Source organism: Blautia sp. AF17-9LB (assembly GCF_003479185.1).
GTDB classification, from domain to species: domain Bacteria; phylum Bacillota; class Clostridia; order Lachnospirales; family Lachnospiraceae; genus Fusicatenibacter; species Fusicatenibacter saccharivorans.
This window is the reverse complement of sequence record NZ_QUGU01000014.1, coordinates 1-57,671: the sequence shown is the minus strand read 5'-3', so window position 1 is coordinate 57,671 and position 57,671 is coordinate 1. Positions and strand designations below refer to the sequence as shown.

Genomic DNA, 57,671 nt, shown 5'->3' with positions numbered 1-57,671 from the left:
TATGTGGATCATGGCAGTCGGCGCGGTACTCGGCGGTGTCGACCGGATCGCTGGCAATCGCTTCGGACTTGGAAAACGGTTTGAGGAGGGCTTTACGCTGCTTGGACCGACGGCACTTTCCATGTCGGGCATCATCTGCCTCACCCCGCTGCTCTCCCGCTTTCTCCGTTTCGCCCTCGTTCCCATCTGGAACTTTTTGGGGCTGGATGCGGGACTTCTCGCCGGCATTCTCGCCATTGACATGGGCGGCTACCAGCTCGCCGGAGAGCTTTCGGCATCGCAGGAGATGGTGCGCTACGCAGGACTTGTGATTGCGGCGACGCTTGGCTGTACCATCACCTTTACGATTCCGGTCGGCATGGGAATGCTGAAAAGCGGCGACCGCCTCTTTTTCTCCCGCGGCATGCTGATCGGCACGGGCACGCTTCCCGTCACGATGATCGTCGGCGGACTGCTCTCAGGGCTCTCTTTTCTGCAGATCGTACTTCAGTCGCTCCCGGTGCTCCTCTTCTGCTTTCTGCTGATGTTCGGCATCTGGCGTTTTCCGGAGCAGACCGTGCGCGCGTTCACGGTATTTGCAGATGTGATCCGGCTTCTGACGACGATCGGCCTCATCGCGGGTGCGTTCTGCTATATGACCGGCTTTTCGCTGCTCCCGGACCTTGCGCCGCTAGAGGACGCGATGGCGGTCGTCTCGTCCATCGGCATTGTACTGCTCGGCAGCCTTCCGACGGCGGAGCTTTTACAGCGGGTGCTCAAAAAGCCGCTCTCTTTTATTGGAAGAAGAACCGGCATGAACGACAGCAGTGCCGCCGGCCTTCTGATGGGCATTGTCAGCCCTGTTCCGGCGATCACAATGATGGAAAAAATGGACGAGCGCGGAAAGATTGTAAACGCAGCTTTCCTCGTCTCCGCCGCATCGACCATCGCCGCACATATGGGATTTACGTTCGGCACCGATCCTGATTTTGTCGTGCCGCTTCTCGTTGCAAAGCTCGCTGGAGGCATCGCCGCCGTCTGTGCCGCACTGTTTTTCACGAAGAAATCTGCTTAATTGTTTGAGAGCATACATAGCAACGCAATAAGACCTGCGCCGTTTGAAAGCGCAGGTCTTATTGCATTTCTTACTTATTTTCTATTTCTTATTTCACCATATCCTCTTTGATAATTCCATGCTCTTTTAAGAGATCTCCAACTACATTTCCATCTACCAGTTTCAGCAGAGGTTTTTTCAGCAGGTTGAGCGGTCCAGGAAGCTCGATTTCCAGCGGGGATTTTCCATCCATCAGTTTCACGGAGCTGTCCAGCAGGTCGCGGATATCGTAAACGCTGCCCCATACTTCCGGCACGCCGCGGTCTACGCCGAGGAGTCCGTAAACAGCTTCCATTGCGGTACGAACGGAATACTCTGTCGTGAAGATGGTATCTCTTGGTGTCTCAGCGAACTGTCCGAGGAATGCGAAGTTGACGCAGCCATCCGGGATGACATCCGGGCGGTCGCCCTTTCTTCTTGGCATAAAGAATGCGGTGATGTACGGCATCATGGTCGGTACGCAGACAGCGCTGTTCTCTGCCAGCTCCGGAATCTGGTCAACCGGCACGCCGAGGTGGTACAGCCACTCTTCGGTGATCTCTTTACCAGTGCACTCTTTCATCGGTTTCTTCACATAGTCGCCAGGTACATCGGTGAACAGGCTGTAAACCCATACGCATACCTTATCTTTATCCTGCTCTTTGAACTGTCCCTGACGGTTGATGGTCCAGCTTAAAAGCCACTTGGAATCCTGGCAGCTTACGATACCGCCGGTAACAACCTTTCCGGTTCTCGGATCACGTTTGCAGATATTGGTGATATACGGAATGATCTTATTGTCGAGAGTGGTAATTGTTGCGGATTCCCAGTTTGTCTTTGCAATATCGGAACAGAATTTCTCCGGATGTCCAAAGGACGGATCCTGTTTTGCAATGTTTTTCCACAGGCTCCAGCAGCCGCTCGTGCGGACCTCTGCATCACCGTTCGGTGCATGGTTCTGATCGCCGTAGATCGTGCCTTCGGTGCAGCTTCCGTTGGTAACGAAGACGAGGTCATTCTCGGTGAGAACGATGCCTTTCTCGACGCCGTTTACCTTGCACTCGATGGCTTTTGCTACTTTCTTTCCATCGTTGATTTCAAAGATAACGTTGGTTACTTCGGTATTGAACTGGAAGTCTACGCCGGCATCCTCGAGGTATTTCTTCATCGGAAGAATCAGGGATTCATACTGGTTGTACTTCGTGAATTTCAGTGCGGAGAAGTCCGGCAGTCCGCCGATGTGGTGAATGAACCGCTGGAAGTACAGCTTCATCTCCAGTGCACTATGCCAGTTTTCAAATGCGAACATCGTTCTCCAGTACAGCCAGAAGGTGGAATTGAAGACTTCATCATCGAAAACATCCTCGATCGTCTTGTCGTACAGATCCTCGTCTCTTGTCATGAAGAGTTTCATGATCTCCATGCAGCCTTTCTGGCTCAGGTTGAACTTTCCGTCGGTATGGGCATCCTCGCCGCGGTTCTTCGTTGCACGGCACAGGGAGTAGTTCGGGTCTTTTTTGTTCAGCCAGTAATACTCGTCGAGAACGGATACGCCAGGTGTCTCAATTGACGGGATGCTGTGGAACAGATCCCACAGGCACTCGAAGTGGTTTTCCATCTCACGGCCGCCTCTCATGATGTAGCCGCGGGTCGGATCGTAGATACCGTCGCAGGCACCGCCGGCGATGTCCATGGCTTCCAGAATGTGGATGTGATCGCCTTTCATCTGGCCGTCTCTTACAAGGAAGCACGCTGCTGCGAGGGCTGCGAGGCCGCTTCCTACGAGGTATGCGCTCTTCTCATCGACGCCTTCCGGTTTTTCCGGTCTTGCGAAGGCTTCGTAGTTTCCGTTGGTGTAATAAATGCCTTTGCTGTTTTTCTTATCTTTTCCGCGCTCGGTGTTGCGGTAATCATTCTTTGGTTCTGATGTTACAGTGGTTGTCTCCGCTGCTTTTTTTGCTTCACTCTTGTTTTTTGCCTGCAGCACTGCTGCTCCAACTCCGATGACTGCTGCTGATGCGATTCCGAATTTTAATCCTTTTTTTGACATAGACGTTCATCCTTTCTTTTCTAAATACGACTGCCGGAATGTTTTTTCGAATTTCCGGTTCGTATAGGTTATGCTGCTTTCTTTGTTTTACAAGTTTCTATTTGTGTTGCCATTGTCTGTTGACAATTTGAATCTTACTTCATTTTTCCCCGCTTTTCCATTTACAAAACAGGGCGGATGATTAAATTTTTATCATCCGCCCTGTTTTGTAAAGTGTAACTATATTTTATTTCTTTTTTCAAAATTTCGGATGGAATTGACGACATTTCCTTCCATCGTGCGGTGCATTTTTTCCGCAATCATATGGTAATCCACTTTCATTCCGTCTTTGATCCAGTCAAGCATGACACCGGTAAAGCTATACTTATAGAAATCTGCGATAAAACTCTGATCCGCCTCAGAGATGCCGGTTCCCTTTGCTTTTTCCTGCACGACACCGTACAGCAGATCGTGCGTCAGATGAAAGAGATATGTTTCGATCTGCTCCCGGCTTACAGAGTGATAGACATTCATAATAAATGGTTTATTCTCGAGCACTGCCTCAAAAATCTGCTGCAGGCCCTCCTGCCATGTCTCATACGTTTTCTTCCCCTGCAGCGCCTGCGTCGCATCCTCCAGGCACGACCATTCGACAAGATCGTAGATATCCTTAAAATGATAATAAAACGCCATCCGGCTGATGCCGCAGTCTGTCGTCAGATCGTTGATCGTAATTTTGTCCAGCGGCTTTTTCAAAAGCAGCTTTTTTAATGACGCTTCCAGCGCCGCCTTTGTCGCATTTGTCATGTATTTCCTCCATTTTTCTTTTATGTACCCTCGGAATCTTTCTGTTCGAAACGCTTCTATGCTTTTTCATTGTAGCATATCCATTCTCCAGAAACAACTGCGCAGCCCTTCTGATCAGACTTTACAAAAAGTTTAGAAAGTACCGTAATACCAGTAAATTCAATACTTTCCGTTGTTCTGTTAGCACTCTTTTTTCTCGAGTGCTAATTTTTCCTTGACTTTTCCCTGTGCCAGTATTACTATAACTATCAGAGCAGTAAAAAAGCTGCAGACATCTAAAAAAGCATGATATCCCCGCTTTGCTGGATCAAAATATTTTTATAAGAAAAGGAGTGTGTTTCTCATGAGTGCGAAACATGGAAATCTTTCAATCAACAGCGACAATATTTTCCCGATTATCAAAAAATGGATGTACTCCGACCACGATATCTTCGTCCGCGAGCTCGTTTCCAACGGCTGCGATGCCATCACCAAACTGAAAAAACTCGACGGCATGGGCGAATATACTCTGCCGGATGACTACAAAGCAGCCATTCAGGTGATTGTAAACCCGGATGAGAAAACCTTAAAATTCATCGATAACGGTATCGGTATGACCGCAGACGAAGTCGAAGAATATATTACCCAGATCGCCTTCTCCGGCGCTACCGAATTCCTGGAGAAATACAAAGACAAAACGAATTCAGATCAGATGATCGGCCACTTCGGTCTTGGTTTCTACTCTGCTTTCATGGTAGCAGATGAAGTTCACATCGATTCTCTTTCCTATAAAGAAGGATCCACCCCGGTACACTGGACCTGTGACGGAAGCACCGAGTACGATATGTCCGAGGGCAGCAAGACAACTGTTGGTACCGAAATCACTCTGTTCCTGAACGAGGACTGCCTGGAATTCGCAAACGAATACCGTGTCCGCGAAGTTCTGGAAAAATACTGCTCCTTCATGCCGGTTGAAATTTTCCTGTCCAAAGCAAATGCGCCGCAGGAATACGAGACCATCGATGAAAGCGAATTAAAAGATGACGACGTTGTCGTAGAGCACATCCACGAGGACGCAAAATACGAAGAGAAAGAAAAAGAAGACGGAACGAAAGAGCAGGTTGAAGTTTCCCCGGCCAAAGAGAAAGTAAAAATCAACAAACGCCCGGTTTCCATCAGTGATATCCACCCGCTGTGGACCAAACATCCAAACGAGTGCAGCGATGAGGATTATAAAGAATTCTACCGCAAAGTCTTCAACGACTACCGCGAGCCGCTGTTCTGGATCCACCTGAACATGGACTATCCGTTCAACCTCAAAGGTATCCTCTACTTCCCGCGTATCAACACCGAGTACGATTCCATCGAGGGAACCATCAAGCTGTACAACAACCAGGTATTTATTGCCGACAACATCAAAGAAGTCATTCCGGAATACCTGATGCTCTTAAAAGGCGTCATCGACTGCCCGGATCTGCCGCTGAACGTATCCCGAAGCGCACTGCAGAACGACGGATTTGTCAAGAAGATCTCCGAGTACATCTCCAAGAAATTCGCTGACAAGCTCTCCGGCATGTGCAAAACCGACCGCGAGAATTACGAGAAATACTGGGATGATATCAACCCATTCATCAAATACGGATGCATCAAGGACGAGAAATTCTCCAAGAAGATGATGGACTATATTCTGTTCAAGAACATCGACGGAAAATATCTGACTCTTGAGGACTGCATCAACGAGAATAAGAAAGAAGAAGCTCCTGCAGAGAACACCGAAGAGAAGGCTGAAACTACGGAGAATACCGAAAATACGGAAAACGCTGACGAGAAGAAAGAGCCGGAAAAAACGACTGTTTACTACGTCACCGACGAAGTTCAGCAGAGCCAGTACATCAACATGTTCCGCAGTCAGGGCATGGATGCTGTCATCCTGAAACACAACATCGACTCCGCTTTCATCACCCATGCAGAGCGTTACAACGAGCATGTAACTTTCCAGCGCATCGATGCAGATCTGACCAACGATATGAAAGACGAGTCCGGTGAGGATCTGACCGACGCTACAAATACTCTGACCGATCTCTTCCGCAAAGTCCTCGACAAGAAAGATCTGACCGTCAAAGTTGAGAACCTGAAAGACGAAAATGTATCCTCCATGGTAACGCTTTCCGAGGAGAGCCGCCGGATGCAGGATATGATGAAGATGTACGGCATGACCGGCATGGATCCGTCCATGTTCGGCGGACAGGAAACCCTGATCCTGAATGCAAAACATCCGCTCGTTCAGTACATTCTGGAGAATGGCGAGAACGGCAACACATCCCTGTTCTGCGAGCAGCTGTATGATCTGGCAATGATCAGCCACAAACCGCTCTCTCCGGACGAGATGACAAAATTCGTAAGCAGAAGTAATCAGATTATGATGCTCCTCGCAAAATAATAAAGCACAGGCACAGCAAAACGCACCTCTTATAAAAAACGCCGGATTTCTGGAATTTACCAGATGTCCGGCGTGTTTTTTCCTGCTTTTTTACTTTACGATTTCTGATCCAGATGATAGAATAATTCTATTCGCCCTATTAAAAAATAAGGAAAATCACACGAAAGGTCTGGTATTTATTTCTATGAAAAAAGGAAAGCCATCCGCCCTGCTCCCGATCGCCGTTTTTCTGGTGTTTTATCTGGGGTTCGGCATTTATTCCGAGTATATTTTAAAAATTCCGATGGGCTTCTACAACATCCCCATCGTCGTCTCGTTTCTGACAGCGATCCTCGTCGCCTGTCTGCAGAACCGCAGTGTCCCGTTTGAAGAAAAGCTCGCTCTCATGGGACAGGGCATCGGGGACAAAAACATCATCACAATGCTGCTGATCTTCCTCGCCGCAGGCACGTTTGTCGGCGTTGTCGGAAGGAGCAGTGCAGAGAGCGTTGCCTATTTCATGCTCTCCTGGATTCCGGCAAAGTATGCCGTCGCTGTGCTCTTTGTCGTTGCCTGCTTCGTCTCCACGGCCATGGGAACCTCCGTCGGAACGATCACGCTTCTCGTGCCGATCGCCGCTGCTGTTGCCGAGACCTCCGGCTTTTCGCTGGCGCTCTGCGTCGCCTCCGTCATGGGCGGATCCATGTTCGGCGACAACCTCTCCTTCATCTCCGACACGACAATCGCCGCCTGCAACGGACAGGGCTGCGAGATGAAAGACAAGTTCCGCGAAAACTTCTGGATCGCTCTCCCGGCTGCTCTTGCCGCGCTGGCGCTGATCCTTGTAATCTCCTTCCGACAGGCGCCGGGCACACCGATCGTCCACGAATACCATCTGCTGCAGATGGTTCCGTACCTGCTCGTGCTGATCGGCGGCATCGCGGGCATTCAGGTGTTTGTCGTACTCCTTATCGGTATTGCTTCCGGTGCCGTTATCATGCTCGGTACGGGACAGACGACGCTCTGGGATATGCTCTCCAGCATGGGAAGCGGCACTTCGGGTATGTTTGAGACATGTATGGTTGCGATTCTTGTCGCTGCGATGTGCGCGCTGATCCGGGAAAACGGCGGCTTTACTGTCCTGCTTCGTGCCATTCACAAAATCTTCCGCAGAAAAAAGGGCGGCCAGCTCGGTGTCGGCATTCTCGTCGCGCTGCTCGACATTGCGACCGCAAACAACACCGTCGCGATCGTCATGGCAAACCCGATCGCAAAGCAGATGTCCGAGGACTACGGCATCACCCCACGGAAAACGGCATCGCTCCTCGATACCTTCTCCTGCATCTCACAGGGCATCCTGCCATACGGCGCGCAGATGCTCGTGGCGATTTCCGCGGTGCATGAACTGGGATATGAGCTCTCCGCCTTTGAAATCATGGCAAACCTCTTCTATCCGGGCATGCTGCTTGTCAGTTCGCTGATCTTTATCTTCGTTCTGCCGGATCGGAAAAATGCCGAAAACAATGCTTAAAAAGTTCCGTATCGGATCAACTCAAAAAATTATGTTAAAATGCCCACCGATTTCACTTTTTCGTTTGATTGGCGAGCATTTTTTTGCTTTTTTTGGCAAAAATAGCCAAAATTGCAGTAACATTTACGGTTGAAATTCTTTTATGCGGGTAGTATAATCGGGGTCGTGACATTGAGAAGGAGTGATGTTATGTGGGTTATGGGGAGAAAGGACAACAGAAAAAGTGAAATTATTAAGACAGTTCCTTGTAATTATGGCGGTTTCGTTCGTCGGAGAAATCCTGCACGCCGTGCTGCCGCTTCCGATTCCGGCAAGTATCTACGGCCTTGTGCTGATGCTGGCGCTTCTGATGACGGGGGCATTAAAACTTGATGCCGTCGAGGACGCAGGCAAGTTTATGATTGAGATCATGCCGGTCATGTTCATTCCGGCGGGCGTCGGCCTGATGGAATCCTGGGGTGAATTAAAAGCCGTTCTCGTTCCGGTTCTCGTGATTACGCTCGTCAGCACCATCGTCGTTATGGTTGTGTCCGGACGCGTGACACAGGCGGTCATCCGGCTGGAAAAGAAACACAAAGGAGGGGACGCAAAATGACAAATATGCTCTGTGAATCTGCATTTTTCGGCGTTGTCATCAGCCTTCTGGCGTATGAGCTCGGCATGCTGTTAAAGAAAAAATTTGGGCTTCCGATTTTCAATCCGCTGCTGATTTCCATTGCAGTCGTCATTGTATTCCTTGCTGTTTTCGATATCGATTATCAGAATTATAATGACGGTGCAAAATACTTGAGCTATCTGCTGACTCCTGCAACGGTCTGCCTTGCGATTCCGCTGTATGAGCAGATGGAGGCATTGAAAAAGAATATCAAAGCCATCCTCGCCGGTATTCTCTCCGGCGTGCTGACGAGCCTTACCGTGGTTCTCGCGCTGACGCTGATCTTCAATCTGAATCATAAAATGTATGTAACACTGCTGCCGAAATCCATCACAACGGCCATCGGCATGGGTGTTTCGGAAGAGCTCGGCGGTGCGGTGACGATCACGGTTGCCGTTATCATCATCACGGGTGTGCTGGGAAATATGCTGGCGGAGACGCTCTGCAAGCTGTTTCACATTGAGGAGCCGATTGCAAAGGGCATCAGTATCGGATCGGCCTCCCATGCGATCGGTACGGCGAAGGCCATGGAGATGGGCGATGTCGAGGGCGCGATGAGCAGCCTTTCGATTGCAGTTGCAGGTATTCTGACTGTGGTCGGAGCGTCGATTTATGCGATGTTTATCTAAAAACGAACACTGATAAAAAACAGAAAAAATCCGAGAATGGAAAGCAATGTAAACCTTTCCGTTCCCGGATTTTCTATCCCTGAAATTCTATAACTAAAAATTAAAATTCCGACTGCAGAAACTCTTCAATAAAAAGAAGCGCAGTAGCACTCCGGCCCTTCCGGGTCGATGCAGATATGCTCGAGCGTTCCGCTGTGCATCGAAAGCCCCATCGTCAGATCCTGCACAATCTGCTGCTTCGCCGTCTGGCGGTGCTCATAGATGTACTGATACACACTTTTCTTATTAATCTTTTTTAACGTAATTGTGGTAATACTCTTTTCGTTCACGCAAAAACGTCCTCTCTTTTACCGCTCCATCACATTGATCGACTCGATACCGACGCTTCCGCCGCGCACGACTTCGATCTTGCCGAATTCCTCTTTCATCAGCTTCACAACTGCATCGTTTTTCGTCGCTGTCTGGACAAACTCGAGCAGCAGGCTGTCTTTTCCGTAGTCGATGACCTTCGCCTTGAACGTCTCAGCGATCTGGAACAGCTCGACTTTGTCAGCTGCGCTGCAGTTGAATACCTTGATATACAGAATCTCTTTCATGCGCACAAACACGTCGGTGAAGTCGATGACTTTGATGACCTCGACCATGCGGTTCAGCTGTTTTTTGATCTGCTCAAACGTCTCATCGTCACTGACCGTGGCGATCGTCATACGCGATACGGTCGGGTCCTCGGTCGTTCCGACGGTCAGGCTGTCCAAGTTATAGCTTTTTGCGGAAAAAAGCCCGGAAATCTTGGAAAGGACACCAACCTGGTTTTCTACGTACAGTGAAATCCATCTTTTTTTCATTCCCTTATTCATCGCGCTCTCCTCCTAACAGTCCATAATCATATCTTCGAGCGTCCCGCCCGGCTTGATCATCGGGTAAACCATCTCCTCCGGATCGATGATAAATTCGATGATTGTCGGAGTCTTGGTGTTTTTCTTCGCCTCTTCAAACGCAGCCGCGATATCCTCTTTCTTCATGACACGGATTCCTTTTGCGCCGTAACTCTCAGCCAATTTGATAAAATTCGGCGTGTATTCCGGGTACTCTTCTCCGTCTGTTCTGCGGGAAAGTGCACCGGCGCGCAGGTTTGTCATGCTGTACCGTTTGCCGTAAAACAGCTTCTGCCACTGGCGTACCATGCCGAGGTATTCATTATTGAAGATACACAGGATGACCGGCAGCTCCTCGAGAACGGCAGTCGCCAGCTCCTGAATATTCATCTGCATACCGCCGTCACCGGAAATCGCGATGACCGGTTTGTCCGGGTTGCCGATTTTTGCTCCGATCGCGCCCGGAAGGCCGTATCCCATCGTTCCAAGGCCGCCGGACATGATGATCTGGCGGTTTTCGGTAATGTCGACGTACTGACTTGTCAGCATCTGGTGCTGTCCGACGTCGGTGACGATAATCGCATCGTCAAACTGCTCGTTGATCGCGTTGAAAATATCGAGCGGTCCCATCACGCCGTTCTGGCGCATCGTCAGCGGATGCTCGTTCTTCCAGGCATCGATCTGGGCAAGCCATTTCGATGTGGAGCATGGCTCTACGTACTCTGCCATCTTCGTGATCGCCTCTTTTGCATCGGCTACGATCGGGATATCGACATGGATGTTTCGAGAGATCGAAGCGGTGTCTATGTCGATGTGGACGATCTGCGCGTGCGGGGCAAATTCATGCAGCTTTCCGGTGATACGGTCATTGAAACGTGTTCCGATCGAGAACAGCAGATCGCACTCGCTGACTGCCATATTCGCCGCATACGCGCCGTGCATGCCAAGGTTTCCGATGAACAGCGGATGTTTCGTGGAGATCGCGCCGCGTCCCATAACGGTTGTGACAACCGGCACCTGTGTTTTCTCGACCACTTCGCGGAACACTTCCTGCGCATGTGCGATGTTGACGCCGCCGCCGGCAAGGAACAGCGGGCGTTTTGCTTTCGAAAGCATCTTTAACGCACGTTTTAACTGGCCGATATGAACGCTGGTGTTCGGTTTGTAGCCGCGGATGTTGACGTTTTTCGGATACTCTGCGCTGCCGAACTCTGCCATGACATCTTTTGGAAGGTCAATGAGAACCGGGCCCGGTTTTCCGGTGCGTGCGATGTAGAATGCCTCTTTGATGATGCGTCCGAGATCTTCACGGTTTCTTACCGTCACGCCGTATTTCGTGATGCTGCGGGTGATGCCGACGATATCAACCTCCTGGAATGCATCGTTTCCGATGAGGTGGCGGGCTACCTGTCCGGTGAAGCAGACAAGCGGAACGCTGTCGTAGTTTGCCGTTGCAAGACCGGTGACCAGGTTGGTTGCACCAGGGCCACTGGTAACGAGGCATACGCCGACTTTTCCTGTCGTTCTCGCATAGGCATCCGCCTCATGCACCAGCGCCTGCTCGTGGCGCGGCAGAACGATTTTGATTTCATCCTGTTTGTAAAGCTCATCGCTGATGTCAATGGTGCAGGCTCCCGGATAACCGAAGAGATACTCGACACCCTCCTCCTTCAGAGCCTTTACCAGAAGTTTGTTTCCTGTAATCTGTTTCATATGAAAACCTCCTGTTCTAAATTTACTGCATAAAAAATCCCCGAACATAAAACACCTTTTCTGTGCCTTACGTTCAGGGAGAATGTTTCCATCCACGGTACCACCTGAATTCCAGAAGAATACACTTCTGCTCATTCCGTACAGGATTTAACTTTTTTCATCCGATACGGCATCCCGGTAACGTAGGAACTACGTTGGAGCCTACTTGGAAAACATTGCTGTCCGCTTTTTCTGTTCAGTCCACTGCTCGAGGGCTACTTCCGCAGGCACGCTCACGGAGATTCTCACCAGCCATCTCCTCTCTTTGCTTTGCGCCGCCAGGTACTCCTCCCTGTCACTGCATTTTAGGTTTTGTTTTTTCTTAAATTACTGTCTATTATAGTCGGAAATGCCGCTCGTTGTCAATCGTTTCGCGCCCTTTTCTTGACTTTTCGCCCTGCGTGTGCTTTACTTAATCAGGTTTTTCTAATTAAAATAAGGAGTTTATACCCATGATGATTACATACACACAGGAAGAACTCTCTTCCATTGTCCACGCATTTGCTTTCCCGGGAACGATTACAGACTGGACGCCGCACGGGAACGGCCATATCAACGATACGTTTCTGGTGCGATCTACCGAAAACGGCGTCCTCCGCAAATCGATTCTGCAGCGCATGAACCGCACCGTTTTCCACAATCCAACGGAGCTGATGCAGAATATTGCACAGGTAACATCATTTCTGCGGAAAAAAATCACAGCCGCAGGAGGAGATCCATTCCGCGAGACGCTGAACCTGATTCCGACGACAGACGATGCCTGGTTTTTCGTCGATGAGCGCGGAGAATTCTGGCGCGCATTTCTCTTTATTTCCGATGCGTCCTGCTATGATGCCGTGACAGATCCAAAGCTGTTTTACGAGACCGGTAATGCTTTCGGCCGCTTCCAGCAGATGCTCTCCGATTTTCCGTCCGCCTCTCTTTTCGAGACGATCCCGGATTTCCACAACACACCGCTCCGCTACCAGGCGCTTTTACAGGCGGTACAGGCGGATCCGAAAGGACGGCTGAAAAACGTTTCGGATGAGATGGCGTTTTTCCTCGACCACGCAGACGATTACGGCGTAGCCGAGCGCATGAAGGCCTCGGGCGAGCTGCCGCTCCGCGTAACGCACAACGATACGAAGCTGAACAACATTATGATTGATGACAAAACCGGCGAGGGCATCTGCGTCATCGACCTAGACACCATTATGCCGGGACTGTCGATCTTTGACTTCGGCGATTCGATCCGCTTCGGCGCGAATACGGCCGCTGAGGACGAACAGGATGTCTCGAAGGTGTCTCTTTCCCTTCCTCTCTTTGAGAGCTATACAAAGGGCTTTCTCGCAGGCTGCGCAGGCTCTTTGACCCGCGCGGAAGTCGAAATGCTGCCGATGGGTGCAAAATTAATGACCCTCGAATGCGGCATCCGTTTTCTCGCCGATTACCTGATGGGCGATACCTACTTCAAAACCGCTTACCCGGAGCACAACCTCGTACGGGCGCGGACACAGATCGCGCTTGTAGCGGATATGGAGGAGAAATGGGGCGAGATGGAGAACATCGTCGCACGGGCTTCGTTTTCCCACTAAGCACCCGCATAAATTCACAGCATCAAAAAGACACAGCTGGAAGTATCTTTCTGCCTCCTGCTGTGTCTTTTTTGTTATCTTTCTACTATACAATATGTTTTATATTATGCTCTCGGAACGCTGACAATCCGCAGATCGTATTTCTTCAGCATCTCGCCGCCCTGTACTTTCTCGCCGGTCAGGATATCTTCTTTTCCGTCGAAGACTGCCGGAAGCGGAATCTCCTCATCTTTGAAGTTGATGATAAAGTACAGATCCTCGCCGTCTGCCTGGCGTTTTGTGATCTCGAGTGCTGTTGCTTCTCCAATCACCGGCTGGATGGCTGCGCCGTCTGCTGCCATAGCAAGAACTTTTGCAAGGCCGCTCTCAGAAAGGTCGGTTCCGACATAATATACGGTTCCTTTTCCGAACTGATTTTTTGCAACAGCAGTCATGCCTGCATAGAAATCGCTCTCATACTGTGCGATTTCTTCAGCTCCTTCGAGGTGCATCAGGTCGCATACGAGACGGCACTCTTCCTCGGTTCCGTCTGCGAAACGGATCTTGTTTCTCTGCTCCGGTGCAAGAGCGTCGATCTCTTCTACCCATACGCCTGCCATTTTTCTGAGCGGTCCCGGGTATCCGCCGAGATGAACGTTGTCCGACTGTCCGACGATACCGCTCATGTAGGTGGTGATGAGAGTTCCGCCTGCCTGTACATAAGCCTCCAGGCTCTCTGCCACACCGTCTTTTACCATGTAGAGAACCGGTGCTGCAACGAGGTCATATTTGGAGAAGTCCGCGTCGATCGGGATCATATCGACAGCGATGTTCTTGTTATAGAAGTAATTGTACATCTGCTCGATCTGGTCTACGTAACGTAAATCGCGGTTCGGTCCGCTGGTGTACTCCAGTGCCCAGTAGTTTTCCCAGTCGAAGATGATGCCGACTTTTGCGTGGTTCTCGGAGCCCATCACACGGCTTCCGATTTTCTCCAGTTCTTTTCCGAGCTGGGTTACCTCACAAAAGACACGGGTATCTGCGGTTCCTGCGTGTGCGATAACAGCACCATGGAATTTCTCGCATCCGCCGACGCTTCTTCTCAGCTGGAAGAACTGAATCGTGTCTGCGCCGTGTGCAACGGTCTGATAGCTCTGTGCGCGCATCTGGCCCGGTTTCTTTAAGGAGTTGTACGGCTGCCAGTTCTGCTGGCTCGGAGTCTGCTCCATCAGCATGAACGGTGCGTCTTTGAGGCCGCGCATCAGGTCGTGGGTCATAGCTACGTGGCTCCATGGTGTATTGTAGCTCGGGTAGTTGTCCCAGGATACGATATCCATTTCTTTTGCCCACTTGAAGTAGTCGAGACCTTTGTACGTTCCCATCAGGTTTGTGGTGATCGGTGTTTCTTTGTCGTATTTGCGGATCGCGTCACGCTCCATTTTGTAGTTGTTCAGCATGCCGTCGGAGTTGAAACGCATGTAGTCGAGGGACATTCCTGCAAATGCAGTGCCGCTTCCCCATGGCATTCCGTCTCCCAGATCGTTCGGCGGTACAATCTCGTCCCAGTCGTAGATGGTGTGGCCCCAGAACTCCATGTTCCATGCCTTGTTGACTTCATCGAGTGTTTTGTATTTGTCTTTCAGCCATACGCGGAACGCTTTTGCACAGTTCTCGCAGTAGCACTCGCCGCCGTACTCATTGCTGATGTGCCAGCAGACGATATTTTTGTTGTCGCCGTAACGCTCTGCCAGTTTTTCTGCCAGGCGTTTTGCATATTTCTGGAAAACCGGGCTGTTCGGGCAGGCATTGTGGCGATGACCGAATTTGTGATGGCGTCCTTCGAAATCGGTTCTTGCCACTTCCGGATAACGGTGTACCATCCATGCCGGGAGTGCGCCGGTGGATGTTGCCATGACGATCTGGACGTCCTCTTTTGTCAGGGTGTCTACGATCTCATCGAGCTCTGTAAAGTCGTACTCATTCTCGGACGGCTGGATTTTTGCCCAGGAAAATACGTTGATCGTGGTGCTGTTGATGCCGGCCTGATGGAAAAGTTTCATATCCTCATCCCAGATCTCTTTTGGCCACTGGTTTGGGTTGTAGTCTCCTCCGTATAACATTTTTTTGAATTTTGGCTGCATTTTTTTGATTCCTCCTGTGTTTGGATATCTCGTTTTGATGGCTCTATTATATACTGGTCTTTGTGAGAAAAGTATGATATGCTTGTCTAAAAAGTATGAATTTTCGAAACTCATTCCGGAATCTTATTTTAGACTTTTCTTTCAGAAAGGAACTGACTGTTATGCCTATTTTCTTTAAACCATCCGCCTCTGATTTTTCCCTCTCCGCTGACAGCATCGGCAACCGCTGGCTGCAGGAGCCCGTTGTGCGCCCGAACGGATTCCCCTTATATCACTGGATCCAGACGGAACGCGGCGAAGGGCTGCTGACCCTCAAAGGTCAGGAACTTTTGCTGAAACCAGGTGACGGTGTTCTGATTGCTCCGCATGTGCCGCATGAATACCGCGAAAACGACGGCAGCGGGATGTGGTTTACATCCTTTCTGACCTTTGACGGAAAGCTCTCCGATGATCTCTATAAAATCTGTGCCGTCTCGCCGTATCTTTTCGTTCCGGCCTCAGAGGGCGCGTGGTTTCAGGAATGGATTGACCGCATAATCGACTCACACTTTCTGAAAAATGACATCGACGATGCTGCGCTCTCCGTCGGATGCTTTGAGTTCCTGACACGCCTTTCCCAGCTCCGCACCGGCCTTTCCCGGACGGAGCATCCGCTGTATCTCCAGTATGTCCGCCCGGCAATGCAGGAAATCGAAAGTCATCTTTCCGACCCGCTCAATGTGGATGATCTCGCGGAACAGCTCCATATCACGCCGCAGTATCTGACACGCCTGTTCCAGCGTTTTGTCGGCAGTTCTGTCCGCTCGTACATCAGCGTTCTGCGCATCAGCCGCGCCAAGGAGCTTCTCATCAGCCGTCCCTACACTACGCTCGACGGCATCGCCGCCCTCTGCGGCTACCGCGATGTCAGCTACTTTATCTCGGTTTTCCGCCAGCAGACCGGGACAACACCGAAGCAGTTCCGGAAGCTGTACGGCATATAATCTGAAACACCCCTCTTTCCGGCACCAAAAAAGATCCTCCGTCTCATTTCACAGACGAAGGATCTTTTTTCGTTCTCTCTTATTTCATGCTTTTCAGAATGCTTCTCGCAACCGACAGTCCGTTTGCGCTTGCCTGCTGGAGGCCGCGGGTTACGGATGCGCCGTCGCCGATGGCGCGGAGGCCTTTGACGCTGGTGCAGAAGTCTTTGTCTACGACAACTTTGTTGGAATAGAATTTGACTTCTACGCCGTACAGCAGTGTCTCATCGCTGGCGATACCCGGTGTTACTTTGTCGAGGGCTTCGATCATCTCGGCAATGTCGACCATGATACGGTGCGGGAATACCAGGGAAAGGTCGCCCGGAACGGCATCTTTTAAGGTCGGGATCAGGTTATTGCGGCAGAGACGCTCTTCTGTCGTTCTTCTTCCGCGTTTGAAATCGCCGTACGTCTGAACGAGGATCTTGCCGTCGCAGAGCATGTTGGAAAGCTGTGCGATCTGTTTGCCGTACTCGATCGGGGTTTTAAATGGTTTCGTAAAGTTCTTGGATACCAGGAGGGCAAAGTTCGTGTTGTTTGTCTTGAACTCCTGGGATTTGTAGGCGTGACCGTTTACAACTGCCAGACCGTTTTCATAATACTCAGTTGCCACCTCACCGGACGGGTTCGTACAGAAGGTACGCACTTTGTCGTCAAAAGTCGGGGTATAGTAAACAAGTTTTGCCTCGTACAGGTTCTTGTTCAGGAACTCCATGACCTCGTCGCGGACTTCCACGCGGACACCGATATCGACGGTTCCGACCTCGGTCTCGATGCCGTGGCCGTTGCAGATATGTGAGAACCAGTCGGCTCCCTCGCGGCCTACTGCGGAGACAATCTCATCTGCCTCGTAAACCGTTCCGTCCTCAAGTGTTACAGCTGTCGCACGGCCGTCCTCGATCGTAATATCATTGACCATCGTGTTGAATTTCATTTCCACGCCGACCTCTTTTAAGTGATCCTCGAGGCGGCTGTAAATCTTGTAGCCCTCCTCAGTTCCGAGATGGCGGATTGGACATTCGATCAGCTTCAGGTTGGCGTTGATCGCTCTGCGGCGGATCTCACGGATCTCTTTTTCTTTATCGACACCGTAAACATTCTTGTCTGCGCCGAAATCCAGATAGATCTGGTCGGACTCATGGATCAGCTCAACCGTCTTTTCATATCCTAAAATCTCCGGCAGATTTCCACCGACATCCGGGGAAAGAGAAAGCTTTCCGTCGGAGAATGCGCCTGCTCCGGCAAATCCCGTTGTGATCGAGCACGGTTTGCAGTTCACGCATTTTTTCGTTTTTCTCTTTGGACACTGACGGCTCTCGATCGAACGTCCTTTTTCGATCATCAGCACCTTCAGATCCGGTTTTTCTTTCAGCAGTTCATAGGCACAGAAAATACCTGACGGGCCTGCGCCGATAATAATGACATCATATTTCATTCTTTTTTAATTTCCTCTTGTTTTTTATCCCATCACGATCAGATACTGACCGTCCGGCAGGGCAAAGACTTCGCTCTGCTCTTCTAATTCTGCATCCGACATTTCTTCCACGTCCATGCCCTCTTCTTCCATGTAGGCGCGCACGTCGTCCAGATTGTCGGCAACGACTGCAAGGCAGTCCTCCAGAAAGGCCTCTGCCTCATCGTAATTTTCAGCCACCGGCTCGTCGAATAACTGGCCCTGATTCATTAAAAATGTGTTGATGCATTCTTCAGTATATTCTCCCATTCTGGTTTTCTCCTCTGTTCGTTTTATTTTTCCTGATTCTTTCTGTGAAAAAGCGTTAAGATTTCCTCCGGCCGGTCGAGCAGCTCCATCGCATGGTTGTCGATCAGCTCCTGGCGCGGGCGGAATCCCCACGTCACACCAACGGTAAACATGCCTGCGGCGTTTCCGGTCTGCATATCCGTATTGGTATCGCCAAAGTACAGGCACTCTTCCGGTCTGGCGCCGAGTCCGTCTGCAATCGCGAGCGCACCGATCGGAGACGGCTTTCTCGGGATTTCTGCGGTCTGCCCCTGAATCCGGTTGAAAAAGCCCGGTCCGTACACGCTCTCCACGACGTGGATGGCCGCCTCGTGCGGCTTGTTGGAACATACGGCAATCGGAACTTCTTCCCGCAGCGCGGTCAGGGTTTCCCGCATATTAGGATACGGTTTTACGTGATACAGCGGGTCCTCGTTGAACCACGCGCGGCCAAGGCGGATGCCCTCCTGCAGATAGTTGAGCTCTGCATCTCCGGCGTCTTTTAAAGCGCGCTCCACTGCCAGATCGAAACCGTCTCCGGCGTAAAAGTTGAAGGCTTCTACCGGGCGCGGCACAAGTCCAAAATGTTCCAGAACGCGGTTGACTGCGTGCGCAATCGACTCTACAGTGTCTGCGATGGTGCCGTCCAGGTCAAAGATACAAGCTTTTATCATATTCTGACTTCCCTTCTTTGTCTCTTTTGTTCTTCGATTTTCTTTCTTCTCTCTTCTTGTCCGCAATCATTATATCCTGTATTTTTTCCCTGCGCAACCATATTTTCTTTTCCGGCACTTTATGCTAAAATGAAACTGTTTTTCAGATTCTTGGAAAGGAAAAAAAGAGAATATGAATCAGACTGTGAAAATATTTTTTACCGATATGGATGATACCCTGCTGAATTCCGAAAAGCAGGTGACAAAAGAAAACATGGATGCCATTTCAGAGGCACTTGCTGCCGGCCACAAAATTGTGTTCAACACCGGCCGACCGCTCTCCGGCTTTCTGCCGATCTTAAAAGAGCTCGGACTCGACCGCGAAGGCTGCTATGCCATCGCATTCAACGGCGGACTGATTTACGACTGCGCGGCAAAGAAAACGCTGTACCGCCGCACGATTCCGCTCGAATATGCACGCGTGATCTTTGAAAAAACGCAGGAGGCAGGCCTCTACTGCCACACCTACTCCGACACCTCCCTTCTCTGCCGCCATGCAGGCGAGGAAACGCGCGTTTACACACAGGCAATCCACATTCCCGTCGTGGAAGATCCGCTTCTGCCGGAGCACCTCGCCGAGGAACCATGCAAGATGATCGTGATTGATCTCCACGACCGTGCAAAAATGGACGCTTACCGCGCTGCCATGGAGCCGTGGGCAAAAGGAAAAATTTCGATGTTCTACTCCAGCCCGCATTACCTCGAGCATGTCCCGGAACACGTTTCCAAGGGCCATGCCGTGAAAAAACTCTGCGAGCTTCTTCAGATTCCGCTTGCCAACACCGTGGCTGCCGGAGATCAGGAAAATGATATTTCGATGATCGAGGCCGCTGCCGTCGGTGCCGCCATGAAAAATGCGACCGATGCCGTAAAGGCGAGTGCCGATTATATCACGGAAAACGACTGCAATCACAGCGGCGTGGCGGAGATTCTTCGTAAGTTTATCCTTGCCTGATTCTGTTTCTGTGTCAGGAAACCTTCTTTTTCTTGTTTTCTTTGGCACTTTTTCCGAATTCTGTAAGATTTTACTTTCTTTTTTGTTGAAACTGTATTACAATAGTTTCAAAGGACGGCATTTGAAAGGAGACTTGAATCGAGATGTCACGAAAATCAAAACGTATTCTGCTTACTCTGGCTTCTGCCGCTGTCGGCGCAGCCTGCGGTGCGGCAGTCTATTTTATCCGGAAAGGAAAAGCAGATCTTGAAACAGATTTTGACGATTTTAAAGACGAATTTGAAGAGGAAGAGCCTGCTCCTGCTGAACGTACTTATACGACCCTTCCGAAAACGAAAGGTGCGGAGGATGCTGCACCGGATCCGGAATCTGCAGCTTGCAATAAAGGTTCCGAAACAGCTGATACAGAAGCTGAAAGCGAAACCGCAGAGTCCGAAGAAGAAGACGCTGAAAAAGAAAGCTGTGCGGATCGTGAAGTTTCTCCGCAGGAAGAAAGCGAAGTAACCGCAGAATAAAACCCAAAAACAGAATATAGAAACATAAGGAAGTAATTCCTGGGGAGGGAAACCTCCCCTTTTTTATGGAAAGGAGATTGTTATGGAACTTGCAAAACGCGATGACGTTCCTGTAGAACTTACCTGGGACCTGTCTTTAATTTATCCAACCGAGGAGGCCATGCTGGCTGATGCGCAGAAAATGAAAGAATTAAGTCTTTCTATGGAAGCATCCTACAAAGGAAACCTCACCGATGCAGCCACGATCAACCACTGCCTCGACGATTACCAGGAGGTCTACCGTCTGATCACACTGACCGCCAACTACTGCGATCTCGCCGTTTCTGTCGACTATTACAACAGTGCAAACCAGACGCGCAACGACCGCATCAACAGCCTGATCTCTGAGATTTTCAGCCGTCTCACCTTTATCGAGAGCGAGCTTTCCGAACAGTCCGAGGATGTTTTGAACGAGGCCATGCAGCAGTCAGATACGAACCGCTGCTATCTCGCCGAGATTCTCCGCAACAAGGCACACCGCCTGAGCCCGGAAACCGAGCGTGCCATTTCCGCTCTGTCCCAGACCTTCTCGGCTCCGTACCAGATCTACAACATGGCAAAGCTTGCCGATATGAAATTTGATTCTTTCACCGTAAACGGAAAAGAATATCCGCTCGGCTACTCCCTGTTTGAGGATAATTACGAGTACGAAAAAGACACCGATATCCGCCGCAGTGCATTCTCCGCCTTTTCTGCAAAAATCAGACAGTACGAAAATGTAACGGCAGCTGCTTACAATGCCCAGCTGCAGACAGAAAAGACCATGGCCACGCTGCGCGGCTTCGATTCCGTCATCGATTCTCTGCTGTTCCCGCAGCAGGTCAGCCGTGAGCTGTACAACCGCCAGATCGATCTCATCACCACCCGCCTGGCTCCGCATATGCGCAAATATGCCCGCCTGCTGAAAAAGGTCCACAACCTTGACCGCATGACCTTCGCCGATCTGAAAATCGCCGTCGACCCGGAGTACGATCCGTCTGTCACGATCGAGGAATCAAAACAGTACATCGAAAAAGGTCTTGCCATTCTCGGTGATGATTACGTTTCCATGATTCAGGAGGCCTACAAAAAACGCTGGGTTGACTTTGCACAGAACCAGGGAAAATCCACCGGCGGCTTCTGTGCCAGCCCGTACGGAAAAGGTTCCTTTATTCTCTTAAGCTGGAATAACCGCATGGCAGATGTTTTCACGCTGGCGCATGAACTCGGCCACGCCGGCCATTTCCGTCTCTGCAACGGCGCACAGGCGATTCTCGATACCGAGGTTTCCTCTTATTTTGTCGAGGCGCCGTCTACCATGAACGAGCTTCTTATGGCTCATTATCTGCTGAAAACGACCCCGGACAAACGGTTCCGCCGCTGGGTTTTAAGCTGTATGATCAGCAACACATATTATCATAACTTCGTCACCCATCTGATGGAGGCTGCTTACCAGCGCGAGGTTTACAAGCTCATCGATGCCGGCGACAGCGTACAGGCTGAGACGTTAAGCAGCATTATGAAAGAGACCCTGCAGAAGTTCTGGGGCGATGATGTGGAAATTTCCGATGACGCAGCGCTCACCTGGATGCGCCAGCCGCATTACTATATGGGACTTTACTCCTACACCTACAGCGCCGGACTGACCGTTGCCACACAGGTCTGCAGGCGCATCGAAACCGAAGGCCAGACCGCTGTCGATGACTGGAAAAAGGTACTGACCGCCGGAAGCACGAAAACACCGGAAGAGCTGGCAAAAATGGCCGGCGTTGATATCTCGACGGATGCACCGCTTCTCGATACGATCGAGACGATTGGATCGATCATCGATGAGATCTGCGAGCTGACCGAAGAGCTGGGCTGCTGATCCTGTCCGCATTGTAACTCTCTATCAAACAGTAAAAACGGATTGTTCCGTCAGTTTTTGTTACTGGCGAAGCAATCCGTTTTTTTCATATCTTTTTTCACGCATTCCAGCACTTTTTCAGAATCGCAGCTGCCTCTGCAATCTCCTCCTCAGAAAGCCCGGCGTACCCAAGCAGCACTGTGCCGCCCTGTGCGGGATCTGCGGCAGCGCCGATGCAGTACCGTTCCAGCCCGTACACGCGCACACCATCCTCTTTTGCCCGCTGCACCGCCTCCGCTTCGGAGAGTCCTCTCGGCAGGTGGACCAGCACATGGACGCCCGCATTCTCGCCGGACACCGTGTACTCCCGCCCAAACTCCTTCAGAAGCCGGATCAGCAGGTCGTGTTTCCCTTTATACTGTGCACGCATCCGGTTCAGATGGCGCTCGAACGCGCCGCTCCGCATAAACTCTTCCAGAATCTTCTGGTCCGTCTTCGAAACTGTCGCGGAAAAGCATCTTCCGTTCTCCTCGTAGGCAGGCAGCAGCGTCTCCGGCAGCACCATGTAGCTGATGCGGATGGACGGCGCAATCGCCCGCGAAAACGTTCCAAGATAGATCACTTTTCCCTCTGTGTCATTGCCCTGCAGTGCCGGGATCGGGCGGCCCTTGTAGCGGAATTCACTGTCGTAATCATCCTCAATCAGATACCGCCCATTTTCCCTCGATGCCCACGCAAGGAGCTGCATCCGCCGCTTCATCGGCATGACCATGCCCATCGGGAACTGGTGCGACGGCATGATGTACGCCAGATCCGCCCCGCTTTTTTCCAGCTCCGCCGGCCGCATGCCCGCTTCGTCCATCGAAATCGTACACATCGCATAGCCAAGCTTCGCAAAACAGCGGTAGGCACTGATGTAGGTCGGATTTTCCATCGCCACTTTATGGCCACGCCCTAAGATCACCGAAAGCAGCATCAGCAGATAATCATTTCCCGCTCCGACGATGATCTGCTCCGTGCGGCAGTTCACGCCGCGTGCGTGGTGCAGATAGTCGCGGATTGCCTCCCGAAGACCGTACTCGCCCTTCGCATCCCCGAGCTGGAACAGGCTGTCATCTGCGTCCAGCAGGACTTCTTTCGAGATCTTCTTCCAGCTGTTCTGCGGAAATCCGCCCGGCGCCGTACCGGTCACGGCAAAATCGTAGCGGAACGGCATCTGTTCCGCGGCATCATCCTCTTTTGTCTCCTCTTTCTTTTCATCGAGGCGGTACAGCCCCTCAATCTCACAGACAAAGTAGCCTTTGCACGGCACACTCTCCAGATACCCTTCGGATACCAGCTGCTCATACGCCAGATCCACGGTACTCCGGCTCACCGACAGATAGCCCGAAAGCGCCCGCGCCGACGGCAGCCGCTCCCCTGCACGGATCCGTCCGCCGCGGATTTCCTCGCGGATAAAACCGTAGATCTGCTCATAGAGCGGTGTCTTCCGATGCGGATCCAGCGAAATCGTCAATTCATTCATCTTCCCATCTCCCTGACAAAAAGAACAGCCGCTTGGGATGTCGGTTTCATCCAGGCGGCTGCTCTGTTCCATTTCAAAATTCTTATTTATTTCGCTGCCGGCAGCTTGAAAGAGCTCTTCAGGGATACGATACGGTTGAACACCGGCGCATCCTCTTTGGAATCTTTTGCGTCTACACAGAAGAATCCGTTTCTGACAAACTGGAAGCTGTCATATGCTTTCGCATCTTTTAAAGACGGCTCCAGATAGCACTCTTTTAATACGGTCAGGGAATTCGGATTCAGGTTCATGGAACCATCCTCGTTGTAAACGCCCTTCTCCTCGTCGATCAGGTTTTCGTACAGACGGCACTCTGCTTTGACAGCGGTCTTTGCTGCTACCCAGTGGATTGTTCCTTTTACTTTTCTTCCGTCCGGGGAATTTCCTCCCTTGGACTCCGGATCGTACGTTCCATGGATTACGGTAATATTTCCGTTCTCGTCTTTCTCGCATCCGGTGCAGGTGACGAAGTATGCGTTCATCAGGCGGACTTCATTGCCCGGGAACATACGGAAGTATTTGCGGACCGGCTCCTCCATGAAGTCTTCGCGCTCGATGTACAGTTCTCTTCCGAACGGTACCTGACGGCTGCCAAGCTCCGGATTCTCGAGGTTATTCTGTACTTCCAGCATCTCAATCTGGTCTTCCGGATAGTTGTCGATGACAAGTTTCACCGGATTTAAGACTGCCATGGTACGGGCTTTTTTCAGCTTCAGATCCTCGCGGATGCAGTACTCCAGCATCGCATAGTCAACGGAGCTGTTTGCTTTTGATACACCGCACAGATCTACGAATTTCTTGATGGACTCCGGTGTAAAGCCTCTGCGGCGGAGTGCTGCGATGGATACGAGACGCGGGTCATCCCAGCCGTCTACCACGCCGTCCTCTACCAGCTTTTTGATGTAACGTTTTCCGGTAACCACGTTGGTCAGATACAGCTTTGCAAACTCAATCTGGCGCGGCGGCATCGGATATTCCAGCTCGCGTACAACCCAGTCGTACAGCGGACGGTGGTCCTCAAACTCCAGAGTACAGATAGAATGGGTAATGCCTTCGATGGCGTCCTCGATCGGATGCGCGAAGTCGTACATCGGGTAGATGCACCAGGTATCGCCGGTTCTGTGGTGATGCATATGGGCTACACGGTAGATAACCGGGTCTCTCATGTTGATGTTCGGTGATGCCATATCGATTTTCGCACGGAGTACTTTGCTTCCGTCCTCGAATTCGCCGTTTTTCATGCGCTCGAACAGGTCCAGGTTTTCCTCCACGGAACGATTGCGGTACGGGCTCTCTTTTCCAGGCTCGGTTAAGGTTCCGCGGTACTCACGGATCTCCTCTGCGGACAGATCGCAGACGAATGCTTTTCCTTTTTTGATCAGTTTTACGGCTGCCTCATACATCTGTGGGAAATAATCGGATGCGTAGTACAGATGATCTTTCCAGTCTGCACCAAGCCACTGGATATCGGCTTTGATGGAATCAACAAACTCGGTTTTCTCTTTCGTCGGGTTTGTATCATCGAAACGCATGTGGAACTCTCCGTTGTACTCCTGTGATAAACCGTAGTTTAACAGGATGGATTTTGCATGTCCGATATGAAGATAGCCGTTTGGCTCCGGCGGGAATCGTGTGCAGACATGGTCGTAAACGCCCTCTGCCAGATCTTTGTCAATCGCAAGCTCGATAAAATTTTTGGAAACAACTTCTTTTTCTTCCATAATAAGGTCAGGCCTCCCTCGAATCTTTTCGTTTGGAGCACTGCCCCGAAAAGGGCGCAAAATGCTCTGTGTATTCTATCACTATAACACAAAAGCATTCTCCTGCAAAGCATTTTTTTCGGTACACAAAGCCGCCGGAGCGGACCGGTGCCTATTCTTCTGCCTCGTGTGCGGTCACCTGGCGGTGCTCCACGGAGGTCGAGAACACGATCTGCGTCCGCGTCCGTCCAAAATGCTGCAGCTCGCCGATAAACTGGTCGAGCTCAATGGTACTAACAAAAAGGCCCTCAATGAGCATGGAGTAATCACCGGTAACGCAATTACATTCCACGACATTGTGGACCTTTTCAATATAGGGATAAAATTCTTTTTTCTGAACCGGCTCAACCTCGAGGTTGATGAACGCTTTGATCGGATATCCCAAAAGCGCCGGATTTAATTTGACCTGATATCCTGTAATGTAGCCTTCCTTCTCCAGCCGCTCAATTCTGGCGGAAACTGCCGGGGAGGATAAAAATACGTGTTCCGCGATTTCTTTCAGCGGCATCCTGGCGTTTTCCCGAAGGAGATTCAGGATTTTTGCATCGATGTGATCGAGTTCATGGCGCATCGCATCGTTCTTGCTTTTTTCATGTTTCATACGCTGCTCTCCTGTTTTTTCACTTTTATACTGTTCAGCATATCACGTTCGCCGTTTTTTGTCTACGAAAACGTGTCCTCGCGGAAACTGCTTTCGAAAAATAAGTAAAAGTGCCTCTTTCCCTTGGTATTTAAAATCAAATACAAAAATAAATAAGATTCCACAGTTCTTCTGCGGCGGTATTTACAAATTTCTGCCCTGGTGTTATTCTTCCGGTATCGAAAGGCAAAGCAAGAATTGTTTCAGACAATATACACAACTCAATGCGTGCAGAAAGAAGGAGATTATTATGAAGACAAGAATTGAAGCAGATTCCATTGGTTCCCTTGAAGTCCCATCCGACGCCTACTACGGGGTACAGTCCCTGCGGGCAAAACGGAATTTCCCCATCACGGGAACGCCGATCCACCCGGTCATGATCCAGAATCTGGCGAAAATTAAAAAGGCAGCTGCCATCTCCAACCGCGAAGCACAGAGACTGCCGGAGGAAAAAGCGGCTGCCATTATCTATGCCTGTGATGAAATCATTGCCGGCAAATTAAAAGACCAGTTCATCGTTGACGGCATCCAGGGCGGCGCCGGAACGAGTGCTAATATGAACGCAAACGAAGTCATCGCAAACCGCGCCATCGAAATCCTGGGCGGCACCAAGGGTGATTATACCATTGTCCACCCGAATGACCACGTCAACATGGCACAGTCCACAAACGACGTTATCCCAAGTGCAGGAAAACTGACCGTACTCGATCTGCTCCCGGATCTTCTGCATGCGCTCGAGTCACTCCACGCAGCACTGCTCGATAAGTCCCAGGAATTTGACCACATTTTAAAGATGGGAAGAACCCAGCTTGAGGACGCTGTTCCGATGCGTCTCGGCCAGAGCTTCCACGCTTACGCAACGATGATCGAGCGTGATATCCGCCGGATCGAACGCGCCAGAAAAGAGCTGTTCACCCTGAACCTCGGCGGAACAGCCATCGGTACGACGATCAATGCTTCCGATTACTATCTCCACCACATCGTGCCGACCCTCGCTGCTGTGACAGGCTATCCGCTGATGCAGGCGGACGATCTGTTTGACGCGACGGAGAACCTCGACGGATTTGTGACGATCTCCAACACGTTAAAGACCTGCGCCGTCAACCTCTCCAAGATGTGCAACGACCTGCGCCTGCTGTCCAGCGGACCGCGGACCGGATTCGGCGAGATCAACCTGCCGCCGATGCAGAACGGATCCTCGATTATGCCGGGCAAGATCAACCCGGTTATCCCGGAGGTTGTGACACAGGTTGCCTTCCATGTCATCGGAAACGACACCACAATCACGATGGCGGCTGAGGCTGGCCAGATGGAGTTGAACGCGTTTGAGCCGGTTGTCTTCTACTCCCTGTTCTCTTCCATCACCTCGATGACAGGCGCTGTGAATACGCTTGTGAAGAACTGTATTCTCGGCATTACCGCAAATGAGAAACGGTGCGAGGATCTCGTTTCGAAGAGTGTCGGCATCACAACGGCGCTCTGCCCGTATATCGGATACCAGAAAGCGGCCTCGATTGCAAAGAAATCGCTGAAGACGGGCGAGAGTGTTACTTCTCTGGTTCTGAAAGACGAACTGCTGACACAGAAACAGCTCGACGACATTCTCGATCCGTACGCTCTGACCGGACCGGAACTGCCGGCAGAAGACGATCTGGCTGGTTGAATGTAACTGCTGCTTTCCTTCATAATTTCTTAATGATACGCAAAAAGGCTTCCCGGATTTTCTTGCTGTCCGGGAAGCCTTTTTCTGTCGTTTTCTTTTATATCAAACTCTGTTTAGATTCTCGCTACGCCGCTCTTCCTTGCTGCCTCTGCAACGGCTGCTGCCACCGCATCTTTGACACGCGGATCAAAGGCTGCCGGGAGGATGTAGTCTGCGTTCAGCTCTTCATCGCTTACCAGGCCTGCGATTGCGTAAGCTGCTGCGACCTTCATTTCATCGTTGATATCAGATGCTCTCACATCGAGCGCTCCGCGGAAGATGCCCGGGAAGCAGAGTACGTTGTTGACCTGGTTCGGGTAATCGCTTCTTCCTGTGCTGACAACGGCTGCTCCTGCTGCTTTCGCCTCGTCCGGGAAAATCTCCGGCGTCGGATTTGCGCAGGCAAAGATGATCGGATCTTTTGCCATCGTACGTACCATATCGGGAGTGAGCGTACCCGGCGCAGAAACGCCAATAAAAATATCGGCTCCTTTGATTACCTCTGCAAGCGTGCCCTTCTCATGGTTGTAGTTTGTGATCTTCGCCATCTCCTCTTTGATCGGGTTGAGGCCGTCGCGTCCCTCGTAAATCGCACCTTTGCGGTCTGTCATGATGACGTTTTTGAGACCCATCGAAATCAGCAGGCGGATAATGGCGATTCCGGCTGCACCGGCTCCTGAGGTAACAATTTTGACTTCATCCAGTTTCTTTCCAACCAGTTTCAGCGCATTGATGACACCGGCCAGTGTGATCACGGCTGTTCCATGCTGATCATCGTGGAAAATCGGAATATCACAGCATTCCTTTAATTTCTTCTCGATCTCAAAACATCTCGGTGCGGAGATGTCCTCCAGGTTGACACCGCCGAAGCTTCCTGCGAGAAGACGCACGGTATTGACAATATCATCCACATCCTTGCTGCGCACGCAGAGCGGGATTGCATCGACACCACCGAATTCTTTAAACAGCACGCATTTTCCTTCCATGACCGGCATGCCGGCCTCCGGGCCGATATCTCCAAGTCCGAGAACTGCGGTTCCATCTGTAACAACAGCTACCGTGTTCCATCTTCTGGTCAGCTCGTAGCTCTTGTTGACATCTTTCTGAATTTCCAGGCACGGCGCCGCCACACCCGGTGTATAGGCAAGACTCAAGGCATCTTTTGTATCTACGGCCGCCCGGGAAGTGACCTCAAGCTTTCCGCGTAATTCATAGTGCATTTTTAATGATTCTTTTGCGTAATCCATCGCTTTTTTCCTCCATTTCATGTGTGACTGCGTCTCATTAATAATAGGAAGAGAGATTCACGCGTCACACGGGATGTCTGTTCGCTGCACCCCTATTATAACAAGCGTTCTCTAAATTTCAACCGGTGTTTTGATTAATGAAAAAATTTCTACTTTTCCGCCAAAAACGGCTGCTTCATTTGCGAAATTTTATCAAAAATACTCTTTTTCTTTCTCTCAGCCGCAGTCCGATCCTGCCCGGAGGGCTTTTTTTGCTTTACAGTAAAATTCAACAAAGTTTTTTATAAAGCAAAAAATCTGCCCGCCTCCCATCCTTTTCAGACTGGAAAACAGACAGATTTTTTTCTTTACTCCGCCACAATATTCTGCAGCCAGACTCCTTTCTTGACAAGGACAAATCCAATCACGCACTTGATCAGGTCAACCGACATAACCATAAAGTAGATTGCGTAGATCGAAAGTCCGGTAAAACGGCTCAGGCAGAAGGCCACCGGCACACTGACAACCCAGATGAATACGCTGTCGAACAGGAACGTGATGATCGTTTTTCCACCGGAGCGCAGGGTAAAGTAGCTTGCATGCAGGAATGCATTGACCGGCATGAACATGGCCACTTCCACGATGAAGATTGCCGCCATGTGGCGTACTTCGTCCGTCGTGTTGTAGAGGCGTGGGAAGAGCGGAGCCACGAGCGCCATCAGCGCGCCGATCACAATACAGAGTAATACAGAAAACGTGATCAGCTTCGTATCGGTATCCTTTGCCTCTTCCATCCTTCCGGCTCCGAGGAGCTGTCCGACGATGATGGCAACGGAATCGCCGAGTGCGATGAAAACGACGTTGAACAGGTTCGAGATCGTGTTGGAGATATTCATCGCGGCTACGACATTCAGTCCACGCACGGAGTAACACTGCATCAGGATCGCAACGCCGCCGGCCCAGAACGTTTCGTTCAGCATCAGCGGTGTTCCTTTGATGAGGATCTGTTTCGTCAAAGCCGCCGGAACACGGATCGTGCGGTACAGATGCTTCGTAAAACGATATTTTTCTTTGTTTCCATGCGTGCGGATCAGCACAATCGCCATCTCCACGTAACGGGACAGCACCGTTGCGGCTGCCGCGCCGACAACGCCGAGCTGCGGTGCACCGAATTTTCCGTAGATTAAAATGTAGTTAAAAACCAGATTAACGAAGACAGCGGTAATACCGGCCTTCATCGGAAGCATTGTCTCGCCGCATTCGCGCAGCGTGCTGGCATAAAGCTGCACAAACAGGAACGGCGGAAGTCCTACCAGCATGACCTTCATATAAGAAATGCCATAGGCTAATGTCGCATTCATGTCCTGGCTTCCCTGATCTCCTGTCAGGTAGAGACGAATCAGAGGCTCGTGCGCACCAAGGAAAATAGTGATTGCCGCTGCCGTCAGGATCACGCCGATCCAGAGCTTGAAGCGGAAGGTGTTTCGCACACCCTCGTCGTTGCCCTGTCCGAAATACTGCGCAGTGAAGATTCCTGCGCCAGACACGCCTCCAAAGATACAGAGGTTATAGATAAAAAGAAGCTGATTGACGATCGCAACACCGGACATCTGCTCGGTGCCGACCTGTCCTACCATGATGTTGTCGAGAAGGCTGACAAAGTTGGTGATACCGTTCTGAATCATAATCGGCATCGCAACGCCAAGCACCATCAGGTAAAACCGTTTGTCCCCAATAAATTTTCTGTGTTTCTGCATGGTTTCCCCCTTTTCTTGCTGTGTAAAATAAATGACATAAATCGGAGCCTTTCTGGATTTCTCCAGGCAGGCCCCGAACAGTAATGCTTATTATACACGATTCATGTTTAGAAAGAAAGATCCTTTTTATCTTTTTTCTGGCTTTTTTTGACATTTTAATTTCAGAGCATCAAACAGCCTCAACGATAAGATAAACATAACTCCCCCTATTACCCATGCCGCAAAGCACCCAATTCCCTGATGGCGGATATCTACCATTATTCCAATAATAAAAGGAAGTGACATAAACATAATTACTGCCATTATAAAATCAAAAATAATGTATAACACTATGTTTACCTTCCCTATTAAGAATCTGCTGTTTGATATTCATCCTGTATTTTCTGATTTGCCGCCTGACCAATATTAAGCTTTTCAAACATTTCTTCTGTATCCAGACTTCTGCTGTAGTACGCAGTCATCATATCCGCTGTGATCGATTTTCCAAATCTTCTGGGGCGGCTGTTGCAGATAAACTTCGATGTTGTGTCAATCACACTGTTGGTGTATTCCAGCAATCCTGTTTTATCGATATATATTTTTGAGTTTAATACGTCCTGAAAAGCATTCACCTTTGAATTTAAAAAATCGTCCCACAGCATGCCGCAAATTTTTCCACCAGCGCCACTGCCACCTTCATCACCCCGGCCAGTACCATCACAAAGATTGGGTTCTTTTTGCCTTTCTGCAGCAGGATGAGGCTGATGATAAAGATCACGACAAGACTCCAGTTCGTCTGCGCCAGCCGAATCACGGTATCTCCTTCACTGCTCCAAAACGCCGTGACCAGAATTGAAATCCCTGCGGAACCGATCATCGCCACAACCGCCGGGCGGAGGGAGCGGAGGATGCCCTGGAGCATTGCCATTTCACGGTATTTTAAATATAGCTTCGCAAGCAGTGTGACGAGAATACACGACGGCAGAATACATCCAAACGTTGCCACGAGCGCTCCTGGGATGCCTGCGATTTTAATTCCGACGAAGGTTGCCGAATTGACTGCGATCGGCCCCGGTGTCATCTGAGAGATGGTGATAAGATCCGTAAACTCCGACATCGAAAGCCAGCCGTGTCCCTGCACCACTTGTCCCTGAATCAGCGGCATGGCCGCATAGCCTCCGCCGAAGCTGAGCAGGCCGATCTGGAAAAAGCTTAAAAATAGCTGAAAATAAATCATTTCGCACCCCTCCGTTTCGCCAGAATCGTCCGCACCGCACCGATGGCACCGCAGACCAGTACAATATAAATCACGTTGACCTTGAAAAAACAGGCTGCTGCAAACGCACAGACAAGAATCACCAGCGACAGCGGATCTTTTTCTTTCACAACCCCGGCTCCCATCTCATACGTCACGGATGCAATCACGGCTCCGACGCCTGCCTGCATTCCTTCGAGCATCTGGCTCACGAAAAAATTATCCCGGAACGCCTGATAGCAGACCGAAATCACAGAGATAATCAGAAACGGCGGAATAATCGTTCCAATAATCGAAACCAGCACACCAATCATCCCCGCCAGTTTATACCCGACAACAATCGCCCCATTCACCGCAATCGGCCCCGGCGATGACTGCGCAATCGCCACCAGATCGAGCATCTCATTCTCTTCTATCCAGTGGTACTCATCCACAAATTTCTTCTTCATCAGCGTCACAATCACATAACCGCCGCCGAACGTAAATGCACTCAGATACAGCGTGGAAAGGAACAGTTTTTGCAGTACCTTACTTTTTGACTCCATTGTTTTCTTCACCTCATTTTTTCTGTTGTACCTATTCTACCATCTTTGGCACCAAAAAGCGACCCACTTGTTTTCACAAATAAGTCGCTCTTCTCGTTTTCCTATCTTATTTCTCTGCACACAGCTCCACAAACGTCTGCACTGCCTCGTTTGCATTGCCATACACGCCTGCTCCAATGCCGCGCGGATGGAATCCGGCACGCTGCCGTCGTTGATGAAACTTGCCTCAATACTTTTTGCATCCCGAAACCCCGTATACCACTCGCCGGTTCCATTTTCTGCCACCGACGGCAGACCTTTAATACTGGCCATCTCGTCGATCTCTTTTTCCTGCATCATAAAGCGCAGAAACTCAACCGCGATCTCTTTCTCTTCGCTGTCTTTGTTGACCGAAAATCCATACCACGGCTGCCGGTACGCGTAAGCGCCCTTGTCCCCGAGCGGTGCGTATAGGAATTCGTATTCAAACGGATTTGCGCTGAATGTCTCTGATTTGGATTCTCTCTTTTTCATGCCGCTGACCAGCAGAACAATGCTCCAGTCCGTTGCCTCAGACTCAATATCTGCAACGGGCACATAGCCCAGCATATCCAGATCGGTTCCGGCAATGTTCGAATAATAGAAATAACAGTCCTGTCCTTTGGAATCCTTATATTCGAGCTTTCTTTCCCCCAAGCGAATGACGCATCTTCTTTTTTCCTCACAATCATAACTGTACCTTTTGTAATAGTGTCTTTTTCTTCCTGCCCATCTCCTGCTGTTTTTTATATAACGAAAAGATCCCGATTTCCCGGGATCTTTCTTAGTAAGCTGATGACGGGAATCGAACCCGTGACCTCCGCCTTACCAAGGCGACGCTCTACCGACTGAGCCACATCAGCACTCGCAAGTTGTTTTGTTTTTTTGTTAGCTCCTTGCTACATTTGGTATTCTATCAAAACTATAGTGAATTGTCAACAGTTTTTTCTACAAATTTGAAAATTTTTATTTGTTCACAGATTTTCCTGTGCTTTTGACAATTCGCCGTAATTTTTTCGGTCGTTTTTCCATCTCACGAACAGACCTCCCGCACTTTACTGCGTATTCTCTGCAGTGCATTGTCGATTGCCTTCGGCTGCTTTCCAAGTTTTTCTGCAATCTGCGTATAATCGTACCCTTTCAGATACAATTCCAGCACCTGGTACTCAAATTTGCTGAGCCGTTCTTTGATCCGCTCATGCATGCCGATTACGTTTTCCCGGCTGATCATGATCTCCTCTGGTGTCTCCTCGTCCACCAGGCGCAGCTCCTGCTCGGAAACCGGTTCGCTTAACGAAACGAAGCTGTTCAGCGGCTGATGCTTCTGGCGCTGGGACGATGCCACTGCAGAATACATCTGACGGTCGATGCACAGGCCGGCGAAGGTGGCAAACGATGCCTCCTTCCCCGGTTTGTAGTCACGCACTGCCTTAAAAAGTCCGAGCATGCCCTCCTGGATCAGATCCTCGTGATCTCCGCCCACCAGGTACAGCGCCCTCGCCCTGGTCCGCACCAGCGATTTGTATTTGTCGATCAGATAATCGGTAATCTCGCGTTCTCCTGCCCGCAGACGCGCAATCAGCTCCTCATCCGTACAGGTATCGTAATCTTTCACCATCATATCTCTTGTATCCTTCATCTTTCTTCCGCCGGAGCGTAATGTGATTTTCCGCAATTTCTAGCAGCTTCTCTGTCTTACAATCTCATAAGCGAGCACGCCGGCTGCCACGGAAGCGTTCAGAGAGTCGATATCGCCTTTCATCGGAATTGTGGCTGTGAAGTCGCAGTTTTCTCTCACCAGACGGCTGACACCCTCTCCCTCATTTCCGATTACAAGGCCGATCGGTCCTTTGAGGTCGAGATCATACATTCTCTGTCCGTTCATGTCCGCGCAGACAAACCAGATGCCCTTTTCCTTCAGCATTTCCATGGTCTGCACCAGATTCGTCACCTTTGCCACCGGTGTGTAATTTAATGCACCTGCCGACGTTTTGGCAACGGTTGCTGTCAGGCCGACTGCGCGGTGCTTCGGCACGATGACACCATGTGCGCCTGCCAGGTTTGCGGTACGGATGATCGCACCGAGGTTATGCGGATCCTCAATGCCGTCCAGCAGAAGGATAAATGGCGGCTCCCCTTTCTCCTCTGCGCGCGCGAGGATGTCCTCAACGGTTGCATAACTGTAGGAAGCCACCTGTGCAATGACACCCTGATGCTTTCCGGTGGTGGACAGCTCGTCAAGACGTTCTTTTTCTACATAATTGATGATGGTATCGTGTTTTTTCGCCTCACGGATGATCGTGCGGATCGGGCCGTCCTGGCTGCTTGCAAGGACGAACAGCTTGTCCACGGTCTTGCCGGAGCGGAACGCCTCGATGACAGCGTTTCTTCCCTCTACCATGCCGCCTGTAAACTCCTCATCCGCCTGCTGTACTTCCTGTTTTCTGTCTCTGTCACGGTAATCTCGTTTCCCCTTAAAGTCACGTTTTTTTCCGTCTCTTCTCTCAAAGTTTCTCTTGTCGTTTCTGTTGTTTTCTCTCATATCATTCCTGTTCCGCGGTCCCAAAAGCAGTGGGAACTTTTGCTTTTTCAAAAGCCCCACTGCCCTGCCGCTTCTTTTTTATTTTCTGAATCTTATCTGCTCTCACACTTCGCCAAGTCCTGCCCGGATCAGGTCGATCATCCGCTTGTAGTCCCCTTTCAGGTACAGATACCCCATCACGGCCTCAAACCCGGTTGCCCGGCGGTAGTCGATCGTGGACGCATTTTTGGCCTTGGTATAGGATTTCGCATTTCTGCCTCTTTTATAAATCTGTTTTTCCTCTTCGGTAAACAGCGGCTCCAGAATTTCAATCATCGCCGACTGTTTCTCCGCCTTTACAAGCCCTGCCGCATGGCGGTGCAGCTTGTTGACCTGCATATTTGCTTTCCGCACCAGAATCGTGCGGATGACGATCTCATACGCAGCATCCCCGATGTAGGCCAGCGTAAGCGGCGAATACATGCGGATGTCATGCTGTTCCAGTCCGAATACCTCCGAAAGATAATCCTTCTCCCCGAAAACCGCCTCTGGAAAAAGCTCCTCGTTTTCTGTCTCTTTGCCCACTTCCGTCACTTCTGTTCTGTCCTTTCTTTTTTCCTCATCTGACGCAGCTCGCCCTCCAGCTCGAGCACACGGTTCGTAAGCTCCGTATTCTCCTGCTGCAGTACTTTGATATCCTCGAAAATCGGGTCCGGCAGATGAATGTGATCCATGCTTTTTCTCGGAATCCGCACATCATTCTGCTTCACAATGTGCCCCGGCACGCCGACGACGGTACAGTTCGGCGGAACCTCCTCGATCACAACCGATCCGGCTCCGATTTTGGAGTTTTCCCCGATCGTAAACGATCCGATGATCTTCGCACCGGCGCTGACCATAACATTGTCCTTCAGCGTCGGATGACGTTTCCCGGTCTCCTTACCATTACCGCCAAGCGTCACGCCCTGATACAGCGTCACGTTGTCTCCGATAATGGCTGTTTCTCCGATAATCACACCAGAACCATGATCAATAAACAATCCCTTTCCGATCGTCGCACCCGGATGGATTTCGATACCGGTTTTTCTCGCTGCCCGCTGTGAAATCCACCTGGCCAGAAAGTAATGGCCTTTCAGATATAGCTTGTGCGCCCGTCTGTACTTCAGCATAACACGAAATGAAGGATACAGCAAGACTTCCATGGGAGAATGTATCGCCGGATCCCGCTCCTGAATCACCTGAAATTCCTCTTTAAAATACGCGAAAAAACTCATCTTTCCTCTCCTTGCCTCCTGCCGGGACTTTTTCAGATTTTTATTTCTTACCACCTTTTTTGCCCGAAGGGCAATATTCAAAAACGGAGCTGTTTCATCTCCGATAAAGACGAAATAGCTCCGTGGTTCCACTTTACTTTAAGGGCACACCTGCCCTCTTCTTTTCTTCTGCATAACGTGCAGGACCCGTGCCGGACTACCCACTTTTTCCGCTTCACCCGGCCAGCTTCCGGACGCACTTCAAAAACCCTCATTTCAGGCAGCTTCCAGCCCCATTTGTCTGCCATTCTCTGTGAAACAATTCTGATTTTCTACTTTTTCCGTTCCAAGCCTTTTTCTGTTTCCGTTTGTTCTAGTTTATGCAAATTTTTCTCGTTTGTCAAGCAAATTTCCGCCGGATCCACTTGCTGATTTCGACCGCCGGAATGACAAGCAGTCCAAGGCCGATCGCCACATCATATTCCAACGCGCTGATCCGCTCAAAACCGAACGCACTCGACAGTACCGGGATGTAAATGACGGCGGATGTGAGGACAAATGAGAGTGCCATCGCGCCCCACAGATACTTGTTCTGATGCTTCATATGGAAAATAGAACCTTTCCGTGATCTCATATTGAAGGAATGGAAAATTTCCACCATAGAGAGTGTCAGAAACGCCATCGACATGCCGTCCGGGCTGTTGACGATTTCCCAGCGGCCGGCTTCCAGATAGTGGCCGATGAAGTAGGACGCCAGCGTCAACACCGTAATCACGATGCCCTGAAACGCAACATCAAAGCCGAGGCCGTCCGCAAAAATACCGTCATCCGCATTTCTCGGCGGGCGTTTCATGATGTCTGCCTCACCGTCCTCCATACCGAGCGCCAGCGCCGGGAAGCAGTCCGTAATCAGGTTGATCCAGAGCAGATGCACCGGATTTAAAATCGTAAAGCCCATCAGCGTCGCGCAGAAAATCGACAGCACCTCGGCAAGGTTCGATGCCAGAAGGAACTGAATTGCCTTGCGGATATTATCGTAGATTCGTCTTCCTTCCTCAACCGCCGCGATGATCGTCGCAAAGTTGTCGTCCGCGAGCACCATATCTGCCACGTTTTTCGTCACATCCGTTCCCGTGATGCCCATTCCGATGCCGATATCCGCACGCTTGATCGACGGCGCATCGTTGACTCCGTCTCCTGTCATCGCGGTGATTCTGCCTTTCCGCTTCCACGCATCGACGATCCGCACTTTATGCTCCGGCTGGACGCGTGCGTAAACAGCATATTCCTCGATTCTCCGGTCAAGCTCCTCATCGCTTAACTGGTCAATCTCGGCTCCCGTTACCGCTTTCCAGCCCGCCTCCAGAATACCCAGCTCTTTTGCAATAGCAACCGCTGTGTCTTTGTGGTCACCCGTAATCATCACCGGACGGATGCCTGCCCCGCGGCATTCCCGGATCGCATCGACTACTTCCGGCCGCACCGGATCAATCATACCGCAAAGTCCTAAAAAGCAGAGATCCTGCTCCAGAAAGTCCGGCTCCTGGGAGGACGGCATCTGGTTCCACGCTCTTCCTGCTGCCGCCAGCACGCGGAGTGCCTGGTCTGCCATCGCCTTGTTCTGCGACAGGATTTCCTGCCGGAATGCTTCTGTCATCGGCTGTTTTCTGCCGTCACGCCAAACGGAGGTACACCGCTTCAGAATCTCATCCGGTGCGCCTTTTGTGCAGGAAAAATACGTTCCGTCGTTTGCGCGGTGGATCGTTGTCATGCGTTTCCGCATCGAATCAAACGGCGCTTCCCCGACACGCGGATACTGGACGGACAGACTCTTCTTCGGGCATCCCTCTTTCTGCGCATCGTTGACCAACGCACATTCCGTCGGTTCTCCGACTGCCTCGCCGTTTTCGTCCGGCTCCGCATCGGAGCAGAGTGCCATGACGGATACGAGACGTTTTATATCGCTTCCCTCATGTTTTACCACGGTCATCTTATTCTGGGTCAGCGTTCCTGTCTTATCCGAGCAGATCACCTGCGTACAGCCGAGCGTCTCGACAGCCGTCAGTTTCCGGATCACCGCATTCCGCTTTGACATTTTGGTCACACCGATGGAAAGCACGATTGTGACAACTGCTGCAAGTCCTTCCGGAATTGCCGCTACGGCAAGGCTGACGGCTACCATAAAGGTATTTAAGATGTTCTGCGGCGTCACGCCCTCTTTTAAAATGCCGACAACGAAAATCACGGCACAGATGGCGAGCACCATCACGCTTAAGATTTTGCTGAGCTGGTTCAGCCGCTTCTGCAGCGGTGTGCTCTCATCCGCCGACTGCGTCAGAACATGGGCGATTTTTCCCATCTCGGTTTTCATACCCGTTCCGGTGATAACAGCGCGGCCGCGGCCATAGACAACGGTGCTTCCCATATAGACCATGTTTTTCCGGTCCCCGAGCGGAACCTCGCTGGCTGCGCCGGCGTTCAGAACATCCGCTGTTTTATTGACCGGGACAGATTCTCCCGTCAGCGCTGCTTCCTCGATTTTCATGCTGGCACTCTCTAAAATACGGCCATCCGCCGGAACAGCATCGCCCGCTTCGAGAATTACAATATCACCGGGTACGAGCTCCTCGCTCTTTTTCACTTCCATTTTCCCGCCGCGCATCACCTTCGACGTGGCTGCCGCGATCTCCTGCAGAGCTTCAATCGCTTTCTCTGCCTTGCTCTCCTGCAGAACACCGAGCACCGCATTAATGATGACAACGGCGAGAATAATGACCACATCAGCGTACGATTCGCCTTCATACGCCGATGTGATGCCGGAAATCAGCGCTGCGGCGAGCAGGATCAGGATCATCGGGTCTTTCAGCTCTTCGAAAAACCGCTGCAGATTGCTCTTCTTTTTTCCCGCCGCCAGCCGGTTAGGTCCGTGTTCGGAAAGCCGCCGCGCAGCTTCCGCCTCGGAAAGTCCCTGCTCCGTTGTCTGTAACTCATCAAGAATCTTCGAACTTTTTTCCAGATACTCTTTCATTTCCATCCGTCCTTTCTTCTGAAAACGCTTTTTGCGTTCCTGTGATAAGTTCCCACTGGTACACTGGTCTCTTTCTATATAGAAAAAGACCTATCCGCACCATATTTGTTGATACAGATAAGTCTTGTCATTTCATACAAAGCCAGAAGAAATGCTTTTTCTTCGGTTGTTGGCCTTATAGCGTCACGTATGCCGCCGACTACTCCCTTATTCTTCTTCCAGTCTACCACATCTTCCGGCCTTGTGCAATCGCATTTCTCTTTTATTCTTCTGCGTTCTTTGCGCATCCCGGGCAGCCGCTGCATCCGCCTGCGATCCGGTCGTCCGGCATCAGGTCGAGTGCCTTGGAAATGCAGCAGATCGCCTGTGCGGAAATTCCCTCTTTCTTTCCGGTAAAGCCAAGTCCTTCCTCGGTCGTTGCCTTGATATTGACCTGATCCTCTTCGAGATGAAGCGCCTCCGCCACATTTTTCACCATCGTGTCGATGTATGGCAGGAGCTTCGGCTTCTGTGCAATAACGGTTGCATCGATATTTTCAATCAGATACATCCGCTCCTCGAGCATCTCACCGACTTTTTTCAGCAGTTCGATGCTGTCGGCGCCCTCATACGCCGGATCGTTGTCCGGAAAATGGCGTCCGATGTCCCGCAGTGCTGCAGCACCGAGAAGCGCATCCATAATGGCATGAACCAGCACATCCGCATCGGAATGTCCCAGAAGGCCATATTCATACGGGATTTCCACACCGCCCAGAATCAGTTTCCGGTTTTCCACCAGTTTATGCACATCGTAACCCATTCCTACTCGCATTGTTCGTTCCTCCGCTTCGTTACTTTCTAGTTAAATCCATACAGTTTCTGCGCTACCTTGTAGGCATAGACTGCAATTTTCTGTCCCGGTTTTGATTTGCTGCTCATAACAGTTCCGAAAATGCCGTGGCGGATGCGGAAGTAATCGGCTGCATCCTCCTGTTTCAGGTATCTCCACAGATCGTTCTTTTTCTCGAGATTTTCTTCCGTTCCGGAGCGCATCATCATCACGGAAGAAACCGTCATAATAATGGTCAGATAGCTGATCATATATTTCCGCAGGTGCTTCGACAGCCCTTTCTGTTCACCAAGGTAATCGATCATCAGCTTGTTGACACGGATCTGCTGGTCAATTCTGCCGATCATGACTTTCTCGTTAACCGACTGGTCGGCTCTTCCAATAAAGTAGCGGTAGAAATTGACATCGAGATAATACATCGTTTTGACGTACGGAAGCGGAATAAACGCAACCAGATTATCCACATAGAAGGTGTGCTCCGGCAGCTTCATGCCGCACTCTCTTAAAAGAGAAGTCCGGTAAATCAGCGAATGCATCAGCAGATAATGTGTTTTGCCGAGAGCTTTCGCCTCATCCCATCCGAAAAAGCGGCCTTCCGGCAGCGATTTCGCATAGCGCATCACACGTTTTCTCTTGGCGCCCTCTTTTTCATACACATAGTTACTGATCAGAAGGTCGAGTGTTTTCGGTCCGCGTACGACTTCTGCCAGAACATTTAAAATCTTCTGGTATGCCTCTGGGTTTACCCAGTCATCACTGTCCACAACCTTAAAGTACAGACCCGTCGCATTTTCCACACCCGTGTTGACTGCTCCGCCGTGGCCCTTGTTTTCCTGATGAATCGCTTTTACAATCGTCGGATATTTTTCCTGATAGCGGTCTGCAATCTCTGTGGTTCCGTCCTTGGAACCATCGTCCACGATCAGAATTTCTACTTCTTCTCCGCCGACCAGCAGCGAATCGATACATTTCTCCATATATGCTTCTGAATTATAGCATGGTACTGCAATTGATAAAATCTTCATCTTTTTTCTCCCTGCTCTTTTTTGCTCTTCTGCCGTTTCAGGCACGTTCCAGATCTGTGTATTTTGCGTATTCCGCAAATGCAGACGGAATGGCATATCTTTCAGCCGCGGTTTTCGCATCCGCAAAAATCAATCCGGCTTTTTCTTCCCCTTCCTGCTCCACATCGTTTCCTGCAATTTTAATAGCGTATCCTGTGATATGCCACTCGACATGGGAAAAAATGTGCTTGTACGGCGGCAATGCCTGAATATGAAGCGGCGTCACGCCGAATTTTTCTGCCTCTTCAAGTGCTTCCTGTTCGGAGAGTACGCCATCGAAGTTCGGGAACTCGTAAAGTCCCGCCAGAAGTCCTTTTTTCGGCCGTTTCCGCACTGCTGTGTGCGCACCGTCCAGAAATAACAGAACGGTTCTGTCTTCGATTCTGCGCGGCTTTGCGCTCTTTTTAAACGGATATTCCGTCCAGGTCTGATGCTGTCCCGCCAGACACTGGTCAAAAAGCGGACAGACTTCACATTTTGGTGCGCCGTTCGGCAGACAGACCATTGCGCCGAGATCCATCATCGCCTGGTTGAAGGCTCCCGGATCTTCTGCCGGCATGATTTCGGTCAATTCCGCTTCCACGCGGTTTTTCACGGACTGCTTTAAAATGTCCTCACCGTCCTCCCGGAGGCGTGCCATCACACGAAGCACATTTCCGTCCACCGCCGGCACCGGAATGCAAAACGCGATCGATGCAACGGCTCCCGCTGTGTAATTTCCAATTCCCGGAAGTCCTTTTAAGGCTTCGTAATCTGCCGGAAATACACCGTCATACACTTCCATAATTTTCTGTGCGGCCTTCTGCATATTCCGCACACGGTTATAGTAACCAAGGCCTTCCCAGAGCTTCAAAAGCTTTTCCTCGGGACAGACCGCAAGTGCTGCGACATTGGGCAGTTCACGCATAAACCGCTCATAAAACGGCTTGACCGCCTCCACCCTCGTCTGCTGGAGCATAATCTCGGAAACCCAGATTTCATACGGGTTCTTTTTTTCTCTCCACGGCAGCACTCTTTTATTTTCGCCATACCATTTCAATAATGGCTTTGTGATTGTGTCCTGCATAGTAATCTCCTGTTAATACGTCATTCTTATTTTGCCACATTTTCCTCCAAAATGCAAAATAAACATTGCGCTCTCACGTGTTTTTGATTAAAATTAATAAATACTTTAAAAGAATAACCAAAACCCTTAAGATATGGAGGAAAAACTCTTGATCGACAGTATTATTTTTGATGTGGACGGCACCCTGTGGGACTCCACAGACGTTGTTGCCGACGCATGGAATCAGATTATGGAAAAAGAAACTGATATGACACCAAACCTCACCGGAACCGTGTTAAAAGGCCTGTTCGGCCGCCTGCTCCCGGATATCGCCGCCGTCATTTTCCACGAATATCCAAAGGAGCGCCAGTTAGAACTGATCGATGCATGCTGTGCCAAAGAGCATGAGGCACTTCTTGCGACACCGGCTCCTGTTTATCCGGGACTTGTCGATGCACTTTCTATTCTTTCCAGACATTACCCGCTTTATATCGTAAGCAACTGCCAGGCGGGCTATATCGAAGTTTTTCTGGAAGCCACAGGCCTCGGTCACTATTTCAAAGGCCATCTCTGTCCTGGCGATACCGGAAAGGCAAAGGCAGACAACATCCGTACAATCATCGAACAGAACCATCTGCAGCACGCGGTCTATGTCGGCGATACCGACGGCGACTACAAGGCGACACGCGAGGCCGGAATCCCGTTTGTCCATGCCGCATACGGTTTTGGTCAGACCGAAAACCCGGACTACACCATCACTTCCCCGATGGATCTTGTCACACTGTTCGTACCGGAAAATTAATTTTTAACAGTTTCTTTCTCAAAAAAATACGCATTCCTGTTTTGATAACGGAATGCGTATTTTTTATGTTCTATTTCTTCTTTTCTCAGCTCTCGCCCTTACCTGGGTAATCATCGTCACCCGTATGGTCTCCCTGATCCGGTGCGCTCGGCTCCTGGGTCGGTTCCGGTGTGGACGGGGTCTCGGTCGGTGCTACGGTCGGCTCCGGCGTAGACGGGATCTCGGTCGGTGCTGTGGTCGGTTCCGGCGTAGACGGGGTCGATGGAGTTGATGGGGTTGATGGAGTTGATGGGGTTGACGGAGTTGACGGCGTGTAATCATCGTACGTGTAGGATGGCGTTCTCGTCGGCGTTACTGTCGTGGTATTCGTCGTATCATCGACATTTTCGTCATCTGCTTCCGGTGCCTGTGTCACAGTAAGCGTGTCTTCACTTACCTCATAAGCTTCGGAATAATAAATGATAACCGGTGTTCCGTCATCGACATTGTCATATAATGCCTGTGCCACTGCAGTCGGAAGTGCAACAGATCCTGTCGTCGATCCTGCAGTCAGATACAGGTTTCCGCCGAAACTACTTCTCCAGGAAGCATCGTAGAAACCAATCTCTCCGTTGAACGGAATCCAGGAATCCACATCTCTTTCCCAGGAATAGCTGCCGTCTGCCTGAAGCTCTCCGTGCAGTTTTTTCTGGCTTTCTTTTGCTGCGGTTGTGTAGATACCCGGCTTCGTGTAGCTGCTCTGCTCCATCAGACCGGTTACACAGTCACCGTCGACAACCAGATTTCCATCTTTGTAGAGCCAGATATGCTGACGGCTGGCATCAACCTCAACATACGTCTTGCCGAATCCGTTGTTCTCTGTGGAAGCAGCAAACTCTCTCTGCGCATACTGCGGCTCTCTTGCGTCTGCTGCGTGAGCATCTACTTCTTCTGCGATCTTTGCTATCTCCTGCTCCTGATCCACTTTCCATCCGTAGCCTTCCTGGCTGATGGTCACGCCGCCTTCGATACCGGTTGCCGGGAAGGTGTGATCCTTGCCATCGGTATCAATCGCTGCCGCAAGATTTGCCACATATTCTTTTACTTTTTCATTCCACTGGTTTTCATCTTTGGAATAATTTCCATCCGCATCGACCGCCAGCCAGTCTTTCATGGTATTTCCGTCAAGAACCTGTGTTGTTCCATCCGGCATACTGTATGTGATACTTGCGCGTACCAGTTCATTTAACTGATCCTTCTGTGCATTCAGTGTTTCGTCATCTGCTGTTACCAAGGTTCCGTCGTAAACGCCTGCTTTTTCAAGATCCACTTCGGTATCCGCATTGATCAGCGCGTTTTCGATGCACTGTTTTGCAAGGGTAAGATCCATTCCCTCACCCATAACAGCATCCACAATCTCAAACTCATTGTTCTGGAAGGTGATGTAGGCGCTGGCCGGTGCATTCTCACCGTCTGCGGACTGGAATTCGTCAAATCCATCAATCACCGCATCCAGTTTTTCCTGACTGTACTGCATGGTGACCTGGGAATCTTTCTCTTTTCCGCCATTTCCCAGGAACCAGAGGAAACTGTTCTGTTTCTTTAACACGCTCTCCACGCTGCCGTCTCCGGCGTAGGTGTAGTCGATGTCTTTTCCGCTGACACTCTTCGTATCATTGTCTTTGAATTTTACATTTAAGGTATAGTTTGCAGCCTGCTCTTTGATTTTCGTTTCTGCCTCTTTGGCCGTCATATCCGAGCAGTCTACTCCGTTGATGGTTGTTCCGTTGAAAAAATAATTCTGGTAATGGAACATTTTGCTTCCATAGAAAAAGCCTCCCACAGCAATAACAGCAACGGCTGCAACGGCGATAACCGCACCGCCTTTTCCCTTTTTCTTCTGCGGTTTTGCGCCATGCGGAATGTACTCTTCGTCGTCATCCTCATAATCGTCGTAGTCATCATCCTCATCGTCTATTTCCGGCATTGGGATATGGCCTACCGTGTCGCTGACGAGGCGCTCCATTGCGGCTTCCACCTGATCACCAAGCACTTCTTTCTCCGAACCCTTGGTCTCTGTCTTCTCTTCTCCCAGCAGATCATCCTCATCTGCGAATGGATCGTTGATGATCAGATCATCATCCACCATCACTTCTTCCGGTTCCGATTCTGTTTTTGTCTCCGCCGGCGTCTCTTCGATTTCTTCTTCCTCTTCTGTAAATTCCGGAATCTCGATGTCCTGCGTCACAGGCTCCACTTTGGTCTGCTTCATTTTCTGCTTCGCTTCTTCGTCTTTTGCACGCTCAGTTGCCTCAAGGACACTTCGCAGATTACTTAAATTTGCAGTCTCATCCGGGATGTGATCTTCGCTTTTTGTTTCTTTGCTTTCAAATTCAATGGAGTCTTCGATGTCTGCCAGTTCTTCCTGGAATGTTTCACCGCTCTCCTTTTCCGCCAGGTCACGGTCAATCTCTTTTTGCAGGGCAGCCCAAAGTTTACCGTCCTTTAAATCATCATCTTCAAACTTCATATTTTTTGCTCCTCATAGTTCTGTGTCTGCACTTTACTTACTTCTCTTCTTTTTTCCTTGTTTCAACTCACAGTCGGTATTTTCACGGAGTCTGACATGTCGAAAATAGTTCGACTGTGACTTACCTCATGTCAGTGGAGGATACCGATTTCTCTCCGCCCGCCACTACCGTTATGTTTCTTTTAACAATTCATCCCACCGCTTTAGAAGCGGGGGACTTCTTGTCTACTGATGTTAAAAATGCCCCTATAGATTTCTTCTTTTGTCCAAGGGCACATACACTGTTAAGTATATCATAAAATTCGACAAAAAAAAGCAAAAAATTTGGTTTTGGCAAATTTCTCACTTTTTTCGTAAATCACCTATGGAATTCGTAAAAAAATACCTTCTGCAGCGCTTCTCCGAGGAAAATTCCAAGGGCAATTGCGCCTGCCGCGGTCGCTGTCTCTAAAAGATACGTTCCAACCATGTTTTCCGGCCCCATAACGATCGAGTAGACGATGCGGTACATACCGGCTCCCGGCACCATCGGAAGAATGCCCGGGATCACGAAAAGGATCACCGGCGCTTTGAAATGACGCGCCATTGCCTGGGAAACCAGGGCGACGGCAACGGCGGCAAGAAAGTTCTTCATCAGAATGCCGTCGTTGAATACTTCCACGATCAGATAGACCGCCCAGCCGATCATACCGACACCGGCCGTGTAGCATTCCAGCTTTTTTGGTGCGTTCAACAGTCTTGAAAATCCCCAGATTGCAACCCAGGCTCCAAGGGATTTCAGGATGATTTCACCTGCTATTCTCATATTTTTGCTTTAACCTCATCTTTTTTCTGTATCGGTTTTCTCTACCGCACCAGTGGACGGAGCAGCAGCATGCCAAGTCCCACGCCGATTGCGATGGCCGCAGCGGTTACAAACGCCTCAAGCATCCGTGCCGCACCGGAAATGTAGTCGCCGTGCAGGGTATCATACACCGCATTCGTGATCGCCACACCCGGTACGAGGGGCATGATCGATGCAATGATAATGACGTTCAGATCCATGGTCCCCGGCAGGTAATGAACACAGAGAATAGATGTGACCGCCAGCAAAAATGACCCGATACAGTTCACAAGAAACGACTGCATCCCGGCTTTTTTTCCTCCGTAAACACCGATTCCTGATATAAAACCTGCAAGTGCAGATGCCAGCACTTCGTAGAACCCGGCTCCGAACATGATTGCAAAGCCTGCGGTCGTCGCCATCATCGCGAGCAGATTTTTTTTAATTTCCGACTTGGCACGATAGATATCCCGCACCCGGTGGAACAGCGCATCCAGGTCGATATTTCCTTCGCAGAAATCGCGGGAAAGCTGATTGACCGCATGGATCCGGTTCAGATCCGTTGCACGGCTCTCTACGCTGCGCATAACAGTCATGGAATCCATCGCCGGGTCGTCGAGCGTTACCACAAAGCCGGTCGTCAGCGCCAGTACATCCGCAGTTTTCAGGCCGGACATGCGCAGCATCCGCAGCATGGTATCCTCCACCCGCCACGTCTCCGCCCCGCTTTCCAGCAGGATTTCTCCCGCCATGACCGCGGTGTCCAGCAGCAGTTTATAGTCCATAGTTTTTGTCCTCTCAAATGTAACTCATATTTCACACATGCCAAACGATTGTACCATGAAGCAGTGTTCACTTTCAAGTTAATTCTATGCAAATTCGGCGATATCCGGGCGTTGGGATGTTCCGATGTTCACCCGCGCCATTCACAAATCTTTTCAAAGTTTCTTCAAACTCCATTCACACTTTCCTCACATATGACAACTATACTAAACGTATCAAAACAAAGGGACAACAAATCATCTTCCTCTATCTTTCAACCGTTGTCCCAACCTAATATTCTTTCCAATTTATATAGATTTTTCTTTTTCATAATGCCGGTGTTTCTGCCAGAAGAAATACCGGCCCTCCTTTTTTTATCCCCCAAAAAGAAGTGCCGACATCCCGTCTATGTACTATTCTTCAAATTTTACAACCAATGTCTTGTCCCCGACCGTCTCGGACAGCATTCCGGTAATCAGTGTTTTCGCCTGTTCCTGTGCCATCGTTTCCAGGTCATCCATTTCTTTCGTCTGCTGCTCTACATCCTCCTTCGCACTCGCGATTGCATCCATCGCATCTTCCTTCCGCTCCCAGTTCAGAAGCGCTGCCTTCTCATCGTAATACTGGATGGAATCATTGTCGATGGAAATATCAAAAATCTCCACTGCCGGAAGTGTAACTGTTACTTCTGAATCCGTCACCTCCGTATTCGCCTTCGAGAGATCCACGCCCGCACGTACCTCTGCACGGTATGTCATATTAAACGCCTTCTGCGTCAGAAACGGAATCGACCCGTCCGAGTAATGAATCAGCCCGTTATAAATCATCTTCGCCGACGTCAGCTCCCCCGCCGCCTCCAGCTTGCTGTCAATAAACGTCCCCGTAATCTCCGGCTCCCGGTCCCGCCGCAACGACTGCGTCAGATAAACAACCATTCCAGCAAGGATTACTACGATCAGAAGATAAATGACAGCTTTTACCGTGCCGCGGCTTCCATTCTTTTCTCTGCTCACGTTACACCCACTCCCTTCTCATGTTTCATTTTTCATTATTTTTGAATATGTTCTGTGGCTCTATTGTACCTTATTTACACCATAAAAAACAGTCCTGCTTTACAAAAATATCTTAAAATTCTGTAAATCCTGTTCTGTTAGACTTTTCTTTTAAACAATACGAAAAAAGAGTGAAGATTTTGTATCTTCACTCTTTCCTAATACAGGGGATGAGAGAATCGAACTCCGTAGAAATTCCAATTTTTCCCCTTCTTCCGCCTGCAAACCCGCATAAACACTAGTTTTTTGGTTTCAACAACTCTGGATTTTTTTGATTACCTTATGATTACCTTTTTTCATCAGATTATATATTTACTGCCTTTTTTATCTGCTCTATCTGATGTTCTCTCGTTCGATTAGAAAAATAGTAATATTTTCTGCTTGTTTCTATTGTCGTATGCCCCAACTGATTCATAACTAAGGAATCTTCGCATCCGGCATCAATCAATGTTGTTCCATACGTCTTTCTTCCCTTGTGAATGGATCTGTGATGAAGACCCACTGCCTTCAATACAAGATCCAATCTTTTATTAAAGGTGTTTCCCCTGATTCTTTTTCCCGAGCTATTCTCAAACAAGTATTCTCCCGATGGATTGATTTCTTTTATCATTCGCAAAGTTTCTATTCCCCCGTCTGATAAAATAATATCACGCATTCCTGCTTCTGTTTTGGCAAATTCTCGTACATCAACAACGTTTTTACCGTCTTCGTTTTTATAACGAATTTCTGTTCTACGAATTTTTAAAATATTGCCACCAGCCCAGTCCCCGGGTTTCAATGCTGAAAGCTCTCCGACTCTGACTCCTGTTTGCAGTACCAGCAAAACTCCCAAATTCCAGATAGTTACATTTCTTTTCAAATAATCAACAAGAATCGGAATTTCATCTTCTGCAAACACTTGATCTTCTTTTTCTATTACTGTTTTTTTGAATATTTTTCTTGAAAGATCCAAATCTCCAAAAAATTCAGAGATCGAAATGTCCGTGCATTTTTTCTTTTTTGCATACATCCACATTCCTCGAATGATGATTCGCAAACCAGAATAGGATTTCATTGTAAGATTTTGTTCTGCTATTTGTCTTCGAATGAAATCTTCCAATTCGTCACTATCAATCTGTTTTATTTTCTTTTTTGCGAATCCTGTATTGACAAAAAACCTTTCAAAATCCGTTTTATAGCGGTCTGCACTTCCCTTTTGGATTTCTTTATACATCAGTTTTCTTTCAATCCATTCATTAAATACGCTTTCAACACTGGGATTGTTATTGTAATATTCAACAATACAATCTTTTATTTTTTCTTCTGTAGCTCGCTTTTTTAGAACCCTTCCTTTTTTCTCGTTTGGTAAATAGGTGTACCAGTTTCCATTTTTTCCTTGCCATACATCATATGGATGTTGTGCTAATAACTGTTCATATTTTTTCATCTCATACGATGCAGCTATTTCTTTTATATCAACTATATCATTTTCCTGTGCGAACTTCAATAATTCTGTATCTGAAAATTCCATAAAGCTACGCTGCCATGTTTCTGCTCTGCCATTTATCAACATCCTTCTTCCCTTATTGCTTTACTTTACGATACGTTACGTTGGGCGTGCTGATCTGGCTTTTCCTTTCTGAAAAAGGCTTATCTGGAATAGACCGGATAAGCCCTCTTACTTTTTCTTTTGTTGTCTCTTTTTTTTCTTTTATTCCGGCTCGATTTCTTCTGTTCCCGGCTCCTCGTCGGTGGGGTCTTCTTCTATGTATTTCATATAAAACTCTCTTGCCGCCGGGTTCCATACTTTCTCATTGACGGGGCGCTGCTTCCATTCCTCTTTTTCTCCGGCTGCGATTAACAGCTTTTCCCGCTGGTATTTCTCTGTCTGCTTGTCTTCCAATGGGACTTCCTCGTATGCGAATGCTTTTTGTATCTGGTAAATGGTTACCTCTTCCCGGATCACTCTTCCGGTTTCATGCTCCACGATGCGGTATTTCTCACAGTAGCCCGGGCGGCGGTTTGCCTTGTATCCCTGCCAGATCTGTATCATGTCCCAGCCAAGTTCTTTCATGACTCTTAAAATCCGCCAGTAGGTATAAGGCAGCCAGTCATATACCCGCCGGAACTCTACCCCCTCTTCGAGTTCGATTTCTTCCGGGACGATATATTTTTTCTTTTTCACGCCCTGCTCTTCGTCCTTGTTTCTTTCGTCCATCTCTTTCCCTCATTTCCTAATTAAATGGGCATTCGTCCGCGGGTTCCAGTTTGTGAAACTCTTTGTTCCGGTTCAGATATTTTTCGACCGAATCGTATTTCACAATGGTTCCGTCTTCCAGATACACTTGTACCTCATGAATCCGGCGGAGGAATGCCGCCCACGTTTCCGGGCTTTCTTTTTGCACCTCTGTATACTGGTCTTCCAGTGGGATATTCGTTGTTATGAATACCCTGTTATAACAAACGACTTTATTGCAGTATCTCGCCGGGAGCGTCACCGGGTATACATCCAGATAGTTCAGCATGTCCGATATTTTAAAGGAACTACGGAACTCTTCGAACACGATGACCGCGTGACCGTCGTATTGGTCAAAGGGATGCCCTCCTCCATTTTCAATCACGCGGTAAACGTTACTGTCTCCGTAAGCGTCCATGATGGATCTTGTTTTTCCCCTTCCCGTCGCTCCCCAGATATAGGTAACGTGCAGATCCAGTCTGCGTTTTCCTTTGAATTTTTCGTTCAGAAACGCTTGTCGGATTTTCTCGATTTTATCCATGTAAAGGATCATGTCGTTGTTTTCCTGTAAAATTTCCGTTACCGTATATCCGGCTTCTACCATCTGCATGAGGTCTTCCAAATCGGAACGTCTGCCTTTTTGTGTCGGCATCGTCCCCCATTCCTCATAGGTGTTCGGGACGCTGGTTTCTGCTTTGTCGGTGTCTTTCCATTTGCCGCTCTTTTTGACGTATTCCACGTTATTTTTCGCGGTTCCGTTTGCTATGTCGATGTGGGCAGATGGGAAATATTTTTTTATTTTTCCAACTCGTACACGGGAATTGAAATGGATGTAAACGTGTGTGTGGTAGGTTCCCTGTTCTCCGATTTCATCCGCCATGCAGAAGAATTTGAGCGTCGGGAAACTCATGACCAGATTTTGTTTTATTTTTTCATGCCCCATATCGTACTTCTGAGGGTTATTGATGGTTAAAAGAAACGCCTGCCGCTGGATGCCGTCCATCCTCGATTTCCGTGGTTTTTCCGGCTCCTCCGTGGCTTCTGGTTCTTCCTTTATCTCCTCTGTGGCGGCGTTTTTCTTCTCTGTCTCTTTCTTTTCTTCGACCATTTGTTATTTCTCCTTTGTGCGTCCCATTGTCTTCGGGTTCTTATTTCGGGTTCTTATTTCGGTTTCTCTTAATGGGTTCATTACAAATCACTGTACCTTTCTTATATACTGGCTTTAAATTTTTGTGTTTCTTTTGTTTATGGTCTGCGAACAGGGTTTTGAGGGCTGGAAAGCCGCATAGATACTGGATTTTTTGAGTGGTGGTGGGCTTTTTTGTGCAAGCGGGGGTAATACTATACCCCCGCTTGCATCCCCTCTCAGCCTTCGCGCCGGACGTTACCGTCCGCGCTCTGCTCGAGGGTATCCAGCATGTGCTTTCTCCATCCCGGAACATCCGTAACCCACGGAATCTTAACTTCTTCTACTTCCCGACCATCCAACAGGATAACGCCCTCTCCCTGCTGATAGCTCCGTTCCGGCAGCTCCTCGCCGCTGAACAGCATATTCTTCTGTTCTTTGCTGAGTCTTCCCAGCGCAAGGATGCACATGAAGTTGTCCCGGCTGCCATTTGCAAACAGGGCGGCATCTGCCCGCTGCGTTACAATCCAGATTCCAAAATGCAAGCCCCTGCCCAGCATCAGAACTTCTGATACCGCATTCATAACATCCGCAGCCCTTTTCTCTTTGTTCTGCTTGTCCAGCATCTGCAAGCGGTTCAAAAATGCCGGGTATTCGTCGAAAATCAGAAGATACCGTTCTCTTTCTGCGCCGCCAGACTCTCTGGTTTCGTTAAACTTCCGGTAAAACGCCATGATGCCGTCATAGCACATTTCGCCTGTATAATAGTTTTCATAGCCATGCAGGAACCGGAAATCTTCGGAGTTTTTATAATCACAGACAAATACGTGCGTATTGGGATCTGCCTGTAATCTTCTGCCGAGCAGATACGAAACTGCCACTGACTTTCCAGAACCGGAACTTCCCGTAATCAGTGCATGGCAATGGGTATCTATCCCCGTCTGAATAGATGATTTCGTCTGATACTGATGTGCTATTTTTGCATCGTATCCCCATGTCATCCGATCCCCTTTATTTTCTCCCCACACCTCTTCCAGTGTGCAGATGCCCTGCGCCTTTCTCTGGTCTTCAATTTTTGCCTGTTCCCGTTTCTTTCTAAGGGCTTCCAACCAGCTTTTTCCTGCATCATTACGCGCTATGGCGATCTCCATATACTCCGGGTATAAAGTTACCATGAACAACGAACTGTTTTCACCACACCACATACTATATTTCATCATATGATCTGCAAGGCAGCCGCCCAGCACTTTCGTGACCAGTGTTTTAAATTCCTCTGAATTTTTCTGTCCGGCATCCCCGTAAACGACGGAAATTCGATAGGCATAAACATTTTCATTATACCGGATGTCGATACACCGGAAGAACTGGAACAGTTTGCCAAGCTCCACAAGTTCCTCGTCTGCAACTTTTGGATTGAAGCACTGTCTTTCCCCATCCCAGCCGATATGCGTCATATACTGGACAGGCGGCTTTGCAAACGCTTCTTTCCAGCTCCATGCAAACACTTCTTTGATCTTCTGAATGCAGAATGATGCGGCTTCTCTGGTTGTGCAGTGTTTTACCGTCTGTACGACACATACCGCCACGCCGTACCAAAACAGAACTACTAATAAAAGAAATATTGTTTTTACCATATTGTTTCTCCTTCATTTGTTGTGCGAAGAGAGGGGCACGCCCCCCCTCTTCTTATTATTTTTCGTTTACAATTTTCACTGACTCGGCACGGATAGAATCTTCGATGAGTCCACTTCGACGGTTATAGTACGCACCAACTGTTGCACTAATGAACTCAACGAAAATATTTTCGCCATTCTCCTGTAACTCTGCCAGTTGCTTTGGTTCAATTACTGGGAGCTGATCTGGAACAAAAATCTGAACCGTTCTGTAATTTCCTGCATTAGTTGCTAGATAGGTGTATCCATCTATCTGGTCTGTTGCCGTTCCGTTTTCGAAGTGTCGCCGTGCCGTAATATCGGTCAGAACGAACACCGATTCAGAAAAAAAATCTTCCAGTGGATACCTCCGGCTTGTAATCATTGATGCTTTCATCTTTGTCACCTCCTCTTTGTTGATGCTATTATGATAAGGCATTTTTTTTGAATACGGCGAGTAAATAACTTGAAAAAGTTGAATAAAGGCAACTCTGTTAAAATGTTTTTCAAGCCCTAGAACATGTCGATTTTTCCTTCCTTTTGCTCAAAGATGCCATAATCCCCCCTATTATGCCTATCCTTGACCTCAAAAAATCAAAACACCCCTATACATGCCCGAAATACCCCCTCTTGATGGCTAACCTGAAAAATGCCCATTTTCCCCCAGACATTCTGCTTTCTCTCCAAAACATTTCATTTTTTGTCCCGAATTTGCTAAAAACACCTTGTTTACCCCTCATATACCCCCTTCGATGCCTACCCCTGAAGAACTCGCTTCTAAAACCAACTGTTTTTTTGTCCCCTGACATTTAGAAAACCTCCTTTATAGGTACCGGCGCATGCCGAGTACTAGTAAAGGAGTGATCTATATGTCACCAAATAATAATATTTTAGGAGCTAACGTGCGACGTCTTCGCAAAAATCGGGGGATGACACAAAAAGGACTGGGAAAAGCAGTTTTTCATGAGGAGACCTGGATTTCTAAGTTAGAGAATGGGCATTTGACTCCTTCTCCAGAAGATTGTTTAAAACTTGCTCAAACATTACGTTGTGACCTATCAGAACTTAAAGGGTCAAATTCAAGTAACGATTTTCGTGCATTACACCACCAAATTCTCGAGCGTCTGACAACGATCGAAACTCAAATTGAAATCACAGAAACGATCATACAGGCATTAGAAACTGATCTTTCCGCGTTAAACAAGTTCTCTTCCTTTTTTGCCGCACCGCTAAAGAAGCATTTTTTGGTGATACTGCTTGAAAAACTGAGAATTTCACACACCAATTTAGCTGAACGATTAGGGGTTTCTGTTTCTCTTATCTCCAAATCTATCAGCAATGACTTACCAATTTCAGAAAATTTAGCAAAAAAAATAAGTTCACGAATTGAGTCTTTTCTTTTTTTTAAAGGTTTTTCAACCCCAAAAGAATTTTTAGATTTTTATGAAAAGGACCTGGCTGAATGTCGTTTAAACTTAATCAAGCTGAGAGATTCTTTACACGAAGAAAAAATTACTTTAACCGCTTCTGATGAAACTCTTATCAAAATGTCATTTGATTCTGAAAATTCAGATAACTAAATTCTTATATAGAAAAAGAGCCGCTTTTTATAGAGCGGCTCCTTCTATCAGATGTTATTATTTATCAGTCTTTTGTTTCGTTTTTCTTTTTGACCCATTCTTTTAAAATCAAATTAATATATTGACTGAAGCTTCGGTCATCCTCTTCAGCCATTTTGCGAATCTCCTCTACGATATTTTCATCGAGTGTAATGCTTACTTTTTCTTTTAATGGTTTCATATTTTTTTCCTTTTTCTCTTACTATATCATTCAGCAGGATAAGGTATTGACTTTTCTGATAAAGTAGGATAAAGTAGGATAAAAGACATATCTTTATCGAAAGGAGAATCACATGAAGAAAAACACAAAGAAAATTGCAACTGTAACTATGACCGGCGCGGTGCTGCTTGCTGCTCCGATCGCAATGAACGCGACTCCGATGCTGTCGGCGCAGACGGTAGACGCTGCCGTAAAGACGGGCTGGGTGAAAGAATCCGGCAAGTGGTACTTTTACAAGGACGGCGTGAAAGCCACCGGATGGCAGGAATGGGATGGAAAACGCTACTATCTGAATAGCGACGGAACCATGAAAGCAAATGAATGGATGATTGACACCGACGGAAGCATTTACTACTTCCGCAGCTGGGGCGGTGCTTACAAGAGCTGCAATGTTGTCATCAACGGAAGAAGCTACACCTTCGGCGCTGACAGCAAAATGCAAGGTTCCCAGTGGATCGTCAAAGGCGGTAAATGGTATCTTGCGAAAGATGGAAAGATTGCGACTGGCTGGCAGGAATGGCAGGGAAGTAAATACTATCTGAACAGTGACGGAACCATGAGAAGCAACGAGTGGCGTTTAGACGATACCGGAAAAATCCGTTATCTGTGCAGTTGGGGCGGGGCTTATAAAAATCGTTCTGCGAAGATCAATGGAAGAAGCTACACTTTCAACAACAATGCAGATGTGACCAATACCCAGTGGATCGCCATGGACGGCACATGGAAACTTGCAAAAGACGGACGGATCGCAACCGGATGGCAGACATGGGATAAGAATCTTTATTATCTGAACAGTGACGGCAGTATGAAAGCCAATGAAGCCTTTACTGACGGTGGAAAGCTCTATTTCTTCCGTAGCTGGGGCGGTGCTTATAAGAACTGCTGGTATACTTCCGGCGGAAAGAAATATTATCTGCACGATAACAGCGCAGCTTACCAGAACGAGTGGCTGAAAGCAGATGGAAAATGGTATTATTTCCAGAGTGACAGCACGATGGCAACTAACACATGGATTGACAATTATTATGTTGATGCATCCGGTGTCTGGATTCCGAACAAAGAAAAACCGACGGACAAATGGATCACCAGCGGAAACCGCAAATGGTATCGCCATGCCGACGGCAGCTATACAAAGAATGACTGGGAAGTCATTGATGGAAAATATTACAGATTTGATAAAGATGGCTGGATGGTAACCGGCTGGAAGAAGATCAATGACATCTGGTATTACATGGATAAGACAACCGGAGAGCGATATGGTGAGGGCTGGCATTGGATTGACGGCAGCTGCTACTATATGAATGCGAAGGGTGAAATGGCTGTTGATACTTGGATTGATGGATATTATGTAGATGCATCGGGAAAATGGATAAAAGACGCAAAAAAAGATCAGCATACACATAACTGGGTAGCTGAAACGAAGACGATTCATCACGAGGAAGAATACCATTATAAAACGGTTAAACATCCGGCTGTAACGCATACCGTAGATCACGCAGAGGAGTTCCATTATGAAACTGTTACTCATCCTGAGGAAAGCCACATGGAAACCATTCATCATGAGGAGGTAGGTCATACCGTGCACCATGATGCTGTTACTCATACTGAGTACATTACACATCCAGAAGTTTCCCATGAGGAGCGTCGTACAATTTGTGGTTTTTGCGGAGCGGATATGGGAAATACTCAGGATTCCCTCAATGAACATTTATTATACCACACTCTTCGTGGCGAGTCAATATCTTATTCAACAAAAACTGTAAAAATTGTTGACCAGGAAGCATGGACAGAAGAGAAAACAGTGGTCGACAAAGAGGCTTGGGATGAATGGGTAGTAGATCAGGAAGCATGGGATGAGCAGGTTAAGGTAGTAGACAAAGCAGCATGGTCTGAGCAGGTAAAAGTTGTAGACAAAGAAGCTTGGACAGAGACCATCGTTGACAAAGAAGCTTGGGATGAGCAGGTAAAAGTAGTTGACAAAGAAGCCTATGATGAAACCATCAAACAGAATGTTTGCTCGATCTGTGGTGAAATTCAAAAATAAATCTTAAAATAACGAGAAGCACTGATCTCTCTTTTGAAGAGACCGGTGCTTCTTGCTATTTATTTATAATTCACAAATTTATTTGTGCATATTATATAAAAATAACTTTTTTAGTATTGTGTGTGTTTTTTTTAATATCAAAAAAGGCAACCAACACATTATTGATTACCTTTTTGATTACCATATTAAATTGGCAAAAAAGAAATAGCCGCAACCCTCCATTTTAAAGGCTTTACGCATTTCGTTACAGGGGATGAGAGAATCGAACTCCCACCAAAGGTTTTGGAGACCCCTATCATACCATTTGACCAATCCCCTACGCTAGATATACCTTCAAAACCGCATACACTTAACATCTATACATCATACCATACTTTCTTTCCGAACACAACCATTTTCTGCAAAACTT

General features: G+C 49.0%; 52 protein-coding genes, 2 tRNA genes and 2 other annotated features (1 of these 56 running past the window's edge). Of the genes, 14 read left to right on the top strand and 40 right to left on the bottom strand.

The features are described from left to right. Positions 1–1,054, top strand: partial view of an ethanolamine utilization protein EutH gene (locus DWX00_RS14460; protein ID WP_118595599.1) — the 3' portion only. 14 nt of this gene lie to the left of the window's left edge; the window shows 1,054 of its 1,068 coding nt (coding positions 15–1,068); its start codon lies beyond the left edge, outside the window; the stop codon is at positions 1,052–1,054. 88 nt (positions 1,055–1,142) lie between these two features. On the opposite strand, the gene DWX00_RS14455 is transcribed toward DWX00_RS14460, so the two are convergent. Beyond that, the gene (locus DWX00_RS14455) at positions 1,143–3,122 is read right to left on the bottom strand and encodes an oleate hydratase (RefSeq protein WP_118595598.1); all 1,980 of its coding nucleotides are present in this window, start codon (positions 3,120–3,122) and stop codon (positions 1,143–1,145) included. A gap of 219 nt (positions 3,123–3,341) precedes the next feature. After that, positions 3,342–3,908 carry a TetR-like C-terminal domain-containing protein gene (locus DWX00_RS14450; RefSeq protein WP_022461989.1) on the bottom strand — a complete coding sequence of 189 codons (567 nt, stop codon included), beginning with the start codon at positions 3,906–3,908 and terminating at the stop codon, positions 3,342–3,344. Positions 3,909–4,251: 343 nt separating this feature from the next. Here DWX00_RS14450 and htpG point away from each other — a divergent pair, with 343 nt between their 5' ends. From htpG to DWX00_RS14430, 4 genes are all read left to right on the top strand, one after another. Further along, the gene (gene htpG / locus DWX00_RS14445) at positions 4,252–6,327 is read left to right on the top strand and encodes a molecular chaperone HtpG (RefSeq protein WP_118595597.1); all 2,076 of its coding nucleotides are present in this window, start codon (positions 4,252–4,254) and stop codon (positions 6,325–6,327) included. A gap of 169 nt (positions 6,328–6,496) precedes the next feature. Beyond that, on the top strand, positions 6,497–7,837 hold the full coding sequence (locus tag DWX00_RS14440; RefSeq protein ID WP_334294924.1) for a Na+/H+ antiporter NhaC family protein: 1,341 nt from the start codon (positions 6,497–6,499) through the stop codon (positions 7,835–7,837). 223 nt (positions 7,838–8,060) lie between these two features. Continuing rightward, on the top strand, positions 8,061–8,432 hold the full coding sequence (locus tag DWX00_RS14435; RefSeq protein ID WP_055221279.1) for a CidA/LrgA family protein: 372 nt from the start codon (positions 8,061–8,063) through the stop codon (positions 8,430–8,432). After that, positions 8,429–9,121, top strand: coding sequence for an LrgB family protein (locus DWX00_RS14430; protein ID WP_118595596.1), 693 nt, complete (start codon positions 8,429–8,431; stop codon positions 9,119–9,121). The genes DWX00_RS14435 and DWX00_RS14430 overlap by 4 nt, the downstream gene beginning before the upstream one ends. Before the next feature lie 125 nt (positions 9,122–9,246). Here the strand turns inward: DWX00_RS14430 and DWX00_RS19890 are convergent, their stop codons facing one another. From DWX00_RS19890 to ilvB, 3 genes are read right to left on the bottom strand one after another with little or no spacing between them, the layout of a single operon-like run. Beyond that, on the bottom strand, positions 9,247–9,450 hold the full coding sequence (locus DWX00_RS19890; RefSeq protein WP_055227113.1) for a hypothetical protein: 204 nt from the start codon (positions 9,448–9,450) through the stop codon (positions 9,247–9,249). Between the two features lie 18 nt (positions 9,451–9,468). After that, a complete protein-coding gene (ilvN, locus tag DWX00_RS14420; RefSeq protein WP_022463092.1) occupies positions 9,469–9,978 on the bottom strand; it encodes an acetolactate synthase small subunit in 510 nt (169 codons plus the stop codon). A 12-nt stretch (positions 9,979–9,990) separates the two neighbouring features. Further along, positions 9,991–11,709 (bottom strand): biosynthetic-type acetolactate synthase large subunit, encoded by a 1,719-nt coding sequence (gene ilvB, locus DWX00_RS14415; protein WP_022463091.1) that lies wholly within the window; start codon positions 11,707–11,709, stop codon positions 9,991–9,993. A gap of 71 nt (positions 11,710–11,780) precedes the next feature. Continuing rightward, positions 11,781–12,056, bottom strand: a binding site (T-box leader). 144 nt (positions 12,057–12,200) lie between these two features. Between ilvB and DWX00_RS14410 the strand changes: the two genes are divergently transcribed. After that, positions 12,201–13,322, top strand: coding sequence for a phosphotransferase enzyme family protein (locus DWX00_RS14410; protein WP_118595595.1), 1,122 nt, complete (start codon positions 12,201–12,203; stop codon positions 13,320–13,322). A 104-nt stretch (positions 13,323–13,426) separates the two neighbouring features. Here DWX00_RS14410 and DWX00_RS14405 read toward each other — a convergent pair whose 3' ends face one another. Beyond that, positions 13,427–15,442: a beta-galactosidase gene (locus DWX00_RS14405; RefSeq protein WP_118595594.1), complete on the bottom strand. Its 2,016-nt coding sequence runs from the start codon at positions 15,440–15,442 to the stop codon at positions 13,427–13,429. A gap of 161 nt (positions 15,443–15,603) precedes the next feature. Between DWX00_RS14405 and DWX00_RS14400 the strand changes: the two genes are divergently transcribed. Further along, positions 15,604–16,425 carry an AraC family transcriptional regulator gene (locus tag DWX00_RS14400; RefSeq protein WP_118595593.1) on the top strand — a complete coding sequence of 274 codons (822 nt, stop codon included), beginning with the start codon at positions 15,604–15,606 and terminating at the stop codon, positions 16,423–16,425. Positions 16,426–16,504: 79 nt separating this feature from the next. On the opposite strand, the gene DWX00_RS14395 is transcribed toward DWX00_RS14400, so the two are convergent. The 3 genes from DWX00_RS14395 to DWX00_RS14385 are packed head-to-tail and all read right to left on the bottom strand — an operon-like array spanning position 16,505 to position 18,879. Next, entirely contained in the window at positions 16,505–17,899 is a 1,395-nt protein-coding gene (locus DWX00_RS14395) for an NAD(P)/FAD-dependent oxidoreductase (protein WP_118595592.1), read from the bottom strand. Between the two features lie 24 nt (positions 17,900–17,923). Beyond that, positions 17,924–18,187 carry a hypothetical protein gene (locus tag DWX00_RS14390; RefSeq protein ID WP_055221292.1) on the bottom strand — a complete coding sequence of 88 codons (264 nt, stop codon included), beginning with the start codon at positions 18,185–18,187 and terminating at the stop codon, positions 17,924–17,926. A gap of 23 nt (positions 18,188–18,210) precedes the next feature. Next, complete coding sequence (locus DWX00_RS14385; protein WP_118595627.1) at positions 18,211–18,879, bottom strand: HAD family hydrolase; 669 nt, start codon at positions 18,877–18,879, stop codon at positions 18,211–18,213. A gap of 172 nt (positions 18,880–19,051) precedes the next feature. Between DWX00_RS14385 and DWX00_RS14380 the strand changes: the two genes are divergently transcribed. From DWX00_RS14380 to pepF, 3 genes are all read left to right on the top strand, one after another. Beyond that, positions 19,052–19,873 carry a Cof-type HAD-IIB family hydrolase gene (locus DWX00_RS14380; protein WP_055267485.1) on the top strand — a complete coding sequence of 274 codons (822 nt, stop codon included), beginning with the start codon at positions 19,052–19,054 and terminating at the stop codon, positions 19,871–19,873. 143 nt (positions 19,874–20,016) lie between these two features. Next, positions 20,017–20,388 carry a hypothetical protein gene (locus DWX00_RS14375; protein ID WP_117509744.1) on the top strand — a complete coding sequence of 124 codons (372 nt, stop codon included), beginning with the start codon at positions 20,017–20,019 and terminating at the stop codon, positions 20,386–20,388. A gap of 82 nt (positions 20,389–20,470) precedes the next feature. Further along, positions 20,471–22,273, top strand: coding sequence for an oligoendopeptidase F (pepF, locus tag DWX00_RS14370; RefSeq protein WP_199669513.1), 1,803 nt, complete (start codon positions 20,471–20,473; stop codon positions 22,271–22,273). Positions 22,274–22,370: 97 nt separating this feature from the next. Here pepF and pdxR read toward each other — a convergent pair whose 3' ends face one another. From pdxR to DWX00_RS14355, 3 genes are all read right to left on the bottom strand, one after another. Continuing rightward, entirely contained in the window at positions 22,371–23,777 is a 1,407-nt protein-coding gene (gene pdxR, locus DWX00_RS14365; RefSeq protein WP_118595626.1) for a MocR-like pyridoxine biosynthesis transcription factor PdxR, read from the bottom strand. Positions 23,778–23,863: 86 nt separating this feature from the next. Further along, positions 23,864–25,537, bottom strand: coding sequence for a glutamine--tRNA ligase/YqeY domain fusion protein (locus tag DWX00_RS14360; RefSeq protein WP_118595590.1), 1,674 nt, complete (start codon positions 25,535–25,537; stop codon positions 23,864–23,866). A 151-nt stretch (positions 25,538–25,688) separates the two neighbouring features. Then, positions 25,689–26,177, bottom strand: coding sequence for an Lrp/AsnC family transcriptional regulator (locus DWX00_RS14355; protein ID WP_022463079.1), 489 nt, complete (start codon positions 26,175–26,177; stop codon positions 25,689–25,691). Between the two features lie 289 nt (positions 26,178–26,466). Here DWX00_RS14355 and DWX00_RS14350 point away from each other — a divergent pair, with 289 nt between their 5' ends. Then, the gene (locus tag DWX00_RS14350) at positions 26,467–27,879 is read left to right on the top strand and encodes an aspartate ammonia-lyase (protein ID WP_055221302.1); all 1,413 of its coding nucleotides are present in this window, start codon (positions 26,467–26,469) and stop codon (positions 27,877–27,879) included. A 113-nt stretch (positions 27,880–27,992) separates the two neighbouring features. Here the strand turns inward: DWX00_RS14350 and DWX00_RS14345 are convergent, their stop codons facing one another. From DWX00_RS14345 to mutY, 16 genes are all read right to left on the bottom strand, one after another. Beyond that, the gene (locus tag DWX00_RS14345; RefSeq protein ID WP_055267479.1) at positions 27,993–29,165 is read right to left on the bottom strand and encodes an NAD(P)-dependent malic enzyme; all 1,173 of its coding nucleotides are present in this window, start codon (positions 29,163–29,165) and stop codon (positions 27,993–27,995) included. A gap of 347 nt (positions 29,166–29,512) precedes the next feature. Next, positions 29,513–30,901 carry an MATE family efflux transporter gene (locus tag DWX00_RS14340; protein ID WP_118595589.1) on the bottom strand — a complete coding sequence of 463 codons (1,389 nt, stop codon included), beginning with the start codon at positions 30,899–30,901 and terminating at the stop codon, positions 29,513–29,515. A gap of 126 nt (positions 30,902–31,027) precedes the next feature. After that, the gene (locus DWX00_RS14335; protein WP_118595588.1) at positions 31,028–31,231 is read right to left on the bottom strand and encodes a hypothetical protein; all 204 of its coding nucleotides are present in this window, start codon (positions 31,229–31,231) and stop codon (positions 31,028–31,030) included. Between the two features lie 17 nt (positions 31,232–31,248). Beyond that, positions 31,249–31,542: an AAA family ATPase gene (locus tag DWX00_RS14330; protein WP_117760565.1), complete on the bottom strand. Its 294-nt coding sequence runs from the start codon at positions 31,540–31,542 to the stop codon at positions 31,249–31,251. Next, positions 31,521–32,117 carry a chromate transporter gene (locus tag DWX00_RS14325; protein WP_117760566.1) on the bottom strand — a complete coding sequence of 199 codons (597 nt, stop codon included), beginning with the start codon at positions 32,115–32,117 and terminating at the stop codon, positions 31,521–31,523. The genes DWX00_RS14330 and DWX00_RS14325 overlap by 22 nt, the downstream gene beginning before the upstream one ends. Beyond that, positions 32,114–32,680 carry a chromate transporter gene (locus tag DWX00_RS14320; RefSeq protein ID WP_022463073.1) on the bottom strand — a complete coding sequence of 189 codons (567 nt, stop codon included), beginning with the start codon at positions 32,678–32,680 and terminating at the stop codon, positions 32,114–32,116. The genes DWX00_RS14325 and DWX00_RS14320 overlap by 4 nt, the downstream gene beginning before the upstream one ends. A 36-nt stretch (positions 32,681–32,716) precedes the next feature. Next, complete coding sequence (locus tag DWX00_RS14315; RefSeq protein WP_118595587.1) at positions 32,717–33,355, bottom strand: hypothetical protein; 639 nt, start codon at positions 33,353–33,355, stop codon at positions 32,717–32,719. Between the two features lie 133 nt (positions 33,356–33,488). Beyond that, positions 33,489–33,561 (bottom strand) — tRNA-Thr (locus DWX00_RS14310). 170 nt (positions 33,562–33,731) lie between these two features. Next, positions 33,732–34,337, bottom strand: coding sequence for an RNA polymerase sporulation sigma factor SigH (gene sigH, locus DWX00_RS14305; RefSeq protein WP_226906387.1), 606 nt, complete (start codon positions 34,335–34,337; stop codon positions 33,732–33,734). A gap of 39 nt (positions 34,338–34,376) precedes the next feature. Continuing rightward, entirely contained in the window at positions 34,377–35,099 is a 723-nt protein-coding gene (gene rlmB, locus DWX00_RS14300) for a 23S rRNA (guanosine(2251)-2'-O)-methyltransferase RlmB (protein WP_055221331.1), read from the bottom strand. Between the two features lie 243 nt (positions 35,100–35,342). Further along, a complete protein-coding gene (locus tag DWX00_RS14295; RefSeq protein ID WP_055221333.1) occupies positions 35,343–35,702 on the bottom strand; it encodes a Mini-ribonuclease 3 in 360 nt (119 codons plus the stop codon). A 107-nt stretch (positions 35,703–35,809) separates the two neighbouring features. Next, positions 35,810–36,493 carry a serine O-acetyltransferase EpsC gene (gene epsC / locus DWX00_RS14290; RefSeq protein ID WP_055227154.1) on the bottom strand — a complete coding sequence of 228 codons (684 nt, stop codon included), beginning with the start codon at positions 36,491–36,493 and terminating at the stop codon, positions 35,810–35,812. Positions 36,494–36,595: 102 nt separating this feature from the next. Continuing rightward, positions 36,596–36,830 (bottom strand) — a binding site (T-box leader). 42 nt (positions 36,831–36,872) lie between these two features. Then, positions 36,873–39,500: a cation-translocating P-type ATPase gene (locus tag DWX00_RS14280; protein ID WP_117802651.1), complete on the bottom strand. Its 2,628-nt coding sequence runs from the start codon at positions 39,498–39,500 to the stop codon at positions 36,873–36,875. Between the two features lie 262 nt (positions 39,501–39,762). Further along, positions 39,763–40,311, bottom strand: coding sequence for a 2-C-methyl-D-erythritol 2,4-cyclodiphosphate synthase (gene ispF, locus DWX00_RS14275; RefSeq protein WP_022463066.1), 549 nt, complete (start codon positions 40,309–40,311; stop codon positions 39,763–39,765). A 26-nt stretch (positions 40,312–40,337) separates the two neighbouring features. Further along, positions 40,338–41,354: a glycosyltransferase family 2 protein gene (locus DWX00_RS14270; protein ID WP_055267469.1), complete on the bottom strand. Its 1,017-nt coding sequence runs from the start codon at positions 41,352–41,354 to the stop codon at positions 40,338–40,340. Between the two features lie 37 nt (positions 41,355–41,391). Beyond that, positions 41,392–42,459, bottom strand: coding sequence for an A/G-specific adenine glycosylase (mutY, locus tag DWX00_RS14265; protein WP_055227140.1), 1,068 nt, complete (start codon positions 42,457–42,459; stop codon positions 41,392–41,394). Between the two features lie 148 nt (positions 42,460–42,607). On the opposite strand from mutY, the gene DWX00_RS14260 reads away from it, so the two are divergent. Further along, positions 42,608–43,240 (top strand): HAD family hydrolase, encoded by a 633-nt coding sequence (locus tag DWX00_RS14260; protein ID WP_243038024.1) that lies wholly within the window; start codon positions 42,608–42,610, stop codon positions 43,238–43,240. Positions 43,241–43,325: 85 nt separating this feature from the next. Here DWX00_RS14260 and DWX00_RS14255 read toward each other — a convergent pair whose 3' ends face one another. The 10 genes from DWX00_RS14255 to DWX00_RS14210 all read right to left on the bottom strand — a co-directional run bounded on the left by DWX00_RS14255 (position 43,326) and on the right by DWX00_RS14210 (position 54,188). Further along, the gene (locus tag DWX00_RS14255) at positions 43,326–45,749 is read right to left on the bottom strand and encodes a L,D-transpeptidase family protein (protein ID WP_118595585.1); all 2,424 of its coding nucleotides are present in this window, start codon (positions 45,747–45,749) and stop codon (positions 43,326–43,328) included. Positions 45,750–46,107: 358 nt separating this feature from the next. Further along, entirely contained in the window at positions 46,108–46,554 is a 447-nt protein-coding gene (locus DWX00_RS14250) for a threonine/serine exporter family protein (RefSeq protein WP_022463061.1), read from the bottom strand. Between the two features lie 41 nt (positions 46,555–46,595). Next, positions 46,596–47,357 (bottom strand): threonine/serine exporter family protein, encoded by a 762-nt coding sequence (locus DWX00_RS14245; protein ID WP_055221312.1) that lies wholly within the window; start codon positions 47,355–47,357, stop codon positions 46,596–46,598. Between the two features lie 390 nt (positions 47,358–47,747). Beyond that, the gene (locus DWX00_RS14240; RefSeq protein WP_055221314.1) at positions 47,748–48,347 is read right to left on the bottom strand and encodes a DUF4230 domain-containing protein; all 600 of its coding nucleotides are present in this window, start codon (positions 48,345–48,347) and stop codon (positions 47,748–47,750) included. A 343-nt stretch (positions 48,348–48,690) separates the two neighbouring features. After that, positions 48,691–49,896: a tyrosine-type recombinase/integrase gene (locus DWX00_RS14235; protein WP_158578876.1), complete on the bottom strand. Its 1,206-nt coding sequence runs from the start codon at positions 49,894–49,896 to the stop codon at positions 48,691–48,693. Positions 49,897–50,076: 180 nt separating this feature from the next. Further along, the gene (locus DWX00_RS14230; RefSeq protein WP_118595583.1) at positions 50,077–50,583 is read right to left on the bottom strand and encodes a hypothetical protein; all 507 of its coding nucleotides are present in this window, start codon (positions 50,581–50,583) and stop codon (positions 50,077–50,079) included. 16 nt (positions 50,584–50,599) lie between these two features. Continuing rightward, the gene (locus DWX00_RS14225; protein ID WP_243038023.1) at positions 50,600–51,709 is read right to left on the bottom strand and encodes a hypothetical protein; all 1,110 of its coding nucleotides are present in this window, start codon (positions 51,707–51,709) and stop codon (positions 50,600–50,602) included. Between the two features lie 257 nt (positions 51,710–51,966). Beyond that, the gene (locus DWX00_RS14220) at positions 51,967–53,361 is read right to left on the bottom strand and encodes a hypothetical protein (protein WP_118595582.1); all 1,395 of its coding nucleotides are present in this window, start codon (positions 53,359–53,361) and stop codon (positions 51,967–51,969) included. Between the two features lie 55 nt (positions 53,362–53,416). Next, the gene (locus DWX00_RS14215) at positions 53,417–53,776 is read right to left on the bottom strand and encodes a hypothetical protein (protein WP_118595581.1); all 360 of its coding nucleotides are present in this window, start codon (positions 53,774–53,776) and stop codon (positions 53,417–53,419) included. A gap of 208 nt (positions 53,777–53,984) precedes the next feature. Further along, positions 53,985–54,188: a hypothetical protein gene (locus DWX00_RS14210; protein WP_118595580.1), complete on the bottom strand. Its 204-nt coding sequence runs from the start codon at positions 54,186–54,188 to the stop codon at positions 53,985–53,987. A 60-nt stretch (positions 54,189–54,248) separates the two neighbouring features. Between DWX00_RS14210 and DWX00_RS14205 the strand changes: the two genes are divergently transcribed. Beyond that, entirely contained in the window at positions 54,249–54,959 is a 711-nt protein-coding gene (locus DWX00_RS14205) for a helix-turn-helix domain-containing protein (protein ID WP_158578874.1), read from the top strand. Between the two features lie 64 nt (positions 54,960–55,023). On the opposite strand, the gene DWX00_RS14200 is transcribed toward DWX00_RS14205, so the two are convergent. Further along, a complete protein-coding gene (locus DWX00_RS14200; protein ID WP_118595578.1) occupies positions 55,024–55,179 on the bottom strand; it encodes a ribbon-helix-helix protein, CopG family in 156 nt (51 codons plus the stop codon). Between the two features lie 112 nt (positions 55,180–55,291). On the opposite strand from DWX00_RS14200, the gene DWX00_RS14195 reads away from it, so the two are divergent. Further along, on the top strand, positions 55,292–57,262 hold the full coding sequence (locus DWX00_RS14195) for a hypothetical protein (RefSeq protein WP_118595577.1): 1,971 nt from the start codon (positions 55,292–55,294) through the stop codon (positions 57,260–57,262). Between the two features lie 247 nt (positions 57,263–57,509). Here DWX00_RS14195 and DWX00_RS14190 read toward each other — a convergent pair. Next, positions 57,510–57,580 (bottom strand) — tRNA-Trp (locus tag DWX00_RS14190). Positions 57,581–57,671 lie beyond the last annotated feature (91 nt).

Bases quoted from the DNA above. Each gene is read 5' to 3' on its own strand.
- DWX00_RS14455 (WP_118595598.1), bottom strand. From the start codon at position 3,122: ATGTCAAAAAAAGGATTAAAATTCGGAATCGCATCAGCAGCAGTCATC.
- DWX00_RS14450 (WP_022461989.1), bottom strand. From the start codon at position 3,908: ATGACAAATGCGACAAAGGCGGCGCTGGAAGCGTCATTAAAAAAGCTG.
- htpG (WP_118595597.1), top strand. From the start codon at position 4,252: ATGAGTGCGAAACATGGAAATCTTTCAATCAACAGCGACAATATTTTC.
- DWX00_RS14430 (WP_118595596.1), top strand. From the start codon at position 8,429: ATGACAAATATGCTCTGTGAATCTGCATTTTTCGGCGTTGTCATCAGC.
- ilvN (WP_022463092.1), bottom strand. From the start codon at position 9,978: ATGAATAAGGGAATGAAAAAAAGATGGATTTCACTGTACGTAGAAAAC.
- ilvB (WP_022463091.1), bottom strand. From the start codon at position 11,709: ATGAAACAGATTACAGGAAACAAACTTCTGGTAAAGGCTCTGAAGGAG.
- DWX00_RS14410 (WP_118595595.1), top strand. From the start codon at position 12,201: ATGATGATTACATACACACAGGAAGAACTCTCTTCCATTGTCCACGCA.
- DWX00_RS14405 (WP_118595594.1), bottom strand. From the start codon at position 15,442: ATGCAGCCAAAATTCAAAAAAATGTTATACGGAGGAGACTACAACCCA.
- DWX00_RS14400 (WP_118595593.1), top strand. From the start codon at position 15,604: ATGCCTATTTTCTTTAAACCATCCGCCTCTGATTTTTCCCTCTCCGCT.
- DWX00_RS14395 (WP_118595592.1), bottom strand. From the start codon at position 17,899: ATGAAATATGATGTCATTATTATCGGCGCAGGCCCGTCAGGTATTTTC.
- DWX00_RS14390 (WP_055221292.1), bottom strand. From the start codon at position 18,187: ATGGGAGAATATACTGAAGAATGCATCAACACATTTTTAATGAATCAG.
- DWX00_RS14385 (WP_118595627.1), bottom strand. From the start codon at position 18,879: ATGATAAAAGCTTGTATCTTTGACCTGGACGGCACCATCGCAGACACT.
- DWX00_RS14380 (WP_055267485.1), top strand. From the start codon at position 19,052: ATGAATCAGACTGTGAAAATATTTTTTACCGATATGGATGATACCCTG.
- DWX00_RS14375 (WP_117509744.1), top strand. From the start codon at position 20,017: ATGTCACGAAAATCAAAACGTATTCTGCTTACTCTGGCTTCTGCCGCT.
- pepF (WP_199669513.1), top strand. From the start codon at position 20,471: ATGGAACTTGCAAAACGCGATGACGTTCCTGTAGAACTTACCTGGGAC.
- pdxR (WP_118595626.1), bottom strand. From the start codon at position 23,777: ATGAATGAATTGACGATTTCGCTGGATCCGCATCGGAAGACACCGCTC.
- DWX00_RS14360 (WP_118595590.1), bottom strand. From the start codon at position 25,537: ATGGAAGAAAAAGAAGTTGTTTCCAAAAATTTTATCGAGCTTGCGATT.
- DWX00_RS14355 (WP_022463079.1), bottom strand. From the start codon at position 26,177: ATGAAACATGAAAAAAGCAAGAACGATGCGATGCGCCATGAACTCGAT.
- DWX00_RS14350 (WP_055221302.1), top strand. From the start codon at position 26,467: ATGAAGACAAGAATTGAAGCAGATTCCATTGGTTCCCTTGAAGTCCCA.
- DWX00_RS14345 (WP_055267479.1), bottom strand. From the start codon at position 29,165: ATGGATTACGCAAAAGAATCATTAAAAATGCACTATGAATTACGCGGA.
- DWX00_RS14340 (WP_118595589.1), bottom strand. From the start codon at position 30,901: ATGCAGAAACACAGAAAATTTATTGGGGACAAACGGTTTTACCTGATG.
- DWX00_RS14330 (WP_117760565.1), bottom strand. From the start codon at position 31,542: ATGCTGTGGGACGATTTTTTAAATTCAAAGGTGAATGCTTTTCAGGAC.
- DWX00_RS14325 (WP_117760566.1), bottom strand. From the start codon at position 32,117: ATGATTTATTTTCAGCTATTTTTAAGCTTTTTCCAGATCGGCCTGCTC.
- DWX00_RS14320 (WP_022463073.1), bottom strand. From the start codon at position 32,680: ATGGAGTCAAAAAGTAAGGTACTGCAAAAACTGTTCCTTTCCACGCTG.
- sigH (WP_226906387.1), bottom strand. From the start codon at position 34,337: ATGAAGGATACAAGAGATATGATGGTGAAAGATTACGATACCTGTACG.
- rlmB (WP_055221331.1), bottom strand. From the start codon at position 35,099: ATGGTAGAGGGAAGAAACGCTGTCATCGAGGCGTTCCGCTCCGGCAAG.
- DWX00_RS14295 (WP_055221333.1), bottom strand. From the start codon at position 35,702: ATGTATTCGCCGCTTACGCTGGCCTACATCGGGGATGCTGCGTATGAG.
- epsC (WP_055227154.1), bottom strand. From the start codon at position 36,493: ATGAGTTTTTTCGCGTATTTTAAAGAGGAATTTCAGGTGATTCAGGAG.
- DWX00_RS14280 (WP_117802651.1), bottom strand. From the start codon at position 39,500: ATGAAAGAGTATCTGGAAAAAAGTTCGAAGATTCTTGATGAGTTACAG.
- ispF (WP_022463066.1), bottom strand. From the start codon at position 40,311: ATGCGAGTAGGAATGGGTTACGATGTGCATAAACTGGTGGAAAACCGG.
- DWX00_RS14270 (WP_055267469.1), bottom strand. From the start codon at position 41,354: ATGAAGATTTTATCAATTGCAGTACCATGCTATAATTCAGAAGCATAT.
- mutY (WP_055227140.1), bottom strand. From the start codon at position 42,459: ATGCAGGACACAATCACAAAGCCATTATTGAAATGGTATGGCGAAAAT.
- DWX00_RS14255 (WP_118595585.1), bottom strand. From the start codon at position 45,749: ATGAAGTTTGAAGATGATGATTTAAAGGACGGTAAACTTTGGGCTGCC.
- DWX00_RS14250 (WP_022463061.1), bottom strand. From the start codon at position 46,554: ATGAGAATAGCAGGTGAAATCATCCTGAAATCCCTTGGAGCCTGGGTT.
- DWX00_RS14245 (WP_055221312.1), bottom strand. From the start codon at position 47,357: ATGGACTATAAACTGCTGCTGGACACCGCGGTCATGGCGGGAGAAATC.
- DWX00_RS14235 (WP_158578876.1), bottom strand. From the start codon at position 49,896: ATGGAATTTTCAGATACAGAATTATTGAAGTTCGCACAGGAAAATGAT.
- DWX00_RS14230 (WP_118595583.1), bottom strand. From the start codon at position 50,583: ATGGACGAAAGAAACAAGGACGAAGAGCAGGGCGTGAAAAAGAAAAAA.
- DWX00_RS14225 (WP_243038023.1), bottom strand. From the start codon at position 51,709: ATGGTCGAAGAAAAGAAAGAGACAGAGAAGAAAAACGCCGCCACAGAG.
- DWX00_RS14220 (WP_118595582.1), bottom strand. From the start codon at position 53,361: ATGGTAAAAACAATATTTCTTTTATTAGTAGTTCTGTTTTGGTACGGC.
- DWX00_RS14215 (WP_118595581.1), bottom strand. From the start codon at position 53,776: ATGAAAGCATCAATGATTACAAGCCGGAGGTATCCACTGGAAGATTTT.
- DWX00_RS14210 (WP_118595580.1), bottom strand. From the start codon at position 54,188: ATGTCAGGGGACAAAAAAACAGTTGGTTTTAGAAGCGAGTTCTTCAGG.
- DWX00_RS14205 (WP_158578874.1), top strand. From the start codon at position 54,249: ATGTCACCAAATAATAATATTTTAGGAGCTAACGTGCGACGTCTTCGC.
- DWX00_RS14200 (WP_118595578.1), bottom strand. From the start codon at position 55,179: ATGAAACCATTAAAAGAAAAAGTAAGCATTACACTCGATGAAAATATC.
- DWX00_RS14195 (WP_118595577.1), top strand. From the start codon at position 55,292: ATGAAGAAAAACACAAAGAAAATTGCAACTGTAACTATGACCGGCGCG.